Origin of the sequence: Silanimonas sp., assembly GCF_044377035.1 — a bacterium.
Taxonomy (GTDB): Bacteria; Pseudomonadota; Gammaproteobacteria; order Xanthomonadales; family Xanthomonadaceae; genus Silanimonas.
Map to the genome: position 1 here is coordinate 56,504 of NZ_JBILJW010000009.1, position 55,663 is coordinate 112,166.

Consider the following 55,663-nt stretch of genomic DNA (forward strand, 5'->3'; position numbering starts at 1 on the left):
TCAGCGGCCATGTCACCTACACCGGCCGCTTCGGCGACGACGTGGTGGACCGCGATGCCCTCAGCCTCGGCGTGACGATGAGCTTCTGATCGAAGGCACCGGCGCAAACCGGTTGAACGAAGGCCGCCTCCGGGCGGCCTTCGTCATTCTGGCATCCTGCCCCCATGCCCGACCCTGACTTCGCGGCGCTGGTGCAGCGCCAGCTCGACGCCTACAACACCCGCGACGCGGCGGCATTCGCCGCCTGCTTCAGCGCCGACGTGCGCTGCCAGCGCCATCCGGACGAAGCGCCGTTCCTGCAGGGCCGCGAGGCGCTGCGGACCTTCTACGCGCGCGAGCGCTTCGTCCATGCGGGCCTGCACGCCCGGCTGCTGCACCGGATCGACCTGGGCCGACGCGTCCTCGACCACGAACACGTCGTCGGCCTGCCGGGCGGCGAGCGCGAAGTCGTCGCGGTCTACGAGCAGGGAGCGGACGGCCTGATCGGCCGGGTGTGGTTCATCGCGCCGGCCTGAGCCCACCTCGCGGCGGGCGGCTCAGTCGCGCTCGAACTTCGCTTCGAGCTCGATGCGCTGCTCGATGCCGGTTTCAACCTGCGCGGCCAACCAGCGCCGCAGCGCGTAGGTGACAGTGACCACCTGTCCGGTGCCCGAGAGCGCCATGCCGTAACTGACGTAGAGCTTCGGCGTGATGCGCTTGCCGACGGTGAGCGCGGTGCCGCCCAGCGCGCGCGACTCGCCGACGCTGGCGGTGTCCAGCCCGACCTTCCCGGCCACCGCCTGGGCCACGGCACTGCCCCCGAGCGAGGTGGCGGCCTGCTCCAGCTGGGCCGCGTCGTTGCCGTCGGCGGACGCCAACGGACGGCCGAACATCAGCCACGACAGCGCCTCGGCCTGCGGCAGCGCGGGGCGCGACCAGACATCAACGATCGGCGAAACGCCGGTGCCGGTGACGGCCACGCCGACTTCCGGTTCGGAATCCGGGCGCACGGCGCGCACGTCGATGGTGGGCTCGTCGATCGCGACATTGCCCCAGCGCAGCGTGCCGCGCTCGAGGTCGAGCTGCTGGCCGTAGGCGCGGACTTCACCGGCCAGCTCAAGCGTGCCGCGGGCGCGGGGCTCGCGGTCGATGCGGTCGCGGAGCTTCAACTCGCCGGACAGGCGGCCATCGAAGCCGAAGCCACGCAGGCGCACGTCGTCGCCGAGCGCGACGGTGAAATCGGCATCCAGTTGCAGGCCCGCCGCGGAGGCCTCGGCGGTCGGATCATCGATGACCACGACATCGGGCGAGGCCGCCGCGCCCTGCTCGAAACGGTCGAGCGCGAGCTCGGCACGCGGAACATCGATGCGGCCGCGCAGCCGGGCCACGCCGTCGGCCACCTCGAGATCGAGCGCCGGGCTGATCCACGCGCGACCATCCGGCGTGTCGAGCACGCGCACGTCGGTGCCGCGGATCGTCACCCGGTTCGGGCGGTCGTCCTCGCTCCACTGGCCGGCAATCTCCAGCGCGCCGTCGCCGGTCGGCAGACGCCCGCGCAGCCGAAGCTGACCGTCTTCGCCGCCTTCGATGCGCAGCTCGCCCTCGTCGATGGCGATGCCGAGCGCCGGCAGTTCGACGGCAAAGGGCGCCGCGGCCAGCGCACCTTGCCAGCGCGGCGCCTCGACGGTGCCAGAGAGGACGAGGCGCCCGTCGATGGTGCCGCGCGGCGCGACGAGATCGGCGCTGACGACTTCGAGCAGGCTCAGGTCCGTGGCGCGCAGGGCGATCTGGCCGTCCAGCACCCCCGCGGCATCGGCCGAGGCGCGCGCTTCGAGCCGGCCATCCGGCAGCAGGTCGGCGCGCAGGTCGACGCGCCAGCCGTCCGACTGCGTGGCCTCGAGCACGAGGCCGTTCCACCCGAACACCGTCTCCGGCGCGACGCCACCCACGCGCAGGCGGCCCTGCGGCGCATCGACGCGGGCGGTGGTGACAACACTGCCGTCGACCCAACGCCGCGCGGCCTGCAGCGCCACGAGGCCACTGGGCGCCAGCGGGGTGTCGAGATCGTCGGGAAGGAAGGGCGCGAGCCACGCGAGGTCGAGTGCCTCCCCGGCAAGGCGCGCGTCGTCGGCATCGCCTTCCGCGCAGAGACGACCGCTCTTGGCGAGCCGCAGGCAGACCGGCGATGGCAGGGACCAGTCGGCACCGCGCCAGGCCATGGTGGCGGGAGCGTCGAGCGCGAGGAGCGGCAACGCGGGCAACTCGCCGTCGAGCGTGTCGAGCGTGAGTTCGCCGCGTTCGAAGCCATCGCTGCTGCGCCACGCGCCGCGCGCCTCAAGGCGACCGCGCGCGCCGGCCGTCGGTGCCGGCAGGTTGGGCGCGTCGATGCCCCGGGCGGCGAGGGTGAAGCGCCCGCTGTCGACGCGTCCCTCCAGCGCGAGCTCGATCGACGCGATGCGGGACTTGCCCTGCGCCAGCGCGTCGGCGCGCACCGCGATGCGGCCATCGCCGCGCGCCGGCAGGGAACCACGGGCGGTGAGGCGCTGCAGGGTGACGTCCTGCCAGCCGCCGTCGAGCAAGGCGAGATCCACCTCGATCGCGGGCCGCTCGGCAGTGCCCGACACCTGCAGGCGACCATCGAGCACGCCGCGGGCGCCATCGAGCCAGGGCGCCACCTCCAGCGTGCGGAGCGCGACTTCCAGATCCAGCGCGGGAGCCAAGGCGCCGTCGACGGCGACGCGGCCTTCGCCCAGCGCGAGCTCGGCCTGGACCTGCAGCGCGTTGCCGCGGGCCTCCACCTGCGCTTCGCCGTCGATGCGCTGGCCGCGCAGAGTACCGGTGAGCGACGCGAGCTCCGCGACGTAGCGCAGCGGCCCGTCGGCCGGCGCGGCACCGTCGACGCGCAACGTCCCCTCGATCCGGCCCGGCCACTCCGGCGCCAGCCACGCCGGGTCCAGTTCGCGCATCGTGGCGTCGAGCGCGAATGCCGCCGTGGCATCGCGCGCATAGCGTGCTTCGCCCTCGAGGGAACCGCCGGGCGTCGCCAGCGTGAACGGCGCGAGCACGATGGCCTCGGCGTCGCCGCGAGCCAATCCGGTGAGCGTGGCCCGCTGTCCGCCGCGCGCGAGGTCGAGATCGAGCTCGGCCGACCAATCATCGACGTGGCCCGCGAACGTGGCCGTGCCATCCGCCTGCACCCGCGCCTCGCCCTCGCCCCACGACACGGCATCGACGCGCGCGACGAGGTCGGCGGCGCCGTCATCGAGTCCATAGGTGCCCGTCAGGTCGACGCGGCCGTCGAGCAGGGACAGGGCCAGGGGTTCGGCATGCAGCACGCCGTCGTGCAGCCGCAGGCGCGAATCACGCAGCGCCACGTCCACACCGTCCTGCGCGACGCGCCCGGTCAGGCCGACGCGGAGACCGGGCGTCGCCACCAGCTCGTCACCGGGGGCGGCGGCGACGCTGTGAGCCCGGAGCGTGGCGTCGATGGGGGCCTGAACGGGCAGGCCGAGCGAGGCGATTTCGAGCTGCGTCGCATCGAGCGCGAAGCTCCAGCCCAGCGTGTCGAGCCGCGCGGCGTCCTGCCAGTCGAAGGCCATCCGCAGGGGGCCGCCGGTGCGGCCTTCGAGCGTGGCTCGGCCCGTCGCGAGCGTGCCGTCGAGCCGCAGCGCCATGCGCGCGCCTGCCGCGAGTTCGCCATCGAGCGCGAGTCGCGTGGCGAAGTCCTCCGAAGGGAGGTACTGCAGTGCGCCACGCACGCGGCCCTGCGGTGCTTCGAGTTCGAGTGAGTCCAGCGCAAGACGGCCGGGCTGCAGCGCGAGCGCGCCCGCCACGCGGTCGATCACGATCGGCGGCGACGCCTCGCCGGCCGGCTGCACGACGATGTCGCGGACCTCGACGGTGTCGACGCGCACCGAGATCGGCAGGTCGAGCCGGGGCAGCATCCCCGGCCACGACGGCGTCGGCTCGTCGGGCACGTCCTTGGGCCACACGCGCACTCCGCGCAGCCGCAGCGACGCGAGATTCACCGTCGGCTCGCCAAGCCCGGGAGGGCGGGGCGTGGCGTCCAGCACGCCGATCTCGACGCGCACGGTCGCGTCCTCGTACACCACGTCGCGCAGGCGCAGACCGCCGGCGAGACTGCCCTCTCGGCCGCCGATGCGCAGGGTGCCCTCGGGCAGCGCGGCGATCACGCGATCCAGCGCGGCATCGCGCCCACCCCCGCTACCCAGCAGCCACCACCCGCCAAGAGCGGCGGCCGCGATCAGCGCGACACCGCCCAGCCAGGCCCAGCGCCACAGTCGCGCGGCGTGCACTCGCAGCGACGCCATCAGAAGCCCACCCCGAAGCTGAGATGCAGGCGCGTGCCACCGCCCGCCGCTTCGTCGAGGCCCTGCGCGACATCGACGCCGACGAGGCCGACCGGCGAACGCCAGCGCGCGCCCACGCCGACGCCGATCTTCGGATCGAACGCACGCCGCGTGTTGAAGACATCGCCGGCATCGACGAAGACCGCCGCGCCCCACTCGTCGGTGAAGAAGTACTGGTACTCGGCGCTGGCCACGACCCGATGCAGGCCGCCCAGCACCTCGCCCTCGAAGCGCGGCCCGATCTCGCGATAGCCGTAGCCGCGGATGCTGCGATCGCCGCCGGCGAAGTAGCGCAGCGAGGTCGGGAACGACAGCGATTCCAGCAAGCCTGCATAGGCCGTCGTGGCCGCGTCGGCGCGCAGGATCACCGCCTGCGAGTCACCGATGCTGTGCAGCCACTGCGCACCGATCTCGAGCTGGGCGAAACGCTGGCGCTCCGATGCGGCTTCGATCACGCCCGCCCGCAGCGCCACCGTGAGCTGCAGCGAATCATCCGGGTTCAGCGGATCCTCGACGCGGCGGTACGTGGCGCTGAGTTCGGGATAGAGCATCGTCTGCCGTGCATCCGGGAAGCGGTCGCGACGCAGCAGCTTGGTGCGCTCTTCGGCGAACACCACACGGCCCGAAAGGGTGAAGGGATCACGGCGTCCCTGCCAACCCGCGCCAACGCCGAGGCGTTCGTAGCCGAGCGCCGACTCCGGGTCCTCGGTGAGGTACTCGATGCGCGTGCCCCACCAACCGGGCAAGCGCCGCAGCGACGGAATACGGTATTGCGTCGAGAAACCGCTGCGCCGTTGCGACCATTCGAAATCGGACAGCCATTTGTGCCCGCGATCGTTGACCCACCGGCGGTTCACCGAACCGCGCACGCCCACGCCCGTGTCGCTGCCGAAGCGCAGCGCCGCCGTGTAGGCCGTGCGCTTCGCCGGCGTGGTGGTGATGTCGATCGGCACGCGCAAGCTGTCGCCTTTCCCGTCTTCGGCGGGCACCACCTCCACCAGCGCGAAGTAGTCGAGCTGCGACAAGCGAGCGCGCAGGCGGTCGAGCTTGTTGCGGTGGTAGGGCTCGCCCTCGGTCCAGTCGACCAGCGGCGGCAACAAGCCGGGGCGGAACTGGTTCGCGCCGAAGCGGGCCTCGCCCATCGCGTGGCGCGGGCCGGACTCCCAGCGAAGCAGGACGTCCGCGGTCTTGCCCGCGCGACTCACCGCCACCCGGCCCGTGGTGCGCTTGGCGTCGAAGTAGCCGCGGTCGGCCAGCTTGCGCTCGACGCGGAACTTCGAGGCTTCGTAATCGAGGTGGACGAAACGCTCGCCGACGTCCGGCTCCAGTTTCGGCAGCTCGCGCATCACGAAGCGATCATCCCGCGCTTCGCCAGTGATGTCGGCATCAAGCGTCTTCACCCGCACCGGCTCGCCGGGGTCGACGACCACCCGGATGCGGACCCCGTCGCGCGCGGGCTCGCGGCGCACGTCGACCACGGGCGAATACCAGCCGAAGGGTTCGAGCGCTTTCGTGACTTCGCCCGGGATGCGCCGCAGCAGGAACTGCAGCCGCGCTTCGCTGAGATCGCTGCGCTGCTTCACCGACAAGCGCGCCAGGGTCATGCCAAGGCGGGCGTTGGCCGCCTCCTCATCAGGCAGGCCGGCCAAAGTGACGTCGACGACGCGGATGCGCGGCGGTTCCGGTTCGGCGGCCAGCGGCGAGGCGGCGTCCTCGGCGCGGACGGGCGACGCCCCGAAGGCCATCGCCATGCCGACGGCGAGCAGCCAGCCTAGGCGCGCGAAGGGATGCCTCCGGCAGCGTGGGGCTGGCGGCATCGGGCTCAGGTGGCGAGCTGCTCGATCGCGGCCACTGCGGCGAAGCGGTCGGCCAGCGCCTTCAGCAGGGCGAGGCGGTTGTCGCGCACCGCGGCGTCCACGGCCATCACCATCACGCCGTCGAAGAACGCATCCACCGGCGCGCGGAGCGCCGCGAGCCGGCTCAGCACGGCCACGTAGTCGCGCGCGGCGAGTGACGCGTCGGTGTCGGCCAGCGCGGCGACGAGCGCCGCATGCAGCTCGCGCTCGGCGGGTTCGACGAGCTTCGACGCATCGATGGTTTCGGGCAGCCCGCCCTCCACCTTCTTCAGGATGTTGCGCGCACGCTTGTTGGCCGCCGCCAGCGCGGCGGCTTCCGGCAGCTCGGCGAAGCGCTGCAGGGCCGAAAGCCGCTCGGCGAAATCGGCCAGCGAGACCGGCTTCGTCGCCGCGACGGCGTCGAACAGCGCCGCACCCACGCCGCGGTCGGCGAAGTAGCTGCGCAGGCGGTCGAGAATGAAGTCGTAGAGCTCGCCGGCATCGACATCGAGCCCGGCCGGCAGCGCGGCCTTGGCGGCTTCGAGCATGCCGACGAGATTGAGATCGAGCCCGCCCTCGATCAGCGTGCGGGCAAGGCCGAGCGCGTTGCGGCGGAGGGCGAAGGGGTCCTTGTTGCCCGAGGGCTTCAAGCCCGCGGCAAAGCCGCCGGCCAGCGTGTCGAGGCGCTCGGCGAGAGCCAGCACCTGGCCCAAGCGCGATGCCGCGATCGCATCGCCGGCGAAGCGCGGCGCGTAGACCTCATCCAGCGCCACGGCCACGGCATTGCGCGCCTCGGTCGGCAGCTCGGCGAGGCCGGCGTCGTGCGCGGCGTAGTAGCGGCCCGCGATGCCCTGCAGCTCGGGGAACTCGTTGACCATCCGGCTCTGCAAATCGGCCTTGCACAGCAGGGCCGCGATCTGTGCCAAGTCGGCGTCGTCGTCGAGCGCCGTGGCGATCGCACGCGCCAGCTGCGCGATGCGGGCCACCTTATCGGCGTAGCTGCCGAGCTTCTGCTGGTAGGTGACGGTGGAGAGGCCGGCGTTCATCGCCGACAGGCCCTGCTTCAAGTCCTCGTCGAAGAAGAAGGCGGCGTCGGCGAAGCGCGGGCGGATCACGCGCTCGTAGCCCTTGCGCACTTCCGACTCATTCGTCGAAACGATGTTGGCGATGCCGATGAAGGCCTCGGTGATCCGACCCTGCGCGTCGAGCACCGGGAAGAACTTCTGGTTCGCCTCCATCGTCGAGATCAGCGCTTCCTGCGGCACGCGCAGGAAGGCCTTCTCGAAGCCGCAGAGCACGGCCTTCGGCCACTCGACGAGGCCGTTGACCTGCTCGAGGTTGTCCTCGGTGACGCGCGCCGTGCCGCCGGCCTGCGCCGCAGCCGCTTCAACTTCGCGAACAATGGCAGCACGACGCTCGTCGGCATCGACCAGCACCTTCGCGCCGCGCATCGCTTCGACGTAGGCGTCGGCATCGCTGACCCACACCGCCTTGTCGTGCATGAAGCGATGGCCGCGGCTCATGCGGTCGGCGGTCTTGCCGAACGCAGCCAAGGGCACGACGTCCGCGCCGTACAGCGCCACCAGCCACAGCGCCGGCCGCGCGAAGGCGTGCTCGTGCGCGCCCCAGCGCATCGGCTTCGGGATCGGCATGGCCTTCAGCGCGTCATCCAGCACGGCCTGCAGCAGGTCGACGGTGCGCGCGCCCGGCTTCACCGAGCGGGCCACGAAGCGCTCGCCCTTGGCATCGGTGGTGCGCTCGAGGTCCGTCCACGCCACGCCGGCCTTGGCCGCGAAGCCTTCCAGCGCCTTGGTCGGCGCGCCATTCGCATCGAGACCGATGTTGAGGTACGGACCCAGCACTTCCGAGCGCTGCTCGGGCTGCTCAGCCGCAACGCCCTCGATGTGCACGGCGAGACGGCGCGGCGAATACAGCGTGCGCGCGGTACCGATGGACACCCCACGCTTCGACAAGCCATCGGTGATGCCATTCGCAAACGCGGCGGCCAGTTCCGGCAGCGCCTTGACCGGCAGTTCCTCGACGCCGAGTTCGATCAGCAGGGACGCGCTCATGCCGCGGCCTCCTGCGTGTCGAGGCCGAGTCGGGCGCGTTCCCCCGCGTCCTTTACGCCGGGGAAGCCGAGCTTCTGGCGCTGCGCGAAATAGGCCTCGGCCACGGAACGGGCCAACGTGCGCACGCGCAGGATGTAGCGCTGGCGTTCGGTGACGGAGATCGCGCGGCGCGCGTCGAGCAGGTTGAACGAATGCGAGGCCTTGCAGACCTGGTCGTAGGCCGGCAGCGGAAGGCCCAGCTCGACCAGCTTCAGCGCCTCCTTCTCGCAGGCGTCGAAGCGATGGAACAGCTCGGCCACGTCGGCGTGTTCGAAGTTGTAGGCGCTCTGCTCGCGCTCGTTCTGCAGGAAGACATCGCCGTAAGTCACGTCGCCGTGCGGGCCGCGCGTCCAGATGAGGTCGTAGACGTTGTCGCAGCTCTGCAGGTACATGCACAGGCGTTCGAGGCCGTAGGTGATCTCGCCGGTCACCGGCTTGCACTCGAGGCCACCGGCCTGCTGGAAGTAGGTGAACTGCGTCACTTCCATGCCGTTCAACCACACCTCCCAGCCGAGGCCCCAGGCGCCGAGCGTCGGCGATTCCCAGTTGTCCTCGACGAGGCGCAGGTCGTGCACCTGCGGGTCGATGCCCAGCGCCTTCAGCGAACCGAAGTAGAGCTCGACGATGTTGTCGGGGTTCGGCTTCATCACCACCTGGTACTGGTAGTAGTGCTGCAGGCGGTTCGGGTTCTCGCCGTAGCGGCCGTCACCGGGGCGGCGCGAGGGCTGCACGTAGGCCGCGTTCCAGGCCTCGGGGCCGAGCGCGCGAAGGAAAGTGGCGGGGTGGAAGGTGCCGGCGCCGACTTCGAGATCGAGCGGCTGGATCAGCACGCAGCCCTGCTCGGCCCAGTAGGCGTTCAGGCGCGTGATGAGTTCCTGGAAGGTGGGAGCGGACATCGTTCTCGGATGCGGGAAATCAGGCCGCGCAGTATAGCGGCCACCCCCCTTGCCGCCCCGATCCGGACGGCCTCAGGGCATCCGGCGGAGCACATCGGCCACGGCAGGCACCCGAGCCTCCAGTGCCGGCGAGCCACTGGTCGCGAGCGTGCCGTGCAGCACGAACAGGAACACACGCAGGTTGTGGCGACGGGCCAACATCGTTGCCTCGGTCGGGGCGTCGGCGGGCGGCGCGGCCGCCACCACGGTCGCGAGCCAGGCCAACCACGCGGCCTCGTCGTGCTGCCCGCGCTGGAGGGCGAACAGCACGGGTCGCACGAGGCGTTCGGCCTCGCCATGGGTGTACGGTGGCGCGCCCTGCGGGGCGACCTGCGCCGCCACCGCCTCCAGCAGACGGTCGAGCTGGGCGCGATCAAGGGCCGGGTTCAGGGCCAGCTGCATCGCGAAGTCGGCACCGTGCGCCACGCCGTGCCGCCAGCCGATGCCCGGTTCGAAGCCCCGCCAATCGCGCACGCCGGCGAGGTAACCCGCTGCCGCATCGACGAGACGCTGGCGCTGGGCCGCATCGAGCCACGGGGCGATGCGATCAGTGCGGGCGATTTCCGCCAGCACCAGCGCTTCGAACGGCGCGCGCACGCCGTCGGGGTCGGGCGCGGGCGTTCGCAGGGACTCGATGAGGCGCTCCATCAGTGCTTGCCGCGCTTCGGGCCGCAGCGCGTCGCCACGGAGCCACGCACTGAGGGCCTCGTACGCGCCGCCGTCGCGCCAGGCCGGATCGGGTGAAGCGAGGCAATCGAGCCATTGCACCGCCATGGCCTCGCGCCGGTCGGCGTCTTCGATCACGAAGTCCCGGGCACGCAGGGCCGCCAGTCCCTCGGCGTCGAGACCGAGGGGCGGGCAAGCCGCAGACAGCGCGGGGGCGGACAGGCTGGCGAGGGCGACCAGGGCCAGAGAGCGGCGGCGCATGGCGGTATTCCGTGGACGAGGATCGTCGCCCGATCGTGAGCGCGGCCGAGCCAACCCACCCGTGCCGGAAGCCCCGATCGGACTCGACGCGATGCCTTCGGGCTTCCACACTAGGGGCGTGTCCCGTCCATCCCGCTTCCTCATCCTCGAAACCGGTCGGCCGGTGCCCAGCATGCGGCGCCACGGCGGATTCCCTCATGTGATCCGTACCGCGGCCGGCCTCCCGCGCCACGCGGCGCAGGTCGTGCCGGTGCTCGACGGCCACGCGCCGCCAGACCCGAGCGGCTTCGCGGGCGTCATCGTCACCGGCTCCGGGGCGATGGTCACCGACCGCGAACCCTGGTCGGAGACCACGGCCGAATGGCTGCGACGCGCGGCCCACCACGGCCTGCCGATGCTCGGCATCTGCTACGGCCACCAGCTCATCGCCCAGGCCTTCGGCGGCGAAGTGGCCTGGAACCCGCAGGGCCGCGAGATGGGCACGGTGCCCGTGCGCCTACACGCCGAGGCCGCGCACGATCCTTTGTTCAGGCACCTGCCCAGCGAGTTTCCGGCCCAGACCACGCATCTCCAGACCGTCCTCGCGCCGCCGCCGGGCGCGGTGGTGCTGGCACGCTCGGCGCTCGACGGCTGCCAAGCCTTCCGCCTCGGTGAACGGGTCTGGGGCCTGCAATTCCATCCCGAGTTCGGCGTCGTGCACATGCGCGGCTACATCGATGCGCGACGCGAGGCGCTGAAGCGCGAAGGGCAGTGCCATGTGCGGATGCTAGAGTCCGTGCGCCCCGCCCCGGCCGCGCGCAACGTGCTGCGTCGCTTCGTCCGCCACGCCCTCGCGCAGCGCCACGGCTGAACGCCCCATCCCTTCTCTCCTCCCCGGAACCCCTCGCATGACGCCCCGCTGGGCCGGCTTGACCGCCCCCTTCCGCTGGCTGATCGACGCCGTCGACGTCGGCCGCCACCAGCCCGCCGTGATCATCTCGGCGATCCTCTTCACGGTGGCGGTCGGCTTCCTGCCGTCGCTGCCGATCCAGCTGATGACGCTGGCCGGCTCGCCGCCGGGCATGGCTGTGCAGCTGCTGTTCCAGGCGATCGGCCTGATCGTGTCGCTGGCGATCTCGCCGGTGCTGGTCGCCGGCATCTACCGCCTGCTGGACGGCGCCGAGCAGGGCCGCCCCGTGGCTGTCGCGCAGATCGGCGACGGCTTCCGCGATGGCAGCTGGGGCGCGATCGTGCTCGTCACCGTGCTCGGTTACGTGCTGATGTTCGGCCTGCTGCTCGCGATGATGATGGTCGTGGCCGCGGTCACCGGCGTCGAGGCGTTGCAGGCCCTGCAGCAATGGCTCGAGCAGTTCATGGCGCTTCAGGCCAAGGCGCAGGAGAGCGGCGTGCCGCTCCAGCCCAAGGACGTGGCCGCGCCACCCGAGGGGCTGGGTGCCGCCGTGCTCGTGGTGCTGGCCTTCCTGCCGCTGTGGTTGGTGGTGGCGCTGGGGCTCGGCTGGTCGCTGGTGTCGGTGACGCTGCGCGGCACCTCGCCGGTGGCGGCGGTGATCGGCGGATTGCGCGCCGCCGCCCTCAACGCCATGCCGCTGGTCGTGTTCTTCCTGGCCCTGCTGCTGCCCGGCCTGCTGGCAGCCGGGCTCTTCGGGCTGGTGATGGCGGCGGTCGTCGCCCTCGCCTCGCTGTTGGGGCCGATGGTCGGCGGCGTGATCGCGGTGGCGATGACGATGGTGATCGCCGTGGTCTTCGCGGCGATCAGCTACGGGTTCACGCTCAACGGCTGGCGCGCGGCCTGCGACGATGGTGGAGGCGATCGCGCCGCGAACGACCGCCCCGAGATCGCCGGCTTCGAGGCCTGATCCACGGCCTCGGCGCTGCGCCGGGGCTCAGAGGCCGAGCACCATCACGGCCTGCATCGCCGTCCACGCCACCCAGCCCAGCAGCAGCGCCACGGCGGCGGCCTGCAGGCCCAACCACGCCGTTGCCCAGGCCGGAAGCGCCGCATCGCCGTCGACGCGCGTGCCTGCGGCCAGATCGTGGCCGGCACGGCCGTCGTCGCGGAACATCACCAGCGCGTGGCCGAGGTGCAGCAACAGCCAGCTCGGCCCGGCCGCCACGAAGCGCAGCAGCGCGCGCGGCAGCCCCACTGTCGTGCCGTCGTTGGCCAGCACGCGAAGGCCGAGCGCGCGCTTGCCCGGCGTCGCGCTCCACGGCGAGGCCTCGAAGCCAATGAAGTACGCGGCCACCACGAGCCAGGCCCACAGGCCCGCGCTGAGCAGCGACGCGAACAGCGCCTCCATGCCCTGCGTCATCGAGGCCATGAAGGCGGCATCGGCCTGCAAGGCACCGGCGAGGTCGAGCAGGGCGATGTGCCCGGCCGCGAACGCGCGATCCAGCGCGAGCTGGATGGCGCCTTCCATGCCCCGCCACGCGGCCTGAACGACCTGCAGCGGGCGCCATGCGGCGCCGACGACGAAGGGCGACAGCAGCGCGAGATCCAGGGTGTAGGCGGCGTAGCGCGCCTTGAAGGCGGCGGCGCTCATGCCGCTTCGGCGGGCTTCGCGCGCAGCAGCAGCCGGCCCACCAGCAGTCCGGCTTCATACAGCAGCCACATCGGGATCATCAGCAGCACCATCGACAGGCCGTCCGGCGGCGTCAGCAGGGCGGCGAGGATGGCGATGACGACGATGACGTAGCCGCGCCACTCTGAGAGCTGCGCCGGCGTGACCCAACCAAGCATCAGCGCGACCAGCACGGCGATCGGCATCTCGAAGGCGAGGCCGGCGGCGAGGCCCATCACCAGCACGAAGCTGAGGTAGGCGTTGATGTCCGGCATCATCGTCACGCCCTCCGGCACCGTCGCGGTGAGGAAGGCGAACATCGCCGGCAGCAGCACGAAGTAGGCGAAGGCGATGCCGACGTAGAACAGCAGCACCGCGGCGACGAGCAGCGGCAGCGCGAGGCGCTTCTCGCTGCGATAGAGGCCGGGCGCGACGAAGGCCCAGGCCTGGTAGAGCATGAAGGGCACGGCGACCAGCAGCGCGACGAACAGCGTCAGCTTCATCGGCGCGAAGAACGGCGAAGCGACATCCACCGCGATCAGCTGGCCGCTGTCGGGCAGGTGCGCGAGCAGCGGCGCCGCGAGGCGCGCGTAGAGGTCGTTGGCGAAGGGCAGCAGGCCGAGGAAGGCGACGCCCAGCGCCAGCAGCGCGCGCATGGTGCGCAGGCGCAGCTCAAGCAGGTGGCCCATCAGGCCCAGCCCGGTGTCGGCGTCGTCGCTCATGGCGCGGGCGGCTTGGGATCGGCGGCGGCGCCCGCCGCCTCGTCGGTCGCGGGCGGGGCGTCGTTGCGCTCGATATCGCGAACGCCCGACTGCAGCTCGCGCGCCTCGTCGTCGAGCTGCTTCACCGCGTCGCGGATCGCTTCGCGCTCGGCTTGCAGGGAGGCCTTCATCTCTTCGGCCGCGAGCTCACGCTCCATCTCGGACTTCACCGCGAACCACTGCGCGCGCGCCTTGCGCACCCAGAGGCCGGCGAAACGCGCCGCCTTCGGCAGGCGTTCGGGGCCGAGCACCACCAGGGCGATCACCCCGATGATGCCGATCTCAAACCAGCCGAGCTCGAACATGGCGGTGCGTCAGCCGGGCCGCGGCTCAGGCGCCGGGGCGGTCGTTTTCCTTCCGCTCGCTGCTGGCGTCGACGCCCGGCTGCGGTGCCGGCGGATCCAGCTTGGCGGGCTCGTCCTGCGCATCGCGCACGCCCTTCTTGAAGCTCTGGATGGCCTTGCCGAGGTCGCCGCCGGCGCTGATCAGCCGCTTCGTGCCGAAAACCACCAGCACGATCAGGAGGATGATGACGAGTTCGCGGAATCCCAGCATGGACGTGCTCCGAAGTCAGGGGCCAAGGATAGCCCGTCCGGCCGGCGGCCCGAAGGCCGCCCGCGGTTTCAGCGCGCGGCCTGCGCGCTGGCTTCCTCGAGCTTGTCGCGGAAGCCGACGACGGCATTCACCTGCGGGCGGACGCGGTTCTCGAGGATCATGCGCGCGGTGACGTCGCGGCCGTACACGCGGCGGTTGGCGCGGTTGTCGATGGCGATGACGGCGCCATCGAGCGCGATGCCGGCGAACAGGCCGCGGGCGCGGGAGTAGCTGTAGATCTCGGCCTTGAGCTGGCCGTCGGTGCTGGCCTGCGCGCTGCGGCCCACCGGGCCAGCGGCCACCGAGGCGTCGGCGCCGAGGGTGAACTTGCCGTTGACGATGTTGTCGACGCCGCGGCGGTTGCGGAACACCAGCACCACGTCAGCCGACTGCACGCCGGCCTGGAAGCCGAAGCTGCCGCCGCCGAGGGTGATGAAGGTCGGGTTCGACCAGGTGCCGTCGCTGCCACGCACGGCCATCAGGCCCTTGCCGCCGCGGCCGCCGAAGATCAGGCCGGCCTTGACCACGTCCGGCATCACCGCGATGGCCTCGGCTTCGCGCAGCAGGCGCTCGGGGATGGATTCCTCGGGGATGGCGAGGATCTCGGAGAGCACGCGCACGGCGTTGTCGGCGCGTTGGATCTCCTTCTCCTGCGCGCTCGCGGCGAAGGGCAGCATCAGGGCCAGCAGGGCGGTCAGCACCAGGCGCATGGGGCGCTCCTTGGGGATTGGGGACGATCGAGTGTGGAAAACCGCGCTTGAGCGGGGCATGAACCCGGCCGTGACGCGCGGCCCGATCATAATGGCCCCCCGCCTCCGACGCCGAACCCGCATGCACACGGCTTTCCGCCCCGCGCCGCCCGCCACGCCGAACGAGGAGGCCGGGCGCATCGGCGTCCTGCTGGTCAACCTCGGCACGCCCGATGCGCCGACGCCGGCCGCCGTCCGGCGCTACCTGGCGGAATTCCTCCACGACCACCGGGTGGTCGACCTCACCCGCTGGCTGTGGTGCCCGGTGCTCCACTTCATCATCCTGCCGCTGCGCTCGCCGAAGGTGGCGAAGAACTACGCCAGCATCTGGACGCCGGAAGGCTCGCCGCTGCTGGCCCTGTCGAAACGCCTCGCCAACGGCGTGGCGCGCGCGCTGCCCGGCGTCGATGTGCGCCTGGCCATGCGCTACGGCAACCCGTCCGTTCCGGACGTGATGCGCGCGATGGAGGCCGACGGCTGCCGCCGCTTCGTCGTGCTGCCGCTGTACCCACAGTACGCCGCCAGCACCTCGGCGAGCTCGCACGATGCGGTGATGCGCGAAGTGCTGCGTTGGCGCCGCCAGCCCGAACTGCGCCTGATCCAGGACTACCACCGCGATGCGGGCTGGGTGGCCGCAGTCGCCGACAGCATCCGCGCGCACTGGGCCGCAAAGGGCCGCGGCGACCGCTTGCTGATGAGCTTCCACGGCATCCCGCAGCGCTTCGTCGCCGGCGGCGACCCCTACGCCGCGCAGTGCCGGGCCAGCGCCGAAGCCATCGCCGCCGCGCTCGGCCTCGGCGAGAGCGAATGGGCGCTCACTTTCCAGTCGCGCTTCGGTCGCGAGCCTTGGCTGCAGCCCTACACCGACAAGACGCTGGAGCAGTGGGGCCGCGAGAAGGCCGGCACGGTCGACGTGGTCTGCCCGGGCTTCGCGGTGGACTGCCTCGAGACGCTGGAAGAAATCGCGGTCGAGAACGCCCACGCTTACGTCGAGGCGGGCGGCACGGCGCTGCGCTACGTGCCGGCCTTGAACGACGATGCCGCGCACGTCGACGCACTGGCAGAGCTGCTGCGCCGTCATCTGGCAGGTTGGACCGATGCGTGAGATCCGCCTGCCGGGCGGTCGCGGCGAGCTCGCCGCCCTGCGCTTCGGCGATCCCGACGGCCCCAAGCTGCTGGCCCTGCACGGCTGGCTCGATAACGCCGCGAGCTTCGTGCCGCTGGCTGCCTCGCTGGAAGGCTTCGATGTCGTCGCGCTCGACCTGCCGGGGCATGGTGCTTCCGCGCATCGCGCCGACGGCTACGACTACGTCTACGTGGACTGGCTGCACGACGTGCTCGACGCGCTCGACGCGCTCGGCTGGGAACGCGCGCACCTGCTCGGGCACTCGATGGGCGCCACGCTCGCCAGCACGCTGGCCGCCGCGGCGCCGGAGCGCGTGGCGAAGCTGGCACTGGTCGAAGGCCTCGGGCCGCTGGGTGGCCCGGCAGAGAGTGCCGGCACGCGCCTGCGCGAGGCGGTGGCGGCGCGACGCGCGCTGGACGCGCGTCGCGATGAGGCGCCGCGCGTCATCAAGGACATCGACACCGCCTTGGCCGCACGGCTGCAGGCCACGCCGATGCGCGAGGCAGATGCGCGCCTGATCGTCGAACGCAACCTGCAGGCGGTGGCGGGTGGCTGGTCGTGGCGCTCCGACCCGCGCCTGCGCCTGCCCTCGTCGACGCGCCTTCCGGAAGCGGCGATCCGCGCGATCCTGCAGGCCATCGACGCGCCGACCCTGCTGGTGGCGGCGGAGCCTTCACCGCCCTACTTCCCGCCGGCCCTCCGCGCCGAGCGCATCGCCTGCCTGCGCGACGCGAGCCTGCACGTGCTCGAAGGCGGGCACCACGTGCATATGGAGCGCGCGCCGGAGATCGGCGCGCTGCTGCGGGACTTCCTGCGCGATTAGGGCGCGGTCTCGGCCTCGGGGGCCTTTTCCTCGACGGCGTGGCTGATCGTCACGCCGAGCTGGCCATCCGGCTTGGTTTCGATCATGTAGTTGACGCCGCGATCGTCGCGCTGCCAAAGCAGGGTGCTCGAACCGGGTTCGCTCATCGCCATCAGCGAGGTCCAGCCCGCGGCCTTCATGTGCGTATCGATGCGGGTGGTCAGCTCGGCCAGATCGCCGGGCATCGTTCCGCCGACGAAGCTGCTGGCGCCGACCACCATCGAGGTTTCGAGCACCAGGCCTTCGGGCACCAACACGTCGGACGGGAAGTCCGCCGGGATCGTCGCGGCGTCGCCCTGCGAGGCGGAGAAGGCGCGCCCCTGCTCGTCCACGCCGGACACGGTCTGGCCACCGTCCTCGATGTCGATTTCGGCATCGGTCATCGATTCGATGGCCGCTTCCGCCACCGCCTCGGTGGCGGTCTCCTCGGCGGCTTCCTGGGCCTTGCCGCAAGCGGCGAGCAGCGAGAAGGAAATGGCGGTGACGGCGAGGACGCGAAGCGCGGTGAGCGAGAGCAGCGGGGCGCGGGACATGGAAACCTTCGGGGGTTGGAGGGGGCGGAAACAGAGTGAGGCGTGGCGACGCCTCGTGTCAGCCCCATCCATGGGGACGGTTCAGCCGGCGCTCAAGCCTTGGTCAAGGCACGAAGTTGCGCCTTCAGTCCCAGGCCGCCATCACTGCGAAGGAAAGTGCGCTCTTCGCGCCAACCCGGGCTGCGCGCCTCCACTTCGCGCCAGAACGCCGCGGAGTGGTTGGCATGGATCAGGTGGCAGAGCTCGTGCACGAGCACGTACTCGAAGGCCGCGGGCGGCCCGAGCACGAGCGAAAGATCGAGCGAGACGGTGCCGTCCGGCGCGAGGCTGCCCCACAGCGACGACAGCGCGCGCACGCGGAACTCCCGCGGCGGGCGCGGCAGTCCCGGGAGGTAAGCCGGCAGCCAGCGGTGGATCGCCGCACGCGCCTCCGCGCCGTAGAACTCGAGCAAGGCCCGACGCAGCACCGCAGCCGAGGCCGCGTGGGGCGCGTGGAATCGGAGTCGCGCGCCATCCACCGGCAACGTCGTGCCGCCGACATCGACGGGCTCGATCCGCGCGCTGCGCGCTGCGACCCATTCGACCGGCAGCGATTCGCCATGCAGCGGCAGCGCTTCGACGGCGCCGAATTGCCAAGCCACGGCCACGCGCGTGTCGCGGAAGCGCTGCCACTGCGCGGTGATCCAACCGGCATGGTCGTGCACGAAGGCATGGGCCACGCGCTCGGAGACGCGCCAGGGCACCGACAGGCGCACGCCGCGCTCGCTGACCGTCAAGCGCAGTCGGCGCGCGCGACGATCGCGCACACGATGCAGGGGCACCGACGATCCGTCGGGAAGCAGGAAATCGACGCGAAGGCTTTCGCGCGAGGCCTCCGGCGCGGGAGCGAGGCCGAAGAGCGAACGCAGGGCGGCCGTCATCGTGGACGGGGCCGCCACGCGGCCAAGCGCGCGCCCGCCTGTTCGCGGATCTTGCGGCGCAGGACGCCACTCCAACCCAACAGCAGCCCCGGTGTGCCCAGCGCCTGCCGGCTCCAGCGCCACACATCGAACTGGTCGATATGGCGCACCACGAGCCCGTCGCGGAAAACGAACGTGGCGTCGATGCGGTTGTGCACGAGGCGGCCGGTCGCGCTGAAGCGGTAGTGCGCCTCCCAGTGCGCGCTGCCTTCGTGGGCGTCGGCGCGAATGGCGCTGGCCTCGAGCGACCAGACGTCGCGGCCCTTCGCCTCCACCGCCTCGCAGAGCATCGACCACATCGCCATCACCGCATCACGGCCGGCGAGGCCGAAGACCGGATCTTCGAAGCGCACGTCGGGGGCGTAGAGCGCGGCCATGCCCTCGGTGTCGAGTGCCGCGAAGGCCGCGTAGAAGGCCTCGATGCGGCGGGCGTTCTCGTGCATCACGTCGAGGGAAGTCATGGTGCGCGTCCGCCGGAAGGCTGGCGCCAGTCTACTCCGCGCGGCTGAGCTTCAGCGCCTTCTCGAGCACACCGAACAGCGTGTGCAGTTCCGCACTGAACAGCGCGTAGCGCGCGTCGAGCTCGGCGGCGAGCGAGTCGCGTTCGGTGTTCTCGAGCTGGTCGACGGCGCCGTCGAGGAACTTCAGCTTGCGGACGATGAGGTCCTCGCCGAGCACGAAGCTGACGTGGTCGTCGAGCACGAGGGCGAGCTTGGTGACCTGCTTGCCGGTCTCGAGGTGCTTGGTGATCTCGTCGGCGGTGAGCTCCTGGCGCTGCGCCTTCACCACCGCGCCGCCATCGACGGGGTCCTTCAGCTCGCACTCGTCGCCGAGCGTGAGCCCTTCGGGCAGCGGCTCGCCGGTGAGCCAGCCGGTCATCACCGCGCGCACCGACACCTCCGCGTTCACCGGCACCGCCGGGAAGCTGCCCATCGCGTGGCGCAGCTCGGAAACGACGTTCTCGGCCGACTTCTTGGAGGACGCGTCGACGGCGACGATGCCGTGCTTCAGGTCGATCGAGGCCGACGTGCGCGAGCCCTTGATGAAGGCCTTGGGCAGCATCTCGTGGATCAAGTCGTCCTTGAGCTGCTTGCGCGCCTTGCCACCGAGCTTGCGGCCTTCCTTCGCTTCGATCTCGGCGAGCTTCTTCGCCAGCGCGTCGTTCACCACCGCGCCGGGCAGCAGGCGGTCTTCGCGGCCGAGGCTCACCCAGGTGAAGTCACCGAGGCGGTGCGTCATCGCCGTGCCCTCGCCGCCCATCGGCGGCACGAAGCCGCGGCTGCCGAGCTCGAGCGGGCCGACCGGCTTCAGCGGGTGCTCGACGAGGCGGTCTTCGAGGGTTTCCAGTGCGGCGTTGAGCGAGGACGGGAAGCGGAAGAACGTGAGGTTGCGGAAGAACATGCGGATCCTGGAAAGGGAGATTCAGCGGGGAAGCGCGGCGAGTTGGCGGTCGTGCCAGCGGCCGAGCGTCGCGAGCGCGAGGATGGCGCCGAAGCCGGCCCATGCCATGTCGCTTTGTGTGTCCCAGGCGTAACCCTGGGTGCCGAGGAAGGCCTCGGCGGCCTGACCGGAGAGCTCGGCCACCCACCACTCGATGAGTTCGTAGAAGGCCGAGAAACCAAGGCAGAACGAAACGATGAGGAACCCCCGCCAGCCGGCGCCGTTCACCACGCCGAGGCGCAAGAACAGCTCGCGGGCGATCATCGCCGGCACGAAGCCCTGCGCCAGATGGCCGAGCTTGTCGTAGTTGTTGCGCTCACCGCCCATCCAGTCGCGCACCCAGTCACCGAGCGGCACTTCGGCGTAGGTGTAGTGGCCGCCGACGATGAGGATGATCGAATGCAGCAGCACGAGGACGTACAGCAGCGGCGTCAACGGGAAGCGCGCACGCGTGGCGGCCAGCACGGCGAAGAAGCCCAGCGCCGGCGCCACTTCCAGCCACCACGTGAGGCGGTCCTTCGGCCCGATCGCCGACCACGCGAAGACCGCGAGGAAGACGGCGGCCCACGCGAGGGCGCCTGGCGAGCGCAGCGAGGCGGTGCTCACGGGTTCCAGATCGGGTCGAAGGTCTTGGCGCGCAGCGCGGCCAGGGCATCGGGCTTCGGCGCCGCGGGCATGGCTTCGTCGTCGTCCGTCGCCGCGACCGTCGCCTCGGCCATCCAGGCGCGGCCGTCGGGTAGCGGCATATCGCCGCGGCGGCCCAGCGCCATGAAGTCGAACAGCGCGCGGTCGGAGAGCTGCGAAGGGCGCACGTCGGCGAGCGCACGGCTGATCGTCTCGAGGCGGCCGGGCGAGTCCTTCTCCCACTGCTCGAGCATGCGCTTCACGACCTTGCGCTGCAGATTCTCCTGCGAGCCGCACAGCGTGCACGGGATGATCGGGAAGGCCTTCGCTTCCGCATACGCCGCGATGTCGGCTTCCTTCACGTAGGCCAGCGGGCGGATCACCGTGTGCTTACCGTCATCGCTTTGCAGCTTGGGCGGCATGCCGCTCAGCTTCGCGTGGAAGAACAGGTTGAGGAAGAAGGTGGCCAGCAGGTCGTCGCGGTGGTGGCCCAGCGCGATCTTGGTGAAGCCGTTCTGCTCGGCGTAGGTGTAGAGCGCGCCGCGACGCAGGCGCGAACACAGCGAGCACATCGTCTTGCCCTCGGGCACGACGCGCTTCACCACCGAGTACGTGTCCTGCTCGAGGATGTGGAAGGGCTGGCCGATGCCTTCGAGGTAAGCCGGCAGCACGTGCTCGGGAAAGCCCGGCTGCTTCTGGTCGAGATTCACCGCCACCAGCTCGAAGCGCACCGGCGCCTTGGCCTGCAGCTGGCGCAGGATGTCGAGCATCGTGTAGCTGTCCTTGCCGCCGGACAGGCAGACCATGATGCGGTCGCCCTCCTCGATCATCCCGAAGTCGGCGACGGCCTGGCCGACCTGGTGGCGCAGGCGCTTCTGCAGCCTGGTCAGGTCGTGCGGTTGGGACGGGTGCGCATCGCCCGCGGCAGGGGCGGGGCGCGTCTCGGCGAGGGCCATGGGGCAGCGGGTGTCGCGACGTGGGGCGCCATTCTACCGCCCCCGGGGGCTGCCCCCCCCTGCCCGGCGCCCAAGGGCCGGGTGTAGGCTCGGGGGCGGCATGCACCCCTACGACCCCGGCCAACTCGCACACCGCCTCGTGGAGCTCAAGAGCGAGCACCGCGACCTCGATGCCGCCATCGCGGCGCTGGCAGCGAGCGTGGAGGTGGACGAACTGCGCCTCAAGCGCATGAAGAAGCGGAAGCTGGCCGTGAAGGACCAGATCGCCTGGATCGAGAACCAGCTGATCCCGGATCTGGACGCCTGAGTCTTCAGCGCTTCGAACCCCGCATCGTCATGCCGACGAGCACCGTCGGCGTCATGCCATCCATGGTCGACGCGAGAATCCGCGGCTCATGGCTGGTCCTCAGCCTCCACCCTGGAGTGACGACCGTTATCGACGCTCCATAGTCCAGCGCACCCGGAATCGCTTCGCCATTGGCTTCAGCCTCCAGAGCGCGCGTCACAAGAGCCTCGTTCGCCAGCGGAAAAGAGGCGCCTGAACGCCAAGTCTTCGCCAGCGCACAGACCTCCGCGAGCACGTCATCGAGGTGGCGACTTCCATCCCGGAGCCAGTGGTCGATCATGAGATCCGGTGCTTGCTCTGGGTGCCAAACCCGGTACTGCGCATTGCGCACCGCGCGGGAAGACTCCTCGCCGCGCTCACGAAGCCTGGCGAGCATCCAAGCGGTATCCGAAGGCTGCTTGTCGCGCAAGCGAACCGCAGCGGACTCGTACCCCAAGTACGCCGTTTCAGGCTTTGCCTGCCCAAGACCTCCCAGCAGACTCAGCTCAATGCCGACGATCCAACGGCCAAGGTCCTCGCTCAGCCCCCAGCGAACTTTCGCGACCACCGACCCGCCATGCACGCCGTCGGGTGGTGCGAGGCACGTAGAGACCTGTTCAGCCAGCAGGGCGGGATAGCGCCTCACGGAATCATTGCGCTCGAGCCTGGCGATTGCCGATTGCTCTGCGCGATAGTTGGGCCTCCACGAAGCAGCGTTCATTGCATCGACGATCGCGAAGCCGATTGCACCGCCAACGACGCCCGATGCCGAAGCGCCACCGGACAGTCGCCCGAGCAGTCCGGATCGTTCCGCATCAAATCCGTCCTGGCGCCGGTCGCCACGCCCCGGCTGCGCCGGGATCAGCATCTTCAGGGTGGAAGGCTGGACGTCGACGTCCACGCCAGTGCCCGAAGGGTTGACGGGGAGCGAGACATCGCTGCCGGCCACATTGCACCAGGCCGGCCTTGGGGCAGTCGCACCCAAGGCGAACGCGCACAGCAGGACGACGGTGAGCCGCACCACGCTCAGCCCTTGAACGCCGGCCGCTCGCCGGTCGTGCGCCCGCCGCCACCGCCGGTGTCGCCGGTGATGTGGGTGATGGTCTGCCGCAGTTCGCGGCCCAGCACGATCTTGGCGTCCTTGTCCCAGGCCATCAGCGCTTCGTCGAAGTCGAGCTTGCCGTTCGGGCACAGCCAGACCAGGTTGAGTTCGCGCAGTTTGGCGATGAAGCCGCGGAACAGCGTCTTGTCGAAGAACTCCGGCGCGGCCGGCGCGTACAGCAGCGACAGCCGCTGCGCCGCCAGCTGGCAGAAGCTCTCGAGCTCGCTGGCGCTGATGCTGCGCGGGCCGCGGCGAACGAGGGTGGCGATGGCGATGAAGTAACGCTCGAAGGCCTGTTGCAGCGAGTGCGCGATGGCACGCAGGCGGAAGACCTCGTCGGTCTGGCCGGGGCCGCGGGTCAGGAAGCCGCCATCGTCCTCGCTGGCCACCGAGAGCAGGCCTTCCGCCACGAAGAGGTTGATCGTGGCGTCGAGGCGCTCGGCGAACTCGGCGTCGTCCCAAGGCAGGAACAGCTCGGCCTTGATGAACGGGTAGATCGTCTTGCCGAGGCGCAGCACGCCGGCGCGGCTGATGCGCCGGTTGTTCTGGAAGCACAGCGCGATCCACGCCGGTGCGGCGAACAGGTGCAGCACGTTGTTGCGGAAGTAGCTCTGCAGGACGGCGGTGTCGCCTTCCATCGAGAACACGTCGCCGAGCGGGTGCTTGACGCGACGGATCACGCCCATCGCCTCGCCGTAGGCCACGATCTGCTCGGGCGACATCGGCGTGACGGTGACACGGTCGCTGTAGGGCAGCGCGGCGAGCAGCTTCTTCGACAGCGCGAGCTGGGCCAGCAGGTCGGCCTCGTCCATCGCGTGCTTCGGCGTGGCCAGCAGGGCCACGGCGAGCAGGTTGATGGGGTTCACGTCGGCGGCGCGGTTGATGTTGACGTGGATGCGTTGCGCGATGTCGTCGACAACGTCGCCGAACCAATCGGGCTTGGCATCGGGGCCCAGCGCCTCGCCGGACCAGCCTTCGGCACGCTCGGCGAGGACCTCGCTGAGATGGATGGGCTCGCCGAAGCTCACCGCCACCTGGCCGTATCGGCGTCGCAGGGTGCCCATCGCCGCCACGACCAGCGCGCCGATGCTTTCCTTCTGTTTCGGCCGGCCGGTGAGCTCGTCGAGGTAGCTGTCGCCCTCGATCAGCTTCTCGTAGCCGATGTAGATCGGCTGGAAGACCACCGGCTTGCGCGGCGCGCGCAGGAAGGCGCGCAGGGTCATCGCGATCATGCCGCCCTTGGGCTGCAGCAAACGCCCGGTGCGGGAGCGGCCGCCCTCGATGAAGTACTCGATGGAGAAGCCTTCGCCCACGAGCTGCGCCACGTATTCACCAAGCACAGCGGCGTAGAGCGCATTGCCCTTGATGCTGCGGCGGATGAAGAACGCGCCGCCGCGCCGGAGGATCGGACCGATCACCGGCATGTTGAGGTTGATGCCGGCCACGATGTGCGGCGGGACGATGCCGTTCTTGTAGAGCAGGTAGCTCAGCAAGAGGTAGTCCATGTGGCTGCGGTGGCTCGGCACGTAGATCACCTCGCGCCCGGGCGCTACGGCCTTCAGGCTGTCGAGGTGGTGCATCTGCACGCCGTCGTAGATGCGGTTCCAGAACGCCGTGAGGCCGAAGCTCAGCGAGCGCACCACCGGGTGCGAGTAGTCGGCCGCGATCTCCCACGCGTACTTGTAGGCCTTCTTCCAGGCCTCGGCCGGCGTGGTGTTCTCGCGGCGCGCGGTGTCGGCGATCGCCTTGCGCACCGGCTCGGCGTCGACCACGCGGTCGACCAGCAATCGGCGCGTCGACAAGTCGGGGCCGATGATGGCTTCGCGGACGCGGCGGAAGTGGCCGCGCAGCACGCGCGCGGTCTTGCGCACGGCGCGCTCGTGCGGGAGGTCCTCGGTGAGGATCTCGCGCACCGGGAAACCGGGGGAGAATCGCACCACGGTGCCGCGGCCATTGAGCAGGATCGCCAACAGCCTCCGGAAGCGGCCCACCAGCGCCCAGTTCTCCGAGAACAGCACCGAGAACCACCCGCTCTGCCGGTCCGGCGCGCGGCCGACCAGGATCGATACCGGCACCAGCTGCACGTCCTGCTTCGGGTTCAACCGATGCGCCATCAGCAGGCGCGCGAGGGCATCGGAGTGCGTCTTGTTGGCCGGGCGGCCGATGCTGCCGTTGCGGCGGCGCGACAGCGCCACGTAGGCCCGGCCGCGGCCCAGGGGGTCGCCCGGCAGCGGGGCCAAGGGCGACGGCAGGCCGGCCTCGCGACAGGCGCGGTCGAGGATCAGCATATTGCTGATGCCGTAATGCTCGAGCACGTAGCAGACCGGGCGGTCGAGCGTGATCGGCGGCACGTCGGGATCGCGGGTGATCTCGATCCACGGGTTCAGCAGCCACTCGAGCAGGCGGGCCCACCAGGGCGGACGCACGTAACCGGTCACGGGCGAATCGGAAGCCATGCGGGTCGCTCGCGCGTCAGTTCGCCGGCGCGGCGGCAGGGGCGACGGCGGGCGCCTCGGCAGACGCGGCGGCCAGTTCGGCCACCGACTGCTCCAGCGCTTCGATGGCATCCTCGCGGTACCAGCCGCCGTCGATCTGCCGCATCGGCTGCTCGAAGCTGACTTCCTTGCCGAGCAGCGGGTAGCGCACGCGCACCACGGCGCTCGGGCCGTCGATGGCGATCACTTCGGCCTGCACCTGCGACAACGCCGCATCGGCATCGATGCCGTAGGCCGACATCACTTCCTTGAACGCACGGAAGGCGACGCCGGCCTTCTCGAGCATCGGGTCGTACTCCAGCGCCTCGATGGCCGCGACGTCCGGCAGCTCGAGCTCTCGGGCGGTGCGCACGGCGACGCCCAAGGCCTGCTTCGCGCGCTCGCGGTCGGTGAACTGGGCCTGGTCGCCGGCCCATTCGGCCAGCGCCGTGACGACGCCGGTGGCGTGGCCCTTCTCGGCCTCGCTCATCGTCTCGCTGGCGCTGATGGCGGTGGTGGCGAAGCCCGACAGCATGGTGACGCCGAGCGTCCACTTCGGGCCGAGCTCCTGTTCGAGCGCGACGAGCTTCGGCTCGGCCTTGGCCCAGAGCGCGGTCTCGGCATCGGGCGCGGTGAGTTGCGCCATCAGCTCGGCATAGCGCTGCGCCTGCTCGGCGTCGACCGGATTCTTCGCCGCCACCTGCTGGCGCCACAGCGCCTTCTGCTGCGCGTGCATCGCCGGCGGCAGGCTGAGTTCGGCGTAGCGCTTCAGGTCGCCCTCGCGCAGGGCCTCGGCGAGCGCCTCCACGGCGGCCACGGGCTCGTCGGGCGCGCCCGGCACGGGCTCGGCCTCACGCTGGCAGGCGGCCAGCGCCAGCAGGGCCAGCAGCAGGCCGAGGCGGCCGATGCGGGTCGACAACGGGCGGGTCCAAGGCGTCAGCAAGGGAAGAATCCAGCGCAGCTCGAAGGACGGCGGAGGGTAGCAGATCGCCCCTTAAGCCTTGGTTCGACGCCCGGGCCGGCGCCTCAGTCCCGCAGCGCCGCGCGCTTCGCGGAGCGCTGGGCGTCGCGCGACAGGCTGCGGTCGTTGCCGTACAGGGCCGACTCCCAGCTGCCGTAGCTCGGGTTGGCCAGCATGAACCAGCGCTGCCCCACCCAGGCGTCGAAGCCCTGCAGCTGCGTGGCGCGGGCCTCGAGGCCGTTGTCGGAGACCGAGACAAAATCACCGAGCTGGTCGCCGAACTGCATCAGCACGCGGTAGCGCTGCGCCACGAACTGGCGGCGGCAGCCCTTGTCGCTGCCCTTGGGCACGCAGCCCGGCGTGTCGAAGCCGAGACCGAGGAACTGCGACTCTGCCGGCGGCGGGAAGCCCACGGCTTCGAGGTTCCGGCGCGTGACGGCCGACTTCGCGTGCTCGCGGTTGGTCAGGTAGATCATCGTGACGCCACGCTTCGCCGCCGCCTGCGCGAATTCCGGCGCGCCGGCGACCGCGGTGGCGCGGGCCTCATCGACCCAGGCGTTCCAGGTGGCGTCGTCGAAGCTGCCGTCCTCGCGGATCAGGCGCACCTGGTAGGGGCTGTTGTCGAGGACGGTCTCGTCGACGTCGACGATGATCGCGGGCGGCAGGCCGGCGACCGGCGCGACGCGGTCGTTGGCCGCCAGGGCATCCCACGAGGCATCGGCGAGGGCGGCGTCGAGCAGGCGCTCAGCGCTGCGCCAAGCCTGCCGGTGCGCCATCCGCGCCTCGACCGACGACTGCACCCAGGCCGTGGCATTCAGGTTGTCGTGCGCGGGCACCGCCGGCTCGGACGCCGCCGGCTTGGGCATCGGCGTGGCCGCGGGGGCCTCGGCGACGGTCTGGCACCCGGCGAGGGCCGCGGACAGGGCGAGGACGAGGGCGGCGGAGCGAAGACGGGTCATGGCAGGGCGCTTGCGGGGTCGGACCAAAGGGAGGGCTGGAGTCTAGCGGCGGTGTCGTGGCGACTTCGTGGCGGGCGTGGCCGGCGGTTCAGCCGAGCGGCAAGGACGCCTGCATCGGGTCGATGTGCCCTTCGCCGGCCATGATCTTCTTGAACTCGCCGCGCGACACCGAGACGTAGCGGTCGTTGCCGCCGATCTCCACCTGCGGGCCGTCGGTCACGGCATGGCCGTGCTCGTCGACGCGCACCACCATCGTCGCCTTGCGGCCCGTATGGCAGATGGTCTTGATCTCGACGAGGTTGTCGGCCCAGGCCAGCAGGTACTGGCTGCCTTCGAACAGCTCGCCGCGGAAGTCGGTGCGCAGGCCGTACGCCAGTACCGGCACGTTCAATGCATCGACGATCTCGGTGAGTTGCCACACCTGCGCCTTGGACAGGAACTGCGCCTCGTCGACCAGCACGCAGCCCAGCGGCCCGCGCGCGGCGACGTCCTCGCGGGCGATGCGCTCGAGGTCGTCGTCGCGGGTGAACACCGTGCCCTTCGCCTGCAGGCCGATGCGCGACGCGACGACCCCTTCGCCAGCACGGGTGTCGAGGCGCGGCGTGAGGATGAGCGTGCGCATCCCGCGCTCGTGGTAGTTGTGCGCGCTTTGCAGCAGCGTCGTGGTCTTCCCGGCGTTCATCGCCGAGTAGTAGAAGTAGAGCTTGGCCATGCCGCCATTCTAGCGGGCCGTGGCGGGGCCGGCCCCCGGCTGCGACAATGCGGGCCGTCGTTCCGCCGCAAGATCCCCATGTCCCTCAATGCCCCGCAGCGCGAAGCCGTGCTGTACACGCAGGGCCCGCTGCTCGTACTCGCCGGCGCCGGCTCCGGCAAGACCCGCGTGATCACCGAAAAGATCGCCCACCTCATCGCGACCGGCCAGCGCGAGGCGCGGCACATCGCGGCCATCACCTTCACCAACAAGTCGGCGAAGGAGATGAAGGAGCGCGTGGCGAAGCGGGTGCGCGGAGACGCGGCGGAAGGCCTGACGATCAGCACCTTCCATGCCTTGGGGCTGCGCTTCCTGCAGCAGGAAGCCGGCCGCGCCGGGCTGAAGCGCGGCTTCTCGGTGTTCGATTCGGACGACCAGATGGGCATCGTCAAGGACCTGATGCCGCCGGGCACCAAGAACGACGTGCTCGAACGCCTGCGCGGCCTCGTCTCGCGCGCCAAGAACGAAGCGCTGAGCCCCGAGCAGGCGATGGAACTCGCCAAATCCGCCGTCGAGCGCGAGGCGGCGAACCTCTACGCGAAGTACCAGCAGCGCCTCGCCGCCTTCAACGCGGTGGATTTCGACGACCTGATCCGCCTGCCCGTGACGATGCTGGAGGCCGACCCCGACTTCGCCGCCGGATGGCGCGAGCGCCTGCGCTACCTGCTGGTCGACGAGTGCCAGGACACCAACGGCGCGCAGTACCGACTGCTGAAGCAACTCGCCGGCCCGAAGGGCAGCTTCACCTGCGTGGGCGACGACGACCAGAGCATCTACGCCTGGCGCGGCGCGCAGCCGGAGAACCTGAACCTGCTCGGCAGCGATTACCCCGCGCTGAAGATCATCAAGCTCGAGCAGAACTACCGCTGCGGTGCGCGCATCCTGCGGCTGGCGAACACGCTGATCGCGAACAACCCGCACGAGCACCTGAAGACGCTCTGGAGCGACCAGCGCGAAGGCGACAAGATCAAGGTCTGGCGCTGCGAGAACAACGAGCACGAAGCCGACCGCGTCGCCGCCGAGATCGACTACCTGAGCAAGGCCAAGGAAATCCCGTTCGGCGAGTTCGCCGTGCTGTTCCGCGGCAACCACCAGAGCCGCGCGCTGGAGAAATCGCTGCAACTGCTGCGTATTCCCTACCACCTCACGGGCGGCACGGCGTTCCTCGAACGTGCCGAGGTGAAGGACGCGCTGGCCTGGCTGCGCCTCGTGGCCAATGCCGACGACGACGCGGCATTCCTGCGTTCCGTCTCGTCACCCGCGCGCGGCATCGGCGGCACCTCGCTGGCCAAGCTCGCGGAGCTGGCTCAAGCGCATCACCTGTCGCTGGACGGCGCGGCGCGGCAGATGTCGATCCTGAAGCAGCTGCAGCCGCGCATCGCGGCCGCGCTCGGCGAATTCACCGGGATCGTCGATCGCCTTCGCGATGATTCGGAGCGCATGCCGGCCAAGGACCTCGTGCTTGCCCTGGCGGAGCGCAGCGGCATGCTCGAGGCCTTCCGCGCGATGAGCAAGGACAAGGCCGGCTTCGAGCGGCGCAAAGCGAACCTCGACGAGTTGGCCGACTGGTTCGACGGCCCGAAGAGCAGCGTCGGCGACCTCGCGGCGCAGATGATGCTGCTCAGCCACGCCGACCGCGGCGAGCCCGGAAACGCGGTGCGGCTGATGAGCCTACACGGCAGCAAGGGCCTCGAGTTCCGCGCCGTGTTCCTCGTCGGCCTCGAGGACGGCACCCTGCCGCACGAGGCCAGCATGGAAGAGGGCCGCATCGACGAGGAGCGCCGCCTGCTCTACGTCGGCATCACCCGCGCCAAGGAGCACCTCGTGCTCTCACACTCGCTGGAGACGAAGCGCTGGGGCGACACGATCAAGCTGCAGCCCAGCCGTTTCCTCGACGAGCTGCCGCCATCGGACCTCCAGCGCGACGGTGCCGATCCGGAAGCCGAGGCTGAATCGAAGAAGCAGCGCGGCCGCGCCCACTTGGCAGCGATGGCGGCCTTGTTCGACGCGCCGAAGTAGCTGAAGGCACCGTCAGCCCGTCAACGCTGGCAGCGCGGGCACCACACGGTGGCGCGCTGCCCGAGTCGCATCGCCTTGAGCGCCGTGCCGCAGACCTTGCAGGCCTCGCCCTCGCGGCCGTAGACGAACAGCTCCTGCTCGAAATAGCCCGGCAGTCCGTCGGGGTTGAGGAAGTCGCGCAGGGTCGTGCCGCCGCGCTCGATGGCGTAGCCGAGGATGCGCTTCACGGCGGCGGCGAGGCGCTCGTAGCGCTCACGCGTGACGCGGCCGGCCGGCGTCGTGGGCCGGATGCCGGCCTCGAACAGGGCTTCCGCGGCGTAGATGTTGCCGACACCGACCACGACGGCCTGGTCCATCACGAAGGTCTTCACCGACGCCTTCTTGCCACGTGAAGCCGTGAACAGCGTCTCCCCGGTGAAGGCGTCGGACAGCGGTTCCGGCCCGAGGCCAGCGAGCAGCTCGTGCACTTCGCCGGGCGGTTGCCAGAGCAGGCAGCCGAAGCGGCGCGGGTCGGTGAAGCGGAGCACGCGACCATCGTCGAGGCCGACATCGACATGGTCGTGCGGCCCGAGCGGCGCCGACGCCGGCAGGACCCGCATCACCCCGCTCATGCCGAGATGCCACAGCGCGCTGCCGGCCGCGGTATGCGTCAGGAGGTACTTCGCCCGGCGTTCGACGGCTTCGATGCGCTGGCAGGGAAGGCGCTCGCACACCGCGGCGGGGATCGGCCAGCGCAGGTCGGGCCGGCGCAAGGTGACGCCGGTGACGCGACGACCTTCCAGATGGGGCGCAAGGCCGCGCCGCGTGGTCTCGACTTCGGGCAGTTCAGGCATCGGCGGCGGACGTGTGAAAGAGGGTCGCAGTGTAGGCCCGGTGGCCCGCCTCGCATTGCGGTACCTCCGGTGCGGCCTTACGCTCCGCCCTCACCCCGGGAAGCCCGATGGACACCAGCCCCGACGACGCCCAGCGACGGATCGTCCAGAACGCGGCGCACATGCGCCTGCTCGGGCTTTGGCTGGTCCTCCTTCCGGTCGCGGTGGTCCTGTACGAGCTGCAGGCGCCGGCGATCATGTGGGCCCTCGCCGCCGCGAACGTGCTCGTGTGGCCCTGGGTGGCGCGCCGGATGGCGCTCACGCACGAGCAACCGCTGGCCGTCGAACGCCGGAACCTGCACATCGACTCGCTGATGGCCGGCCTGTGGGTCGCGCTGATGCAGTTCAACGCCGTGCCGTCGCTGATGCTCGCCTCCATCATCCTGATGGACAAATTCGCCTTCGGCGGCCCGCGGCTCGCCCTGCGCTGCGGCCTCGTCTTCCTCGCTTCCGCCGCCACCGTGGCGGCACTGGGCGAGTTCGCCTTCGCGCCGCAGAGCTCCTGGGCGGCCATCGCCGCATCGGCGCCGGCCTTGATGGTCTACCCCTCCGCCATCGCGTTCTCGGCATGGCGCCTCTCGCAGCAGCTCGGCGGGCATCGCCGGGCGCTGGCCTCGCTGGTGCGCACCGATCCACTCACCGGCGCGGCCAACCCGCGAGCGCTGCAGGAAGCGACCGAGCACGAGTTCCGCCGCTTCCGCCGCAGCGGCCACCGCGCCAGCTTCATGGTGGTGGACGTCGACCGTTTCCGCCTTCTCAACGATGTGCACGGTCGCGCCGCCGGCGACGCCGCGCTGCAGGCCATTGCCGCGGTGCTCCGCAAGACCCTCCGCGACACCGACACCTGCGGCCGCCTCGGCGGCGATCGCTTCGGCGTCGTGCTGACGGATGCCAGCGGCAGCGGCGTGGGCGAGCTGGCCGAACGCCTGCGCCATGCGCTGGCCGAGCGCCTGCTCCATGACGCCAGCGGTGCCCACCCGACGGTGAGCATCGGCTACGCGCAGATCGACGCCGGGATGCTCACCAGCACGCAGTGGATCGCCGCCGCCGAGTCGGCGCTGCGCGCCGCGAAGTCGGCGGGGCGCAACCGCAGCATGTCGGCGCCGGCCTTCGGCAGCCTCGGCCCATGACCACGAGGGGCCGTCGCGCGGCGGCGCTGCTGTTCGCCGCACTCGGCATCGGTGCGGCGCTGGCGGCGGCCCCGACCCCGGCGCAGCTGGACGCCCTGCAGGCACTGCGCCTGAGCAACCCGGGCGCCTTCCTCGCGCAGTTGCGGGAGGCCGAGGCCGGGCCACCGCCGACCGACCCGTTGCTCCGCGACCAGCTGGGTCTGTTGAGCGCCCAGGCGATGGCGCTCGAATCCCGCTTCCCCGAGGCGCTGCAGCGCGCCGACCGACTGGCCCGCGAAGCCGCCGACGAGGAAACGCGCCTGCGCGCCGCGGCCCTCGCGGTCAACGTGCAGGCCGCCAGCCGCGATTTCCTCGACGGGCAGAAGCGGCTCGAAGCCCTGCTGGCCACCGTCGAGCCCCTGCCCGACAGTGCCGTGCGCCGGCACATCGACCTCATCGCCGCGGTGTTCTACAACCAGTTGTCGCGGTCCGAGATCGCCCTGCGGCACGCGGAACGGGTGCTCGCCGGCGACACCGCTCCCGTGGAGCGGTGCACCGCCACCGTGCAGGCGCTGGTGGCCCGGCTGTCGCGCGCCGCTCACCAGCTCGACGACGCGGAGTTCGACGCAGCGTCGGCGCTTTGCGTCGGTTCGAACACCGTGCTTCCGGCGCGCTACGTGGACGTCCTCCGGGCCCGCTGGTGGACCGCGCGGGGCGAGGCGGGGCGCGCCGTGGCCCATCTGCAGGCGCAGATGCCGGCCCTGCAGGCCATCGGCTACGTCCCCTTGATCGCCGAAGCCCACGCGGAGTTCGCGGAGGCGCTGCAGGCCGTGGGGCGGCTCGACGAGGCACAGGCGCAGACCGACGCGGTGCTGGCCCTCAGCGCCGGCCTGCCCAGTGGCCTGCCCCTGCTCTCGGCACGACGCACCCGCTATCAGGTCGCACTGGCCCGGGGCGATGACCGGGTGGCCCTGGGCGAACTGCAGGCGGTACTCACGGCGGAGCGCGCCTACGAGGACGAGGTGCGGCACCTGCTCGTCGCCTACGAGGCCGGGCGCCAGGAGTCACTCGCTCGCCAGCAGGCCCTGGCGCTGGTCGAGCAACGCAACACGCAGCTGGTATTGGATGCGAAGCACAGCGAACGCACGGCCACGCTCTTCAGCCTGCTGGCGGTGCCACTGGGCCTCGCCTTCGTCGCCCTGCTGGGCTGGACCTGGCATTCGCGTCGACTGCGGCACCGACATCGCGAGCGCCTGCAGGTCGACCCGCTGACCACGCTGTGGACGCGGCAGTACTTCTCCCAGCAGGCGGCCGCGGCCTTGGCTGCCGCCGAACGGCGGGCCCAGCCGATGGCGCTGGTGCTCTTCGACCTTGACCACTTCTCGCAGGTGAACTCGCAGCACGGGCACCTGTCCGGCGACGCCCTGTTGGCCGCGGTGGGAGCGGCACTCGCCCGCCTGCAGGAGCCGGGCCGCCAGTTCGGCCGCCTCGGTGGCGAGGAGTTCGCCGTGCTGCTGCCAGGTGCGGGCCTCGATGAGGGCCTGGCGTTCGCCGAACGCTGCCGCAGCGCCATCGCTGCCGTCCGCGCCACCGCTTACGACGGCCGTGCCGCGCTGGCCATCACGGCGAGCTTCGGCGTGGTCTCGACCACCGCCGCCGGCTACCGCCTGCGCGACCTGTTGGCGAATGCCGATCACGCGCTTTACCGCGCCAAGGGCGCGGGGCGGAACCGCGTGGCGGCCGCCGTGGTGGTGCCGGTGGATGGCACCGAGGCCCCGGCGTGAACCGTTCCCTCCCTCTGGCCGTCGCCTTGGTGGCTACGTCGGGGCTGGCGTCGGCCACACCGACCACCTACGCCGCGGGCCCGCGCGAACTGATGCAGCGCTTCGATGGCGACGGCAGCGGTGGCGTCGACGAGGCGGAGTATGTCGCGTACCTGTCGGTTGGCTTCCACGCCCGCGACGCCGACGGCAATGGCGTGCTCGAGAGCGACGAGCTGCCGCCGGGCGCGAAGCCCATCGCGCGCGCCGAGAACGAGGCGCGGCTGCGCCGTCAGTTCGCCCGGCAGGACGTGGACCGCGACGGCGCGCTCGATGCGCGCGAGCTGCTCGCCCCGCCGCGCGGCTGAGCCGATCCGACACGTCCGTGTGAGCGGCGCGCGATTGTCGCGCCGGCATGACGATCCGTTGCGGTGCGGGGGCTGCGCTCGAGTGCGCGCGGACGGAGGATGCCCGCCATCGCCGGCCCGACCGGCTTCCGCATCGAGGAGAACCCCATGATCACCACCCGCCCCGGCCACGAGCGCGGCCGCGCCTCGCACGGCTGGCTGCACAGCTTCCACAGCTTCTCGTTCGCCGATTACCTCGATCCGAAGCACATGCAGTTCGGGCCGCTGCGCGTCATCAACGAAGACCGTATCGCCGCGGGTACCGGATTCGGCAAGCACGGGCATCGCGACATGGAGATCGTCAGCTACGTGCTCGACGGTGCACTGGCGCACGAGGATTCGATGGGCAACCGCGCCAGCATCGTGCCGGGCGAAGTGCAGCGCATGAGCGCCGGCACCGGCGTGCTGCACTCGGAGTTCAACCACAACCCGAGCGGGGAGACGCACTTCCTGCAGATCTGGATCCTTCCGGACCAGGGCGGCATCGCCCCGGGCTACGAGCAGAAGATGTTCACCGCCGAGGAAAAGCGCGGCCGCCTTCGCCTCGTGCTCAGCCCCGACGGCGTGGAGGGCTCGGTGCGCATCCAGCAGCAGGCGCGGATGTATGCCGGGCTGTTCGACGGCGACGAGAGCGCCACGCTGCCGCTGGCTGCAGACCGTCTCGGCTACGTGCACCTCGCGCGCGGAGCGGCCAAGGTCAACGGCCACGTGCTGCGCGCCGGCGATGCGCTGAAGTTCGAGGGCGAACCCAACGTCGACATCGAAGCCGGCGACGGCGCCGAGGTGCTGGTGTTCGACCTGCCGCGGGGCTGAGGGCGCGGCTTCCAGCGCCCTACCTTGCCCCGCCAGGCGGCGGGCACACTGGCCGCATGCCGACGCCCGCGCCGCCCGCCTCGACCCTTGCCGCGCCGCCCGCCTCGACCCTTGCCGCGCCGCCCTTCCGCCTCCGCCCGTTCGCCGAGGGCGACCTCGCGCTGTACGCCGCGTTGTTCACCGACGTCGAGGTGATGCGGGCGGTGGGTGAGCCGTTTGCGCCGGACCGCGCCGCGCGCGCAGCCGCGGCCTCCCTGCGCCACCAGGGCGATGCCGGGGGGCGGTTCCGGCATTGGATCATCGAACATCCCCAGGGTTCGGCCGGGCTGCTGGGCCTCGCGCTTCGGGGCGAGGCCTGGCGCGGTGGCGAGGCCGAGTTGGGCGTGCTGCTGTGGCCGGCGTGGCAGGCGCGCGGGGCGGCCACGGCCGCGATCACGGCCGTCCGGCCTTGGGCGTTCGATATCGCGGGCCTGGCGGTCCTCACCTGCCACCACGCCGAAGCGCATGCCGGCGCCGCGGCCCTGATGCGCCGGGTCGGCTTCACCCCTTGCCTCCCTCGCGCGGACGCCCCGCTCCCGGTGGGATGGGAGAGCCGACCCCGCGCGACGGCTCCCGCGCTGGGCTAGGCTCATGGATTCGAAGACCGCACCGGCCCCATGTCCTCCGACTTCCCGTCCGCTGCGCCCCGAGGCCACCTCGCCTGTGTCGGCCTCGGCATGATGCTCGGCGCCCACCTCACCCCGCGCTCGCGAGGTTGGCTGGAAGCCGCGGAGGTCGTTTTCGTGGCCGCCAGCGACGCGCTGGTCGAGCAGTGGGTGGCAACGATCAACCCACGGATGGTCAGCCTGCAGGGCTTCTACGCCGAAGGGAAACCGCGCCAGCAGACCTATCGCGACATGGCCGAGGCCATGCTCGCCGAAGTGCGCGCCGGCAAGCGCGTCGTGGGCGCGTTCTACGGGCATCCCGGCGTGTTCGCACAGGTGCCGCACGCGGCGATCGCACAGGCCCGCGCGGAAGGCTTCGAGGCCGTGATGGACCCCGGCATCTCGGCCGAGGACTGCCTCTACGCCGATCTCGGGTTCGACCCCGGCAAGGTCGGCTGCGCGCACTTCGAAGCCAGCCAGCTGCTGTTCTACCGACGCATCATCGACACCAGCGCTTGGCTGGTGCTGTGGCAGATCGGGCTCGCGGGCGACCGCACCTACGCGGTGCGCGCGAGCACGGTCGAGCAGCGCCAGCGACTGGTGGACCGGCTGCTGCGGGATTACCCCGCCGACCACCCGGTGACGATCTACGAGGCGGCGACCCTGCCCATCGGCCGGCCGCGCATCGACACCCTGCCGCTCGCGCAACTCGCCCACGCCGCGCTGCACATGCACAGCACGCTCGTGCTGCCGCCGGCCCGGTCCCTGGAGCCCGAGCCCGCGCACCTCGGGGTGACCTGAGCCATGAGTCGCTGGGCGTTGGTCCTGCTGGGCGTGGCCCTCGCCATCGAGGGCCCGGTGGCCGTGGCCGCCGAACGCGCTGCGGATACCCTCGACAACGCACTCCAGGCGGAGATGGCGCGGCTCTACGCGCTGAGGACCGTCGACCCACTGGCGTTCGTCGCGCGCACCCGCGAACTTGAAGCGGGGCCGCCGCCGCCGCGCTTGGCGCAGCGCCAGTTCCTGCAATTCCTTGCCGCCAATCGCGAGGGCTTGGAAGGCCGATTCGTCGAGGCCATGGCTCGTGTCGAGCCTTTGGCGGCCACGGCCGAAGACCCAGCGCTGCGCCTGATGGCCGGGACCTACGTCATCAATATGCGTGCCGGCACCCGCGAGTTCGAAGCGGGACTGCGTGACCTGGACCGCTTGCTGAAGGCGCACCCCAAGGCCGAAGGCCCGCTTCGCGAGGCGGTTCACACACTTTGGGCGACGGCATCGATCTTCTACGCCGAGCTGGGAAAGCCGGAGTTGTCGGCGTGGCATGCCCAGCGCCTCGCCGACGCCGTGCCATCGCCCCGCAACGCGTGCACCGCGCAACACTTCATCATCCGGGCGCGCCAGGCCACGGCCGACCGCACGCTGTCCGGGAGTGATTTCGAGCGGGCGGATCAAGCCTGCCGCGCGGCCAACGAGAACGGCGTTTTCCTGGGGTTTTCGGCCCTCTCCCACGCCCGCTTCCTGCGCGACACGGAAGGCAACGACGCGGCGCTGGCACTGGTGATGGCCCAACGTGACGGGATCGAATCCACTCGCTATCCACGCCTCGTGGCCGAGGCCCACGCGCTGGCCGCGGAGCTGCTCCTCGCCGCCGGCCGCATGACGCAGGCCGAGAGCGAGGCACAGCGCGCCATCGAGACGTCGAAAGACACACCCACCAGCCTGCCGGTCGCCATGGCCGAGAAGGTGCTGTTCGACATCCATCGCCAGCGCGGCGATGCCAGCGGTGCGCTGCGGCATCTCCAGCGCCACATCGCCGCCAATCGCGCCTTGGCCGAGGAGGGCCTCACCAAGGAACGCGCCTTCCGAACCGTGCAGCACGAGAGCCTCCAGCGCGAACAGCAGCTCGCCCTCGCCACGGAACGGAACCAAATGCTCGACCTCGAGGCCCGGCTCGCCAAGGCCGAGTCGCGCAACGCCGCGGCCCTGTCGGCTTTGCTGCTGCTCACTGTCGCCGGCCTCGTGCTTTGGGGATGGCGCCTGTGGGCCGACGCCCAGCGGTTCCGCGCACTCGCGCAGACCGATCCGCTGACCGGCCTCGCCACCCGGCAGCACTTCGCCGAGCTCGCCGCCGCGGCGCTGGAGCGCGGACGCGCGGACGGACGGCCGCTGGCGCTGGTGGCTTTCGACCTCGATCAGTTCAAGGGCGTCAACGACCGCCACGGCCATCGGGCCGGCGATGCCGTCCTGCGCACCATCAGCGAGGCGGTGCGCGCCGTGCCGGCACCATTGCCGTGCATCTTCGGCCGCATCGGCGGCGAGGAGTTCGCCGTGCTGCTCGATGGCGCGACCGAAGCGCAGGCCGCCACCTACGCCGAAGCCTTGCGCCGCGCCATCGCCTCTGCCGAAGCGGTCGTTGAAGGAGGACGGGCCGTCACGGTCACCGCCAGTTTCGGCCTGAGTGGCACGCATGACGCGAGCCACGACCTGCAGGCGCTGCTCGACCTCAGCGACCGCGCGCTCTATCGCGCCAAGAACGGGGGCCGCGACCGCGTCATGGCCTCCGACGCCGCCTGAGCCAGCCTACGTCGACCTCCGGGCCCGGGCACGATCGGCCGAAGAGCGCTAGCATCGGGTCCTCGACCCCGAAACCGGACGCCAGCGCCTGCCATGACCACGCCGTTGATCGCTTTCCTCGACACGCTGGGCCGCCTGCCGCCGATGGCCGATTTCGAGGCCAATGTCGCTGCGCTCGACGTGGATGCACCCACGCGTGAAGCCCTGATCGCTCGCGATAGCGAGGCACTGGCGCGCGCCTTCGGAACGGCGCCCGCGATGTGGTGCGCCGTGCATGCGCCTGAGGACGAGCCCAAGCCCATCGACGACGTCCCCGGCGACGAGCCGGCGCGCGAGCCCGACCAGCGTCCGGGCCCCGACCCGTCCCACTGAGCCATGCGTGCGGCCTCGGCCCTGCTGCTGACCCTGGCGCTCGCCATCGGCGCAGGAGGGCTGCGGGCCGGCGAAGCGAGCCGCGACGGCACCGATACGGCGCTCCAGCAGGAAATGGAGCGCCTGTACGCGCTGCGAACCGTCGACGCGCCCGCGTTCGTGGCCCAGACCCGCGCCCTCGAGGCCCGGCCGAAGCCCTCGAACCTCGGGCAGCGCCAGTTCCTTGAGTTCCTCGCGGCCAACCGGGCGACCTTCGAGGGCCGCATTCCGGACGCCATCGCGCTGGCCCAGCCACTGGCTGAGTCGGCCGAGGATCCGAAATTGAGGCTTTCGGCTGGCATCTTCGTCATCAACATGCGGGCTGGAACCCGCGAGTTCGAAGCCGGGCTGCGCGATCTGGACCGCCTGTTGAAAGCGAACCCGAAGGCGGAGGGGGCGCTTCGTGATGAGATCATCGGTATCTGGAATGTGGCGGCGATCTTCTATGCCGAACTCGAGCAGCCCGCGCTGTCGGCCTGGTATGCGCAGCGCCTGCTCGAAAGCCGTCATTCGCCCCGGATGGACTGCTTCGGGCAACACTTCGCGATTCGCGCCCGCCAAGCCGTGGCCGATCCGACGCTGTCGTCGATCGATTTCGACCGGAATTACCAGCGCTGCCGCGACGCCGGGGAAGTGGGCGTCCTGCCCGGCCTGGTCGGGCTTTCTCACGCCCGCTTCCTGCGCGACGCCAACCGCTCCGACGAGGCCCTTGGACTGCTTGAGGATCGCGTCGGGCACATCGAATCCACCCGCTACCCTCGCCTCGTGGCCGAAGCCTATGCACTGGATGCAGAGCTGCTGTTCGCCGCCGGCCGCGTGACGCAGGCCGAACGCCAGGCGCAACGGGCCATCGAGACGTCGAAGGACACCCCCACCAGCCTGCCGGTCGCGATGGCCGAGAGGGTGCTGTTCGAGATCCATCGCCAAAGCGGCGACAGCAGTGCCGCGCTGCGACACCTGCAGCGCCACATCGGCGCCAATCGCGCCCTCGCCGAGGACAGCCTCGCCAAGGAGCGCGCCTTCCGCACCGTCCAGCACGAGAGCCTGCAGCGCGAGCAGCAGCTCGCCCTCGCCACCGAACGGAATCGCGTGCTCGACCTCGAAGCCCGGCTTGCCAAGGCCGAGTCGCGCAACGCGATCGTCCTCGCCGGCGTACTGCTCCTCACCGTCGGCGGCCTCATCGCCTGGGGCCGACGCCTGTGGACCGACGCGAAGCGCTTCCGCGAACTCGCGCAGACCGATCCGCTCACCGGCTTCGCTTCGCGCCAGCACTTCACCGAGCTCGCCGCCAAGGCAGTGGCCCGCGCACGCACCGAAGCCCGGCCGCTGATGCTGGTCGCCTTCGACCTCGACCACTTCAAGCGCATCAACGACCGCCACGGCCACTTGGCCGGCGATGCCGTCCTTCGTGCCGTGAGCGAGGCGGCACGCGCCGTGCCCGCCCCGGTGCCGCGCACGATCGGCCGCATCGGCGGCGAAGAGTTCGCCATCCTGCTCGATGGCGCGACCGAGACGCAGGCCGCCACCTACGCCGAGGCCTTGCGCCGCGCCATCGCGTCTGCCGAAGCGGTCGCGGACGGGGGTGCGCTCCTGACGGTCACCGCCAGTTTCGGCCTCACCGGCACGCATGAAGCGGGCCACGACCTGCAGGCGCTCCTCGATCGCAGCGACCGCGCGCTCTACCGCGCCAAGAACGAGGGCCGCGACCGCATCATCGCCACCGACCGCGCCCACGCCCTCGAAGCGGCCTGACCGGTTGCTTCCGCCTCCGCAGCGCCGGTGCCTCCATGCACCCACATCGATCCACTAAGGAACGTTCCATGCCCAAGCCGTCGCTGCGCCCGATCGCCCTCGCCCTCGTGCTCGCCCTGCCGCTCGGGGCCAGCGCCGATGCGCAGGCTGCCAGCACCGTCGTCAGCGCCGATCGCCTGTTCGACGCCCGCAGCGGCCGCATCCAGGCGGATGCGGAATTGCTCGTGGTTGACGGCCGCATCGCCGCCATCGCCACCGGCGGCAAAGCGGTGGCGGCACCGGCCGACGCGACGCGGGTCGACCTCGGCGACATGACCGTGCTGCCCGGACTGATCGACATGCATGTGCACATCGACAGTGACCCGACGTACAGCGGCTACACCGGCCTGCAGTTCAACGACCGCTACTGGTCGGTGGTCGCGGTGCCGCACGCGCAGCGCACGCTGGAGGCCGGCTTCACCACCATCCGCACCCTGGGCGCCGACGCCTGGAATGACGTCGGTCTGCGGCAGGCGATCGACGAAGGCAAGGTGCACGGGCCGCGCATCATGACGGCCGCGTACGCCTTCGGCGCCACCGGCGGCCACTGCGACAGCACCTACTTCCCGCCCTCGATGGCGCAGCGCAGCCGCTACAACGCGGACAGCCCGGACGAAGGCCGCCAGCGCGTGCGCGAGTTGCGCAAGTACGGCGCGCAAGTGATCAAGATCTGCGCCACCGGCGGCGTGTTCTCGCGGAACACCGAACCCGGGCAGCAGCAGATGCGCTTCGAGGAGATGAAGGCCGTCGTCGACGAGGCGCACCAGTGGGGCCTCACCGTCGCGGCACACGCGCACGGCGCTTCGGGCATCCGCGAGGCGATCCGCGCCGGCGTCGACACCATCGAACACGCCAGCCTGATCGACGACGAGGGCATCCGCCTCGCCAAGGCGAATGGCGCGTGGCTGTCGATGGACATCTACAACACCGAGTACACGCAGTCCGAAGGCGCGAAGAACGGCGTTCTTCCGGACAACCTGCGCAAAGACCGCGAGATCGCCGAGGCGCAGCGGCAGAACTTCAAACGCGCCCACGAAGCGGGCGTGCGCATGGTCTATGGCACCGACGCCGGCATCTTCCCGCACGGCGAGAACGGCAAGCAGTTCGCGGTGATGGTGCGCTATGGCATGACACCCGCCGAGGCCATCCAGGCCGCGACGATCAACGCCGCCACCGCGATGAAGCGCGAGGACGTGGGCGCGCTGGAGACCGGCCGCTTCGCCGACCTGATCGCCGTGCCCGGCGACCCGACGCAGGACGTGACCCTGCTCGAGCGCGTGCCTTTCGTGATGAAGGGCGGCGCCGTGGTCAAGGACGCGCGTTGAGTTCGCGCGCCTCGACCCAGGCGATCAACTTGTCTTCCGGCATGGGCTGCGCGATCCCGTAGCCCTGCAGGGCATCGCAGCCGAGGTTTCGGAGGTACTCCCGCTGCTCGTCGGTTTCGACGAACTCGGCCGTGGCATGGAGCCCGAACGCCTTCGCAAGGCCGAGGATGGAGCGGATGATGCGATCGCCATCGCCCCGGTGGTCGCGCACGAACTGTCCGTCGATCTTGAGCGCCGAAGGCTTCAGCTCGGCCAAGCGGGCCATCGACGAGTAGCCGGTGCCGAAGTCATCGAGCGCGATGCGCAGGCCGAGGGAACGGAGCCGCTCGATGACCCCGGTGATGGCATCGGCGTCGGCGGCGAGCGCGCTTTCGGTGACTTCCAGCAGCATCGCTTCGGGAGGGACGCCCGCGGCACGCACGAGGCCGTCGATGCGTTCGACGATGCCGGGGCTCAGCAGGGACGGCGGCGCGAGGTTGACCTGGAGCACCAGGGCGGGAATCGAGCGCCGAAGGGCCACGAGGGCCGGCAGCGCTTTGGCCAGCACCTGCAAATCGAGTTCGGCGCTGAAGCCAGCCTCCTCGGCCACTGGGACGAAGCGCGCCGGCGGCACGCGTCCGCGCTCGGCATCGTTCCAGCGCGCCAAGGCTTCGACGGCGGTCAGGCGGCCGTCGATCGCGGAAACAATCGGCTGGAAAGCAACATCGATGCGGCCTTCGTCGAGTGCGCGACGGAGGCGACGTTCGATCGATTCGCGCTCGACGAGGGCCTCGCGCATCGAGGGCACGTAATCGACGAGCCGGCTCCCCCCGGCCCGCTTTGCCTCGTACATGGCGATGTCGGCCCGACGCAGCCAGTCACCTGGCGAATCCAGGTCCGTCGACAGCGACGCCCGCCCGAGGCTGGCGCGGAGGCGGAGCGCGTGCCCGGCGGCGTCCAGGACGCGAACGTGCGCCACCGCGTCGAGCACCTCGCGGCCGATGTCGTCGCCATGGTTGGCGAGGATCGCGTATTCGTCGCCGCCGAGGCGGAACACTTCCGCCCGCTCTCCGAGCTTGGCGGCGAGGCTGCGCGACAGCGCCACCAGCATCGCGTCGCCCGTGGCGTGGCCGTGCACGTCGTTGATCGCCTTGAATCCATCGAGGTCAAGCAAGTGCAGCGAGGCCGGCCAGCTGCGGCCTGCCGTCATCAACACCTCCAGCCGGGCCTGCAGGGCCGCTCGATTGCCGAGGCCGGTGAGCGGGTCGCGCAGGGCGGCCTTCCGCCATTCGGTCCGCGCGCCGTCGAGGGTGCGGTAGATCGTGCCGAACTCCTCGCCCAGCAAGGTGAGCTCGTCGCGCGGCCCGGGGAGGTCCATGCGCCGGATGGTGCCGACCCGTAGCGCTTCGACCTCCCGTCGGAGGGCCTGGATGCGGACGAGCACCTGCCGCCTCAGCAGTTCGATCAGGAAATAGATCAGGACGCCCAACAGCAACGTCTGCTGGACAACGGTGACCACCTGCACCTGCCCCAGCAGCCCGGAGAGCTCGTAGGGATGGCGCGCGACCGCCATGACCTCCGTTCCGAGGATCGGGTCGTCGATCGGCACGGCGAGCAGGGCGGCATCCTCGCCAGCCTCGATGGGCGGCCGGCCCGGATCGAAGGCGACGATGCGGTAGTCGACCTGCGATTCGACGGCGCGTGCGGCGAGTCGCTCGCGGTCGACGGCCCGGAGGATCATCACCAGGCCGCCGTTCGGCGGCTGCCCCTGGTAGCCCACCGCGCCGATCGCGACCTGGATCCATTGGCCGCCGTGCTCGATCCAGGTGATCCCCGCGTCGCCGCCGTCGCGCACGGCCGCGGCCCTCGGCAACTGGCGAAGGCGCTCGACCAGCGCGGGGGCCAGCCCAACCAGGCCCATGGCACCCTCGAACGCCGGTTCGGCCAGGGCGGCGTCGCCGAAGCCCTTGGCGGCGCGCTCCGCGACACCGGCGACGAGCACCTGCCCCTGCGGCGACAGGACGAGCACGCCGTCGGTGTCGGCGTTGTCGAGGAACCACACGTCGAAGGTGTCCCGACGGAAATCCGGGTCGCCGCTCTCCACGAACGCCGCCATCGCGTTCCAATAGGCGTAGTCATCGACGACCGTGCGCAGCAGGTCGGCCTTGGCGCGCTCGATGCTCGCCACGCGATCCCAGGCGCGCTTCGCCTCCTTCGCTTCGACGGCTTCGACCATGCGACCGATCAGGCCGAAGGTGATCGCCGCCATGACCACGACAAGTGCTGCCCCGATCGCGAGGAAGGCACGGACGAGCCGCGACTGCAGGCTGACGACCGGCGACAGCGGGGCGTTGGTTCGTGGCGCGCTCGTCATGCGGCGCGATCCTCGGGATGGAGTACAGGCAAGCAGTTGACCGACGCAGTACTGCAGTCCTCTGACAAGGCGGCAACGGCGCGTGAATCGCTCGCAAAGCGCGCTACGACGCACGCAAGCCACGTGATCGCGGTCACACGCGATGACGCATGCGGCGATAGCTAGCGCCTATCGAAATGAGTCAAACAATCCATTTCCCCATTGTCATGGGAGGGGCGTAGGTTGCTGGGCACGCGGCATCCCGTCGCGCCAGCGCCGCACCCCCGCCGCGCGGATCCTCACAGGAGCCTCCCATGTCCACTGAACCGAAGTGCCCGTTCTCCTCCGGCAGCCGAACGACCTCGCAGACCGGCCAAGGCGGCAACGCCGCGTGGTGGCCCGAGCAGCTGAATCTGTCGATCCTCCACCAGCACTCGACGAAGTCGAACCCGCTCGGCGGCGACTTCGACTACCGCAAGGCCTTCGCGGCGCTCGATATCGACGCCGTCGTCGCCGACCTCAAGGCGCTGATGACCGACTCGCAGGACTGGTGGCCGGCCGACTATGGCCATTACGGCCCGTTCTTCGTCCGCATGACCTGGCACGCCGCCGGCACCTACCGCATCCATGACGGCCGCGGCGGCGGCGGCCATGGCGGCCAGCGCTTCGCGCCCGAAAACAGCTGGCCGGACAACGGCAACCTCGACAAGGCGCGCCGCCTGCTGTGGCCGGTCAAGCAGAAGTACGGCCAGGCCCTGAGCTGGGCCGACCTCTTCATCCTCGCCGGCAACGTCGCGATGGAGACGATGGGCTTCAAGACCTTCGGCTTCGCCGGTGGCCGCCCGGACATCTGGGAAGCGCAGGACGACATCGACTGGGGCCCGGAGACCACGTGGCTCGGCGACATGCGCTACAGCGGCGACCGCGAGCTCGCGAATCCGCTTGGCGCGGTGCAGATGGGCCTGATCTATGTGAATCCGGAAGGCCCGAACGGCAACCCGGATCCGGTCGCCTCGGCCCGCGACATCCGCGAGACCTTCGCCCGAATGGCGATGAACGACGAAGAGACCGTCGCGCTCGTTGCCGGCGGCCACACCTTCGGAAAGGCGCACGGCGCCGGCCCGGCGGACCACGTCGGCCGCGAGCCAGAAGGCGCGCCGATCGAGGCGCAGGGCTTCGGCTGGGCCAACAGCTTCGGCAGCGGCAAGGGCGGCGACACCATCACCTCGGGCATCGAAGGCGCGTGGAAGCCGAACCCGACCACGTGGGACAACGGCTACTTCGACACGCTGTTCGGCTACGAGTGGGAACTGACCAAGAGCCCGGCCGGCGCGCACCAGTGGAAGCCCAAGGGGGACGCCGGTGCCGGCACCGTCGTCGACGCGCACGATCCGAACAAGCGCCACCAGCCGATGATGACCACGGCCGACCTCGCGCTGCGCTTCGACCCCGCCTATGAGGCGATCTCGCGCCGCTTCCACCAGAACCCGGCCGAGTTCGCCGATGCGTTCGCCCGCGCTTGGTTCAAGCTCACGCACCGCGACATGGGCCCGCGCGCCCGCTATCTCGGCAAGTTGGTGCCGAAGGAAACCCTGATCTGGCAGGACCCGGTGCCGGCCATCGACCACGCGCTCGTGGACGCCGGCGACATCGCCGCGCTGAAGGCGCAGGTGCTGGCCTCCGGCGTGGGCATCCCCGCCCTCGTCTTCGCGGCCTGGGCCTCGGCCTCGACCTTCCGCGGCAGCGACAAGCGCGGCGGCGCCAACGGCGCCCGCATCCGCCTCGCCCCGCAGAAGGACTGGGCGGCCAACCATCCGGCTGAACTGGCGAAGACGCTGGCCGCGCTCGAAGTCGTCCAGAAGGACTTCAACACCAAGGCCCCGGGCGGCAAGAAGATCTCGCTGGCGGACCTGATCGTGCTGGCCGGTGGCGCCGCCATCGAAGCCGCGGCCAAGGCCGCGGGCCAGTCGGTGACCGTGTCCTTCCACCCCGGCCGCACCGATGCCGGCCCGGAGCACACCGATGCCGCTTCGTTCGCGGTGCTCGAGCCGCAGGCTGACGGCTTCCGCAACTTCGCCAAGCCGGGCCGCGAGGCCAAGGCCGCGGAGCTGCTGGTCGACAAGGCCCAGTTGCTGACCCTGACGGCGCCCGAGATGACGGCGCTGGTCGGTGGCCTGCGCGTGCTCGGCGCCAACACCGGCGGCAGCGCGCACGGCGTGTTCACCCACCGTGCCGGCGTGCTGAGCAACGACTTCTTCGTGAACCTGCTCGACATGGGGACGGCGTGGTCGCGCTCGGCCTCGAACCCGAACGTGCTGGAAGGCCGCGACCGCAAGAGCGGCGCCGTGCGCTGGACGGCCACGGTGGTCGACCTGGTGTTCGGCTCGAACTCGCAGCTGCGTTCGCTGGCCGAGGTCTACGCGCAGAGCGATTCGGCGGCGAAGTTCACCGCCGACTTCGTGGCAGCGTGGACGAAGGTGATGGAGCTGGACCGCTTCGACCTGCGCTGATCGGACGCGTCACGGCTGAAAGCGCACGGGGTGGGCTGGCGAAAGCTGGCTCACCCCGTTTCGTTTGCAGCGCATTTCGCCGAGTGCTGGCTGCGCCACAGCGCGCCGTCGCCAACCCACTCGCGGGGATGCCACAAGCTCGCCGCGAGCGCATGGATGGATGTGGCGAGAGTGCAGCGGAGTGCGCGCGTGTCGTTTCGGACTCGCGGAGTTCCGCGAGCGGCGGCGCAGGGCCGGCCGCCAAGGCGAATAAGGAGCCCCGGCACGCTGTTGAGGCGCAAGGTCCGAAGGACCGGCTCAGGGATGAGCCATCCGATCGAGGGGCAGGACGCCCCCTTCGATCGGACCGCCGGAAATCTCGCCTTGAAGGCGACGGGGCGGGCCAGCCTTGGCAGACGGCCCTGCGCTGGCGCCATGGAGATCCCCGCGATCCACCACCGCAACCGCGCGACGCGCGCCGCTACACTCCGTCGCATCCTTTCGACCACGAGCCACCGCCATGCCCATCCGCCCCTTCCGCGACAAGACGCCCGTGCTCGGCGAACGCTGCTACGTCGACGAGGGAGCGCACGTGATCGGCGACGTGGTGCTGGGCGACGACGCCTCGCTGTGGCCGGGCGTGGTGGTGCGCGGCGACGTCAACCACATCCGCATTGGCGCGCGAACCAACGTGCAGGACGGCACCATCATCCACGTGACGCACGAGGGCCCGTACACGCGGCCCGACGGTTTCCCGACAATCATCGGCGCCGACGTCACCATCGGCCACGCGGCCTGCATCCACGCCTGCACCATCGAAGACGCCTGCCTCATCGGCATGAAGGCTCTGGTGCTCGACGGCGCGGTGGTGCGCAAGCACGGCTTCGTCGGCGCGGGTGCGGTGGTGCCGCCGGGCAAGGTCGTTGAGAGCGGCGAGCTGTGGTTGGGCAATCCGGCCAAGCCGGGGCGCCGTCTGAGTGACCGCGAGATCGAACAGCTCTACTACTCGGCCAAGCACTACGTGCGACTGAAAGACCAGTACCTCGGCCTGCCGCCGCAGTAAGCCGCCAACGCAAAGCAACCGAGGGCGATCACTCCGCCGTGTGCAGGGCCACCGCGCCGGCGCGAAGTTCGCTGTAGATCGGGTCGGTGTCGGGCGTCTGCCCGTGCCAGAGCCGGAAGGCTTCGGCGGCCTGCTCGACCAGCATGCCGAGCCCGTCGAGCGCGGTCTCGCAATCCTGCGAACGCGCCCACGACAGGAAGGCGATGGCGGCTTCGCCGTAGCTCAGGTCGACCGCGAGGGTGCGTTCCGTGGCCAGCGACGACGGCAGCGCCATCGCGCTGGCGCTGCGCCCCGCCGACGTGGCGTTGACGATCATGTCGAACACGCCGAGGTTGGGCAGGTCGTCCCAGTAGCGCGTGTGCACGCGACCGGGTTCGCCGAGGCGGTCGCTCAGGGCGTCGGCGCGGTCCGGGCTGCGATTGACGATCCACAGCGATTCGATGCCGGCATCGAGCAGGGCGGGAGCCACGCCGTGCGCGGCCCCGCCGGCACCGAGCAGCAGCACCTTGCGCGCGCGCAGATCGAGCCGATGGCGCTCGGTGAGGTCGTGCACCAGGCCGGCGCCGTCGGTGTTGTCTCCGTGCCAGCCATTGCTGCCGCGGATCAGGGTGTTCACCGCACCGCAGCGGCGCGCTCGCTCGGAGAGCGTCGCGCACAAGGCCCGCGCGGCTTCCTTGTGCGGCAGCGTCACGTTGAGGCCCGCGCCCCCGGCTTTCGCGAACGCGGCGACCGCCGCGTCGAAACCGTGCGGCGCGACATCGATCAGGCCGTACTCGACGGCGATGCTGCACTGCGCGCCGAAGGCGGCATGGATGCGCGGCGACAGCGAATGTGCAACAGGCTGGCCAACCAGGGCATAGCGTCCGCTCATGGCGTTCTCTCCTTGACGAAGCGGTGGGAGCACCCGTTCAGCCTGCGCGCAACCAGCGCGCGGCGTCCAGCGCGAAGTAGGTCAGGATGGCGTCGGCACCGGCGCGCTTGATCGACAGCAGGGCCTCGAGGGCGCAGGCGCGCTCGTCGAGCCAGCCGTTCTGAGCGGCGGCTTTCAACATCGCGTACTCGCCGCTCACCTGATAGACGAAGGTGGGCGCTCCATAGGCGTCCTTCACCCGGCGCACGATGTCGAGGTAGGGCAGGCCCGGCTTCACCATGACCATGTCGGCGCCCTCGTCGAGGTCGAGGCCGACCTCGCGGATGGCCTCGTCGCTGTTCGCCGGGTCCATCTGGTAGGTGTATTTGTTGCCCTTGCCGAGGTTGCCAGCGCTGCCCACCGCATCGCGGAACGGCCCGTAGAAGCTGCTGGCGTACTTCGCCGAGTAGGCGAGGATGCGTGTGTGCACGTGGCCGGCGGCTTCAAGCGCATCGCGGATGGCGCCGATGCGGCCGTCCATCATGTCGCTGGGCGCGACCACGTCGGCACCGGCCTCGGCGTGGCTGAGCGCCTGCTTCACCAGTGCATCGACCGTGGCGTCGTTGACCACGTAGCCGCTGTCGTCGATCAGGCCATCCTGGCCGTGCGTGGTGAACGGATCGAGCGCGACGTCGGTGATGACGCCGAGCTGCGGGTAGGCGGCCTTCAGCGCACGCACCGCGCGCTGGGCGAGGCCCTGCGGGTTCCAAGCCTCGGCGGCGTCGAGGCTCTTGGCCTGGGGCGGGGTCACCGGGAACAGCGCCAGCGCCGGGATGCCGAGCGCCACGGCCTCCCCGGCGACCTTCAGCAGTTCATCGATCGAGACCCGCTCGACGCCGGGCATCGAGCCGATGGCCTCGCGGCCCGGAAGCTCGTGGACGAAAACGGGCAGGATCAGGTCGTCGGGCGTGAGGCGGTTCTCGCGCACCAGGCGGCGTGAAAAGTCGTCACGACGAAGGCGACGCGGGCGTTGGCGGAGGGCACTCATTCGGGAAAACGTCGGCAGGCAGGGGATGGGTGCCGATGGTACGCCGGCGGGGGCGGGCGGCAGGGCAAGACGGCCATCCCATTTCGACCGGGCAACCGGGCTTACACTCGGCCGGATGACGACGCCACCCTCCCCTCGCAGGACCGCGCCGGGACCCGCACCGCCGGAGCGGATGCAGCCGCCCGGGCAGGCGTTGGCGGACGCGGAGCGGGAGATCGATCGCCTGCGCATGGAACTGGACCGTCGCGCCCACGCGATGCGTTTCCAGGAGGCCCTGTTCGCGATCTCCGAGGTGGCCAGTTCGTCGAAGCCGACGGCCGAGGTCATGGCGGCGATGCACCGCATCGTCGGCACGCTGATGTACGCGGAGAACTTCTTCATCGCGCTGCGCGATCCGGAACGTCGCACCCTGCGCTTCGTCTATTTCGCCGACAGCGAGGACGCCGACGGCCTCGACCCGGACCTGGAGATCCCCGAATCCGAGCTCCTCGGCAGCCTCACGGTGCAGGTGATCCAGCGCCAGCAGGCGCTGCGCGGGCCGTCCGAGCAGCTGGCCGCCAGCCTCGGCATGCAGGACGAGGCGCAAGGCCCGGAGAGCAACGACTGGCTCGGCGTGCCGATGACCAGCGACGGCATCACCCAGGGCGCGGTGGTGGTGCAGAGCTACCGCCCCGAGCACACCTACAGCGCCGAAGACGAACAGCTGCTGTCCTACGTGGCCGAGCACATCGCCACCGCCCTGGCCCGCCGCCAGTCGACGATCGAACTCGAGCGCCGCGTGCAGCAGCGCACCGAGGCACTCCAGGCCGAGGTCGTCGAGCGCGAGCGCGCGGAGCGGCTGCAGACCGCGCTGTATCGCATCACCGCGCTGGCCAGCCGCCACGAGTCGGACGACGACGCGCGCTTCTACGCCGATGTGCACAGCATCGTCGGCGAGCTCATCGACGCGCGGAACTTCTACATCGCGCTGTGGGACGAGACGACGGACGAGACCTCCTTCCCGTACTCCGTCGACGAGCGGACGCCGACGCGCCCGTCCCGGAAAGCCGGCCAGGGGCTGACGGAGTACGTCCTGCACAGCGGCGAACCGCTGCTCGCCAGCGAGTCGGTGATGCGCGAACTGAACGCACTGGGCGCGACCGTGGCCGGCCAGCAGTCCGCGAGCTGCTGGTTGGGCGTACCGATGATGGTGGACGACGCGCCGGTGGGCGTGATCGCCGTGCAGAGCTACCGCGCGGACGTGCGGTTCACCCACCGCGACCTCGAACTGCTGAGCTTCGTCGGCACGCACATCGCCGCGGCGATCGGTCGCCGACGCGCCGGTGTCGCGCTGCGCCAGGCCTACCTCGACCTTGAACACCGCGTGTCGGAACGGACACGCGAACTGGGGCTCGCCAACGAGACGCTACGCCAGCAGATCAGCGCGCGCGAGGGCGTGGAGCGCCAGCTCAAGCACCAGGCCCTGCATGACAGCCTCACCGGCCTGCCGAACCGACAGTACCTGCTCGACCGCCTCGTGGCCTCGATGGCCCAGCACGTGGCGCAGCCGGAGCGGCTGTTCGCCGTGCTGTTCCTCGATCTCGACCGCTTCAAGGTCATCAACGACTCGGAAGGCCACCTCGTCGGCGACGCGCTGCTGCGCGAGGCGGCGAAGCGGATCGGCGAGTGCGTACGCAACCCGGACGTGCTCGCCCGGCTCGGCGGCGACGAGTTCGCCGTGCTGCTGGAGCGCATCCGCAGCGTCGAGGACGCCATCAACGTCGCCGAGCGCATCATGCAGGTGCTCGACCAACCCTTCTTCATCGAAGGGCGCGAGCTGCACAGCTCGGCCAGCGTGGGCGTTGCCGTCGCCCAGCCGCACTACGCGTCGGCCGAGGAGATCCTGCGCGACGCCGACGCCGCCATGTATCGCGCCAAAGCCGACGGCCGGAAGCGCTACGCGCTGTTCGACGAGGACCTCCGCCATCTCGCGCAGCAGCGGCTCGAGCTGGAGCGCGAAATGCGCCGGGCGATGGTCCACCACGAGTTCGAGCCCTACTACCAGCCGATCGTCAGCATCGCCAACGGCGCCGTGCTGGGCTACGAGGCGCTGCTGCGCTGGAACCGCCCGGACGGCACGGTCCGGGCGCCCGGCGCCTTCCTCGGCCTCGCCGAGGAGACCGGCATGATCGAGGAGATCGACTGGCGCATGTACGCGAGCGCGATCGGCGATCTCGTCCGCCTGACGCCGAGCCATGCCTACGTCTCGGTGAACCTGTCGCCGCGCCACCTGCTCGCCCCGGATTTCGCGACGCGCTTCCTTACCTTGGTTCGCGACCAGCGCGCGCATCCGTCGCGTGTCTGCGTGGAGGTGACCGAAGGCGCACTGATCGACCGCAAGGACCTGGCCCGCGCAGCCCTCGAAACCCTGCACCGCGCCGGCGTGCGCATCATGCTCGACGATTTCGGCACCGGTTACTCGGCGCTCTCCTACCTGCAGCACTTCCCGCTGCACGGGCTGAAGATCGACCGCAGTTTCGCCACGTCGCTGGAAAGCGGCGCGGAAACGCGCGGCGGTTCGCGGCCGATCATCCGCGCGATCGTCGCCATGGCCGCGTCGCTCGAGCTCGAGGTCGTCAGCGAGGGCATCGAGACCGAAGAGCAGCGCAAGGCGCTGTGGACGCTCGGTATCCGCCAAGGCCAGGGCTACCACTTCGGCCGCCCCGCGCCACTGCAGCACTGGATCGACCTCGGGGCGCAGCCGGCGGCGGTCTAGCGCCGTCTCAGCCCCGCCGCACCTCGACCAGGTGCCGCTCGCCCTCCAGGCCCGGCACCGACAGCCGGTGGACGGCGCCGCCGACCCAACCGGACGGCAGCTCGGCGATCTCCTCGGCGGGGTGCACGCCCTTCATCGCCAGCAGGCGCCCGCCCGGAGCGACGAGGTGGCCACCGACCTCGAGGATGCCCACGAGACGGTCGAGCGCTCGGGCGGTGATCGCCTCGAACGCGCCGGGCTCGGCCACCGCCTCGGCGCGCGACTCGAGCACGCGCACGCGCGGGGCGAGGCCGAGCTGGCGCACGCACTCGCGGAGGAAGCGCGCCTTCTTGCCATTGCTCTCCACCAGCGCGACGGCGAGGCCCGGCGTGGCGAGCGCCAGCGGGATGCCGGGAAGGCCGGGGCCGGTGCCGAGGTCCGCGAGCGTGGCGAGGCCGCGCACGTGCGGCGCCATCGCCAGTGAATCGAACAGGTGCTTCACCAGCATCTCGGCCGGATCGCGGATGGCGGTGAGGTTGTACGTGCCGTTCCAGCGCACCAGCAGGGCGAGGTAGGCCAGCAGGGCGCCGGCCAGCGTGCCGTCGTCGCCGGCCGCCGGCGCGCTGCGTTCCACCGGCGCGCCCGGATCGAGGCCGAGAGCGGCGAGGCCTCGCTCGAGGTCGGGGCGCAGGAATCCAAGGTCGGTCGGAGCATTCATGCCCACGATTGTCGCGCCTCCGGCCGTTCGCGCCTACCGCCCATCCGGCGCGCGCGCCTCGACCAGGCGCTGAAGCAGGGCGATCTGCTCCTGCTGCGTGGCGATGAGCGTCGCCATCTGCTCCACCCGCAACGCGTCGAGCTTCTCGTGCAGCGCGATGATCCCGAGCTCGGCGCGCAGGTTCACCTCGTAGTCGTGCGCGGCCGCGATGCGGTCGCGTTCGGCCTGGCGGTTCTGGCTCATCAGGATCACCGGCGCCTGCACGGCCGCCAGCATCGAGAGCATCAGGTTCAGGAAAATGTAGGGGTAGGGATCGAAGGCCGCCGTGCCCAGCAGCTCCGTGTTGACGAGCGACCACAGGACGATGACGAGGGCGAAAAGCCCGATGAAGGTCCAGGACCCGCCGAAGGCCGCCACCCCATCCGCCATCCGCTCGCCGAAGCTCCGCTGGGCGTCGGCCTGCAGCGCGGCGTCCTTGGCGACGGTCTTCTGGCGCAGGGCGACGTCGAGAACGCGCCGCTCGACCGCGCTCGCCTCCGCGAGGGCTTTGCCGAACCACTTCTCCGCGGCACGGGTGGGGGTGCTGGTCGGTGTGCCGTTCATCGGGTCCATGGGGAGAGGTCTCGCTACCGGGTGGTAGCGGGATTCTCCTCCGCCCGCCGGCCCGAAGCGTCAACCCACGTCATCCTCGGCCACGGCGCGACCTTGCTCACGTTCCGCAGGCCCCGGATGGGCCACCTTCGGCCTCCCCCCTGCTGCGAGCCTCCCCATGGCGGAAGTCCTGCTCACCGGAGCCACCGGCTTCGTCGGCCAACACCTGCTGCGCGAACTCGTCGCGGCCGGCCACACCGTTCGCGGCGTCTCGCGTTCGGAGTCGGGCGATGCCGCCATCCGCGCCTTGGGCGGCGAGCCCGTCCGCGCCACGCTGGGCGAGGAGCGGCCCGCTGAATGGGCCCTCCTGCAGGCAGCGGTCGAAGGCTGCGAAGCGATCTTCCACACCGCGGCGGACACCACCCAGTGGCGGCCGCACAACCCGATCCAGACGCGCACCAACGTGCGCGGGGCCGAACTGTTGCTGCGCGCGGCGGAAGCCGCCGGCATCCGGCGCTTCCTCCACACCAGCTCGGTCTCGGCGTACTCGCACCTCGTCCACGGCGTGCTGCGCGAGGACGTGCCGCAGCGCGGCGGCGAGAGCTGGGTGAACTACGAGCGCACCAAGTTCCTGGCCGAGCAGGCCGTGCGCGGTTCACGCGTGCCGTGGGTGGTCTTCCAGCCCTCCCACATCCTCGGCCCCGGCGACACCCGCAACTGGGCGCGACTGATCCTGCTGGTCGACCAGGGCAAGCTGCCCGGCGCCCCACCCGGCTCCGGCGCCTTCGCGGATGTGCGCGAGATCGCCCGGGCCCAGGTGCGTGCTTTCGAGGACGGCATCGAGGGCGAGACCTTCCTGCTCGGCGGCGCACACGCGAGCTTCGTCGACCTGATCGGCATGATCGGCGAGCGCCTTGGCCGCAAGGCGCCCACTCGCGCCACGCCGGCCTGGGTGCTGAAGTCGGTGGCCTGGGCCAGCGACACCCTCTCTCGGGTCACCGGCAAGATGCCGGACATCACCCCGGAGGCCGCAGTGTTCCCCTGCCACGACCTGCAGGTCGACTCGTCGAAGGCCATGGCCCGGCTGGGCTACCGCGAGACCCCGCTGCCCGAGCTGCTGGACGCCACCATCGCCAGCCTGCGCGAGGCCGGCCTGCTCCGCGGCAGGGCCTGACGCCGGCCCTGATCCGGCGGCCAGCCTCACCCGAGCCGGGGCTCCGGGGCGCTGTGGCATCATCCACGGCCTTGCCGGCCCCTCGGGCCGGCTGCACGGAACCCGCGTCCCGCATGGCCCGCATCCTCGCAATCGCCAACCAGAAAGGCGGCGTCGGCAAGACGACGACGGCCGTCAACCTGGCCGCCGCCCTCGCCACCACCCCGCGCCGCGTGCTGCTGGTCGACCTCGACCCGCAGGGCAACGCCACCATGGCCTCGGGCGTCGACAAGCGCGAGCTCGAGGCCTCGATGTGCGAAGTGCTGTTCGAAGAGGCAACCGCGGACGCCGCGATCGTCAAGACGCAGGAAGGCTACGACCTGCTGCCCACGAATATCGACCTGACGGCGGCCGAGATCCGCCTGATGGACGAGTCGCAGCGCGAGCAGCGGCTGAAGAACGCACTCGACACGGTGCGCGACCGCTACGACTACATCCTGATCGACTGCCCGCCCTCGCTCTCGCTGCTGACGCTCAACGCACTGGCCGCCGCCGACGGCGTGATCGTGCCGATGCAGTGCGAGTACTTCGCGTTGGAAGGGCTGTCGGCGCTGGTCAACACCATCAATGCGCTGAAGCAGAAGCTCAACCCGGCGCTCGAGATCAGCGGCATCGTCCGCACCATGTACGACGTGCGCAACAACCTCGCCAGCGCCGTGTCGAACGAGCTCACCGAGCACTTCGGCGACAAGGTCTTCCGCTCGATCGTGCCGCGCAACGTGCGCCTCGCCGAAGCGCCGTCGCATGGCCGCAGCATCATCGGGTATGACCGTTCCTCACGGGGCGGCATCGCCTACCTCGGGCTGGCGGGCGAGATCGTCCGCGGCGAGAAGAAGCTGGCCAAGGAGGCCGCGCGATGAGCACGAAAGCACGCGGCCTCGGTCGCGGCCTCGATGCCCTGCTGGGCACTGGCAACAAGGGCGCGAAGGCCGACGAGCCGGCGCCGGGCGATGTCCTGAAGACGCTGCCGATCGGCCAGATGCAGGCCGGCAAGTACCAGCCGCGCCAG

The 55,663-nt window shown here is 70.7% G+C and carries 51 protein-coding genes (2 of these 51 cut by a window edge); 24 read left to right on the forward strand and 27 right to left on the reverse strand.

Annotated elements, in window-relative coordinates:
* Together ACIQ6S_RS06730 and ACIQ6S_RS06735 are read left to right on the forward strand one after the other, a co-directional pair.
* Positions 1-89, forward strand: partial view of an autotransporter domain-containing protein gene (locus ACIQ6S_RS06730; RefSeq protein WP_397573370.1) — the final stretch only. 1,774 nt of this gene lie to the left of the window's left edge; the window shows 89 of its 1,863 coding nt (coding positions 1,775-1,863); its start codon lies off the left edge, out of view; its stop codon occupies positions 87-89.
* A 75-nt stretch (positions 90-164) separates the two neighbouring features.
* Positions 165-515: a nuclear transport factor 2 family protein gene (locus ACIQ6S_RS06735; protein ID WP_397607685.1), complete on the forward strand. Its 351-nt coding sequence runs from the start codon at positions 165-167 to the stop codon at positions 513-515.
* A 21-nt stretch (positions 516-536) separates the two neighbouring features.
* Here ACIQ6S_RS06735 and ACIQ6S_RS06740 read toward each other — a convergent pair whose 3' ends face one another.
* The 5 genes from ACIQ6S_RS06740 to ACIQ6S_RS06760 all read right to left on the reverse strand — a co-directional run bounded on the left by ACIQ6S_RS06740 (position 537) and on the right by ACIQ6S_RS06760 (position 10,157).
* The gene (locus tag ACIQ6S_RS06740) at positions 537-4,310 is read right to left on the reverse strand and encodes a translocation/assembly module TamB domain-containing protein (RefSeq protein WP_397607686.1); all 3,774 of its coding nucleotides are present in this window, start codon (positions 4,308-4,310) and stop codon (positions 537-539) included.
* Positions 4,310-6,166, reverse strand: a complete 1,857-nt coding sequence (locus tag ACIQ6S_RS06745; protein ID WP_397607687.1) for an autotransporter assembly complex family protein — start codon at positions 6,164-6,166, stop codon at positions 4,310-4,312. Before ACIQ6S_RS06745 ends, ACIQ6S_RS06740 begins: the two co-directional genes overlap by 1 nt.
* Before the next feature lie 5 nt (positions 6,167-6,171).
* Entirely contained in the window at positions 6,172-8,256 is a 2,085-nt protein-coding gene (gene glyS / locus ACIQ6S_RS06750; protein WP_397607688.1) for a glycine--tRNA ligase subunit beta, read from the reverse strand.
* Complete coding sequence (glyQ, locus tag ACIQ6S_RS06755; protein WP_297865296.1) at positions 8,253-9,191, reverse strand: glycine--tRNA ligase subunit alpha; 939 nt, start codon at positions 9,189-9,191, stop codon at positions 8,253-8,255. Before glyQ ends, glyS begins: the two co-directional genes overlap by 4 nt.
* Before the next feature lie 72 nt (positions 9,192-9,263).
* Positions 9,264-10,157 carry a DUF2785 domain-containing protein gene (locus ACIQ6S_RS06760; RefSeq protein ID WP_397607689.1) on the reverse strand — a complete coding sequence of 298 codons (894 nt, stop codon included), beginning with the start codon at positions 10,155-10,157 and terminating at the stop codon, positions 9,264-9,266.
* Between the two features lie 91 nt (positions 10,158-10,248).
* Here ACIQ6S_RS06760 and ACIQ6S_RS06765 point away from each other — a divergent pair, with 91 nt between their 5' ends.
* The gene (locus ACIQ6S_RS06765) at positions 10,249-11,007 is read left to right on the forward strand and encodes a glutamine amidotransferase (RefSeq protein ID WP_397607747.1); all 759 of its coding nucleotides are present in this window, start codon (positions 10,249-10,251) and stop codon (positions 11,005-11,007) included.
* A 37-nt stretch (positions 11,008-11,044) separates the two neighbouring features.
* The gene (locus ACIQ6S_RS06770; RefSeq protein ID WP_397607690.1) at positions 11,045-12,013 is read left to right on the forward strand and encodes a hypothetical protein; all 969 of its coding nucleotides are present in this window, start codon (positions 11,045-11,047) and stop codon (positions 12,011-12,013) included.
* Positions 12,014-12,040: 27 nt separating this feature from the next.
* Here ACIQ6S_RS06770 and ACIQ6S_RS06775 read toward each other — a convergent pair whose 3' ends face one another.
* From ACIQ6S_RS06775 to ACIQ6S_RS06795, 5 genes are all read right to left on the reverse strand, one after another.
* Positions 12,041-12,697, reverse strand: coding sequence for an RDD family protein (locus ACIQ6S_RS06775; protein WP_397607691.1), 657 nt, complete (start codon positions 12,695-12,697; stop codon positions 12,041-12,043).
* Entirely contained in the window at positions 12,694-13,437 is a 744-nt protein-coding gene (tatC, locus tag ACIQ6S_RS06780) for a twin-arginine translocase subunit TatC (RefSeq protein WP_397607692.1), read from the reverse strand. Before tatC ends, ACIQ6S_RS06775 begins: the two co-directional genes overlap by 4 nt.
* Positions 13,434-13,781 (reverse strand): Sec-independent protein translocase protein TatB, encoded by a 348-nt coding sequence (gene tatB, locus ACIQ6S_RS06785; RefSeq protein WP_397607693.1) that lies wholly within the window; start codon positions 13,779-13,781, stop codon positions 13,434-13,436. The genes tatC and tatB overlap by 4 nt, the downstream gene beginning before the upstream one ends.
* 25 nt (positions 13,782-13,806) lie before the next feature.
* Positions 13,807-14,031: a twin-arginine translocase TatA/TatE family subunit gene (gene tatA, locus ACIQ6S_RS06790; RefSeq protein WP_397607694.1), complete on the reverse strand. Its 225-nt coding sequence runs from the start codon at positions 14,029-14,031 to the stop codon at positions 13,807-13,809.
* A gap of 68 nt (positions 14,032-14,099) precedes the next feature.
* Positions 14,100-14,780 carry a lipid-binding SYLF domain-containing protein gene (locus ACIQ6S_RS06795; protein ID WP_397607695.1) on the reverse strand — a complete coding sequence of 227 codons (681 nt, stop codon included), beginning with the start codon at positions 14,778-14,780 and terminating at the stop codon, positions 14,100-14,102.
* 121 nt (positions 14,781-14,901) lie between these two features.
* Here ACIQ6S_RS06795 and hemH point away from each other — a divergent pair, with 121 nt between their 5' ends.
* Together hemH and ACIQ6S_RS06805 are read left to right on the forward strand one after the other, a co-directional pair.
* Positions 14,902-15,924, forward strand: a complete 1,023-nt coding sequence (hemH, locus tag ACIQ6S_RS06800; protein WP_397607696.1) for a ferrochelatase — start codon at positions 14,902-14,904, stop codon at positions 15,922-15,924.
* Positions 15,917-16,768 carry an alpha/beta fold hydrolase gene (locus ACIQ6S_RS06805; protein WP_397607697.1) on the forward strand — a complete coding sequence of 284 codons (852 nt, stop codon included), beginning with the start codon at positions 15,917-15,919 and terminating at the stop codon, positions 16,766-16,768. Before hemH ends, ACIQ6S_RS06805 begins: the two co-directional genes overlap by 8 nt.
* On the opposite strand, the gene ACIQ6S_RS06810 is transcribed toward ACIQ6S_RS06805, so the two are convergent.
* The 6 genes from ACIQ6S_RS06810 to ttcA all read right to left on the reverse strand — a co-directional run bounded on the left by ACIQ6S_RS06810 (position 16,765) and on the right by ttcA (position 21,319).
* Positions 16,765-17,340, reverse strand: coding sequence for a hypothetical protein (locus ACIQ6S_RS06810; RefSeq protein WP_397572990.1), 576 nt, complete (start codon positions 17,338-17,340; stop codon positions 16,765-16,767). The two genes, ACIQ6S_RS06805 and ACIQ6S_RS06810, sit on opposite strands and share 4 nt — an antisense overlap.
* A gap of 92 nt (positions 17,341-17,432) precedes the next feature.
* On the reverse strand, positions 17,433-18,260 hold the full coding sequence (locus ACIQ6S_RS06815; RefSeq protein ID WP_397607698.1) for a M48 family metallopeptidase: 828 nt from the start codon (positions 18,258-18,260) through the stop codon (positions 17,433-17,435).
* A complete protein-coding gene (locus ACIQ6S_RS06820) occupies positions 18,257-18,760 on the reverse strand; it encodes a nuclear transport factor 2 family protein (RefSeq protein WP_397607699.1) in 504 nt (167 codons plus the stop codon). Before ACIQ6S_RS06820 ends, ACIQ6S_RS06815 begins: the two co-directional genes overlap by 4 nt.
* Before the next feature lie 31 nt (positions 18,761-18,791).
* Positions 18,792-19,700, reverse strand: coding sequence for a recombination-associated protein RdgC (locus ACIQ6S_RS06825; RefSeq protein ID WP_397572993.1), 909 nt, complete (start codon positions 19,698-19,700; stop codon positions 18,792-18,794).
* 21 nt (positions 19,701-19,721) lie between these two features.
* A complete protein-coding gene (locus ACIQ6S_RS06830; RefSeq protein WP_397607700.1) occupies positions 19,722-20,345 on the reverse strand; it encodes a DUF2238 domain-containing protein in 624 nt (207 codons plus the stop codon).
* A complete protein-coding gene (ttcA, locus tag ACIQ6S_RS06835; RefSeq protein WP_397607701.1) occupies positions 20,342-21,319 on the reverse strand; it encodes a tRNA 2-thiocytidine(32) synthetase TtcA in 978 nt (325 codons plus the stop codon). The genes ACIQ6S_RS06830 and ttcA overlap by 4 nt, the downstream gene beginning before the upstream one ends.
* Positions 21,320-21,419: 100 nt before the next feature.
* On the opposite strand from ttcA, the gene ACIQ6S_RS06840 reads away from it, so the two are divergent.
* Positions 21,420-21,626 (forward strand): YdcH family protein, encoded by a 207-nt coding sequence (locus tag ACIQ6S_RS06840; RefSeq protein ID WP_397607702.1) that lies wholly within the window; start codon positions 21,420-21,422, stop codon positions 21,624-21,626.
* A 4-nt stretch (positions 21,627-21,630) separates the two neighbouring features.
* Here the strand turns inward: ACIQ6S_RS06840 and ACIQ6S_RS06845 are convergent, their stop codons facing one another.
* The 5 genes from ACIQ6S_RS06845 to ACIQ6S_RS06865 form a co-directional block, all read right to left on the reverse strand.
* A complete protein-coding gene (locus tag ACIQ6S_RS06845) occupies positions 21,631-22,668 on the reverse strand; it encodes a hypothetical protein (protein WP_397607703.1) in 1,038 nt (345 codons plus the stop codon).
* A gap of 2 nt (positions 22,669-22,670) precedes the next feature.
* Positions 22,671-25,313, reverse strand: a complete 2,643-nt coding sequence (gene plsB, locus ACIQ6S_RS06850) for a glycerol-3-phosphate 1-O-acyltransferase PlsB (protein ID WP_397607704.1) — start codon at positions 25,311-25,313, stop codon at positions 22,671-22,673.
* Entirely contained in the window at positions 25,219-26,163 is a 945-nt protein-coding gene (locus ACIQ6S_RS06855) for a hypothetical protein (RefSeq protein ID WP_397607705.1), read from the reverse strand. Before ACIQ6S_RS06855 ends, plsB begins: the two co-directional genes overlap by 95 nt.
* A gap of 83 nt (positions 26,164-26,246) precedes the next feature.
* Entirely contained in the window at positions 26,247-27,140 is an 894-nt protein-coding gene (locus ACIQ6S_RS06860) for a 5'-nucleotidase, lipoprotein e(P4) family (RefSeq protein WP_397607706.1), read from the reverse strand.
* A gap of 88 nt (positions 27,141-27,228) precedes the next feature.
* Positions 27,229-27,852 carry a thymidine kinase gene (locus ACIQ6S_RS06865; RefSeq protein ID WP_397573000.1) on the reverse strand — a complete coding sequence of 208 codons (624 nt, stop codon included), beginning with the start codon at positions 27,850-27,852 and terminating at the stop codon, positions 27,229-27,231.
* A gap of 78 nt (positions 27,853-27,930) precedes the next feature.
* Between ACIQ6S_RS06865 and ACIQ6S_RS06870 the strand changes: the two genes are divergently transcribed.
* Entirely contained in the window at positions 27,931-29,910 is a 1,980-nt protein-coding gene (locus ACIQ6S_RS06870) for a UvrD-helicase domain-containing protein (protein WP_397607707.1), read from the forward strand.
* 20 nt (positions 29,911-29,930) lie between these two features.
* Here the strand turns inward: ACIQ6S_RS06870 and mutM are convergent, their stop codons facing one another.
* The gene (gene mutM, locus ACIQ6S_RS06875) at positions 29,931-30,743 is read right to left on the reverse strand and encodes a bifunctional DNA-formamidopyrimidine glycosylase/DNA-(apurinic or apyrimidinic site) lyase (protein WP_397607708.1); all 813 of its coding nucleotides are present in this window, start codon (positions 30,741-30,743) and stop codon (positions 29,931-29,933) included.
* Positions 30,744-30,850: 107 nt separating this feature from the next.
* Between mutM and ACIQ6S_RS06880 the strand changes: the two genes are divergently transcribed.
* The 10 genes from ACIQ6S_RS06880 to ACIQ6S_RS06925 all read left to right on the forward strand — a co-directional run bounded on the left by ACIQ6S_RS06880 (position 30,851) and on the right by ACIQ6S_RS06925 (position 41,616).
* Positions 30,851-31,912, forward strand: a complete 1,062-nt coding sequence (locus ACIQ6S_RS06880) for a diguanylate cyclase (protein ID WP_397607709.1) — start codon at positions 30,851-30,853, stop codon at positions 31,910-31,912.
* Entirely contained in the window at positions 31,909-33,675 is a 1,767-nt protein-coding gene (locus ACIQ6S_RS06885; protein WP_397607710.1) for a diguanylate cyclase domain-containing protein, read from the forward strand. The genes ACIQ6S_RS06880 and ACIQ6S_RS06885 overlap by 4 nt, the downstream gene beginning before the upstream one ends.
* Positions 33,672-34,019 carry a hypothetical protein gene (locus ACIQ6S_RS06890; RefSeq protein ID WP_397607711.1) on the forward strand — a complete coding sequence of 116 codons (348 nt, stop codon included), beginning with the start codon at positions 33,672-33,674 and terminating at the stop codon, positions 34,017-34,019. Before ACIQ6S_RS06885 ends, ACIQ6S_RS06890 begins: the two co-directional genes overlap by 4 nt.
* Positions 34,020-34,166: 147 nt before the next feature.
* Positions 34,167-34,871, forward strand: coding sequence for a pirin family protein (locus ACIQ6S_RS06895; protein WP_397607748.1), 705 nt, complete (start codon positions 34,167-34,169; stop codon positions 34,869-34,871).
* A 56-nt stretch (positions 34,872-34,927) separates the two neighbouring features.
* Positions 34,928-35,497 carry a GNAT family N-acetyltransferase gene (locus ACIQ6S_RS06900; protein ID WP_397607712.1) on the forward strand — a complete coding sequence of 190 codons (570 nt, stop codon included), beginning with the start codon at positions 34,928-34,930 and terminating at the stop codon, positions 35,495-35,497.
* Positions 35,498-35,527: 30 nt separating this feature from the next.
* Positions 35,528-36,316, forward strand: coding sequence for an SAM-dependent methyltransferase (locus ACIQ6S_RS06905; protein WP_397607713.1), 789 nt, complete (start codon positions 35,528-35,530; stop codon positions 36,314-36,316).
* Positions 36,317-36,319: 3 nt separating this feature from the next.
* Positions 36,320-38,089 (forward strand): diguanylate cyclase, encoded by a 1,770-nt coding sequence (locus ACIQ6S_RS06910; protein WP_397607714.1) that lies wholly within the window; start codon positions 36,320-36,322, stop codon positions 38,087-38,089.
* 93 nt (positions 38,090-38,182) lie between these two features.
* Entirely contained in the window at positions 38,183-38,461 is a 279-nt protein-coding gene (locus tag ACIQ6S_RS06915) for a hypothetical protein (RefSeq protein WP_297865268.1), read from the forward strand.
* A gap of 3 nt (positions 38,462-38,464) precedes the next feature.
* Positions 38,465-40,252 (forward strand): diguanylate cyclase, encoded by a 1,788-nt coding sequence (locus ACIQ6S_RS06920; protein ID WP_397607715.1) that lies wholly within the window; start codon positions 38,465-38,467, stop codon positions 40,250-40,252.
* Positions 40,253-40,320: 68 nt separating this feature from the next.
* Positions 40,321-41,616, forward strand: a complete 1,296-nt coding sequence (locus ACIQ6S_RS06925) for an amidohydrolase family protein (protein ID WP_397607716.1) — start codon at positions 40,321-40,323, stop codon at positions 41,614-41,616.
* Here the strand turns inward: ACIQ6S_RS06925 and ACIQ6S_RS06930 are convergent.
* Positions 41,600-43,969, reverse strand: a complete 2,370-nt coding sequence (locus tag ACIQ6S_RS06930; protein WP_397607717.1) for a putative bifunctional diguanylate cyclase/phosphodiesterase — start codon at positions 43,967-43,969, stop codon at positions 41,600-41,602. The genes ACIQ6S_RS06925 and ACIQ6S_RS06930 overlap by 17 nt on opposite strands.
* A 293-nt stretch (positions 43,970-44,262) precedes the next feature.
* On the opposite strand from ACIQ6S_RS06930, the gene katG reads away from it, so the two are divergent.
* Together katG and ACIQ6S_RS06940 are read left to right on the forward strand one after the other, a co-directional pair.
* Positions 44,263-46,458 (forward strand): catalase/peroxidase HPI, encoded by a 2,196-nt coding sequence (katG, locus tag ACIQ6S_RS06935; protein WP_397607718.1) that lies wholly within the window; start codon positions 44,263-44,265, stop codon positions 46,456-46,458.
* A gap of 499 nt (positions 46,459-46,957) precedes the next feature.
* Positions 46,958-47,500: a gamma carbonic anhydrase family protein gene (locus tag ACIQ6S_RS06940; RefSeq protein WP_397607719.1), complete on the forward strand. Its 543-nt coding sequence runs from the start codon at positions 46,958-46,960 to the stop codon at positions 47,498-47,500.
* 28 nt (positions 47,501-47,528) lie between these two features.
* On the opposite strand, the gene aroE is transcribed toward ACIQ6S_RS06940, so the two are convergent.
* Both aroE and hemB read right to left on the reverse strand, forming a co-directional pair.
* Positions 47,529-48,371 (reverse strand): shikimate dehydrogenase, encoded by an 843-nt coding sequence (gene aroE / locus ACIQ6S_RS06945; protein WP_397607720.1) that lies wholly within the window; start codon positions 48,369-48,371, stop codon positions 47,529-47,531.
* A gap of 37 nt (positions 48,372-48,408) precedes the next feature.
* On the reverse strand, positions 48,409-49,398 hold the full coding sequence (hemB, locus tag ACIQ6S_RS06950) for a porphobilinogen synthase (RefSeq protein WP_397607721.1): 990 nt from the start codon (positions 49,396-49,398) through the stop codon (positions 48,409-48,411).
* A gap of 172 nt (positions 49,399-49,570) precedes the next feature.
* On the opposite strand from hemB, the gene ACIQ6S_RS06955 reads away from it, so the two are divergent.
* Entirely contained in the window at positions 49,571-52,153 is a 2,583-nt protein-coding gene (locus ACIQ6S_RS06955; RefSeq protein WP_397607722.1) for an EAL domain-containing protein, read from the forward strand.
* A gap of 7 nt (positions 52,154-52,160) precedes the next feature.
* Here the strand turns inward: ACIQ6S_RS06955 and rsmG are convergent, their stop codons facing one another.
* Positions 52,161-52,850: a 16S rRNA (guanine(527)-N(7))-methyltransferase RsmG gene (gene rsmG, locus ACIQ6S_RS06960; RefSeq protein WP_397607723.1), complete on the reverse strand. Its 690-nt coding sequence runs from the start codon at positions 52,848-52,850 to the stop codon at positions 52,161-52,163.
* Between the two features lie 33 nt (positions 52,851-52,883).
* Positions 52,884-53,462: a DUF1003 domain-containing protein gene (locus ACIQ6S_RS06965; protein ID WP_297865258.1), complete on the reverse strand. Its 579-nt coding sequence runs from the start codon at positions 53,460-53,462 to the stop codon at positions 52,884-52,886.
* A 157-nt stretch (positions 53,463-53,619) separates the two neighbouring features.
* Between ACIQ6S_RS06965 and ACIQ6S_RS06970 the strand changes: the two genes are divergently transcribed.
* From ACIQ6S_RS06970 to ACIQ6S_RS06980, 3 genes are all read left to right on the forward strand, one after another.
* Positions 53,620-54,615 carry an NAD-dependent epimerase/dehydratase family protein gene (locus ACIQ6S_RS06970; protein WP_397607724.1) on the forward strand — a complete coding sequence of 332 codons (996 nt, stop codon included), beginning with the start codon at positions 53,620-53,622 and terminating at the stop codon, positions 54,613-54,615.
* A gap of 113 nt (positions 54,616-54,728) precedes the next feature.
* The gene (locus ACIQ6S_RS06975; RefSeq protein WP_298343725.1) at positions 54,729-55,514 is read left to right on the forward strand and encodes a ParA family protein; all 786 of its coding nucleotides are present in this window, start codon (positions 54,729-54,731) and stop codon (positions 55,512-55,514) included.
* Positions 55,511-55,663 carry the 5' portion of a ParB/RepB/Spo0J family partition protein gene (locus tag ACIQ6S_RS06980; RefSeq protein ID WP_397607725.1) on the forward strand. The gene runs 744 nt beyond the window's last position, so 153 of the gene's 897 nt are visible here — the first part of the coding sequence; the start codon lies at positions 55,511-55,513; its stop codon lies off the right edge, out of view. Before ACIQ6S_RS06975 ends, ACIQ6S_RS06980 begins: the two co-directional genes overlap by 4 nt.

Bases quoted from the DNA above. Each gene is read 5' to 3' on its own strand.
- plsB (WP_397607704.1), bottom strand. From the start codon at position 25,313: ATGCCATCGAAGCGCTGGAGCAGTCGGTGGCCGAACTGGCCGCCGCGT.
- ACIQ6S_RS06840 (WP_397607702.1), top strand. From the start codon at position 21,420: ATGCACCCCTACGACCCCGGCCAACTCGCACACCGCCTCGTGGAGCTC.
- aroE (WP_397607720.1), bottom strand. From the start codon at position 48,371: ATGAGCGGACGCTATGCCCTGGTTGGCCAGCCTGTTGCACATTCGCTG.
- mutM (WP_397607708.1), bottom strand. From the start codon at position 30,743: ATGCCTGAACTGCCCGAAGTCGAGACCACGCGGCGCGGCCTTGCGCCC.
- ACIQ6S_RS06810 (WP_397572990.1), bottom strand. From the start codon at position 17,340: ATGTCCCGCGCCCCGCTGCTCTCGCTCACCGCGCTTCGCGTCCTCGCC.
- hemH (WP_397607696.1), top strand. From the start codon at position 14,902: ATGCACACGGCTTTCCGCCCCGCGCCGCCCGCCACGCCGAACGAGGAG.
- glyS (WP_397607688.1), bottom strand. From the start codon at position 8,256: ATGAGCGCGTCCCTGCTGATCGAACTCGGCGTCGAGGAACTGCCGGTC.
- ACIQ6S_RS06870 (WP_397607707.1), top strand. From the start codon at position 27,931: ATGTCCCTCAATGCCCCGCAGCGCGAAGCCGTGCTGTACACGCAGGGC.
- ACIQ6S_RS06880 (WP_397607709.1), top strand. From the start codon at position 30,851: ATGGACACCAGCCCCGACGACGCCCAGCGACGGATCGTCCAGAACGCG.
- ACIQ6S_RS06885 (WP_397607710.1), top strand. From the start codon at position 31,909: ATGACCACGAGGGGCCGTCGCGCGGCGGCGCTGCTGTTCGCCGCACTC.
- tatB (WP_397607693.1), bottom strand. From the start codon at position 13,781: ATGTTCGAGCTCGGCTGGTTTGAGATCGGCATCATCGGGGTGATCGCC.
- ACIQ6S_RS06955 (WP_397607722.1), top strand. From the start codon at position 49,571: ATGCAGCCGCCCGGGCAGGCGTTGGCGGACGCGGAGCGGGAGATCGAT.
- hemB (WP_397607721.1), bottom strand. From the start codon at position 49,398: ATGAGTGCCCTCCGCCAACGCCCGCGTCGCCTTCGTCGTGACGACTTT.
- ACIQ6S_RS06805 (WP_397607697.1), top strand. From the start codon at position 15,917: ATGCGTGAGATCCGCCTGCCGGGCGGTCGCGGCGAGCTCGCCGCCCTG.
- ACIQ6S_RS06940 (WP_397607719.1), top strand. From the start codon at position 46,958: ATGCCCATCCGCCCCTTCCGCGACAAGACGCCCGTGCTCGGCGAACGC.
- ACIQ6S_RS06735 (WP_397607685.1), top strand. From the start codon at position 165: ATGCCCGACCCTGACTTCGCGGCGCTGGTGCAGCGCCAGCTCGACGCC.
- ACIQ6S_RS06760 (WP_397607689.1), bottom strand. From the start codon at position 10,157: ATGCGCCGCCGCTCTCTGGCCCTGGTCGCCCTCGCCAGCCTGTCCGCC.
- ACIQ6S_RS06770 (WP_397607690.1), top strand. From the start codon at position 11,045: ATGACGCCCCGCTGGGCCGGCTTGACCGCCCCCTTCCGCTGGCTGATC.
- ACIQ6S_RS06865 (WP_397573000.1), bottom strand. From the start codon at position 27,852: ATGGCCAAGCTCTACTTCTACTACTCGGCGATGAACGCCGGGAAGACC.
- rsmG (WP_397607723.1), bottom strand. From the start codon at position 52,850: ATGAATGCTCCGACCGACCTTGGATTCCTGCGCCCCGACCTCGAGCGA.
- ACIQ6S_RS06740 (WP_397607686.1), bottom strand. From the start codon at position 4,310: ATGGCGTCGCTGCGAGTGCACGCCGCGCGACTGTGGCGCTGGGCCTGG.
- ACIQ6S_RS06825 (WP_397572993.1), bottom strand. From the start codon at position 19,700: ATGTTCTTCCGCAACCTCACGTTCTTCCGCTTCCCGTCCTCGCTCAAC.
- ACIQ6S_RS06930 (WP_397607717.1), bottom strand. From the start codon at position 43,969: ATGACGAGCGCGCCACGAACCAACGCCCCGCTGTCGCCGGTCGTCAGC.
- ACIQ6S_RS06775 (WP_397607691.1), bottom strand. From the start codon at position 12,697: ATGAGCGCCGCCGCCTTCAAGGCGCGCTACGCCGCCTACACCCTGGAT.
- ACIQ6S_RS06905 (WP_397607713.1), top strand. From the start codon at position 35,528: ATGTCCTCCGACTTCCCGTCCGCTGCGCCCCGAGGCCACCTCGCCTGT.
- ACIQ6S_RS06860 (WP_397607706.1), bottom strand. From the start codon at position 27,140: ATGACCCGTCTTCGCTCCGCCGCCCTCGTCCTCGCCCTGTCCGCGGCC.
- ACIQ6S_RS06900 (WP_397607712.1), top strand. From the start codon at position 34,928: ATGCCGACGCCCGCGCCGCCCGCCTCGACCCTTGCCGCGCCGCCCGCC.
- ACIQ6S_RS06820 (WP_397607699.1), bottom strand. From the start codon at position 18,760: ATGACTTCCCTCGACGTGATGCACGAGAACGCCCGCCGCATCGAGGCC.
- glyQ (WP_297865296.1), bottom strand. From the start codon at position 9,191: ATGTCCGCTCCCACCTTCCAGGAACTCATCACGCGCCTGAACGCCTAC.
- ACIQ6S_RS06915 (WP_297865268.1), top strand. From the start codon at position 38,183: ATGACCACGCCGTTGATCGCTTTCCTCGACACGCTGGGCCGCCTGCCG.
- ACIQ6S_RS06765 (WP_397607747.1), top strand. From the start codon at position 10,249: ATGCCTTCGGGCTTCCACACTAGGGGCGTGTCCCGTCCATCCCGCTTC.
- ACIQ6S_RS06910 (WP_397607714.1), top strand. From the start codon at position 36,320: ATGAGTCGCTGGGCGTTGGTCCTGCTGGGCGTGGCCCTCGCCATCGAG.
- ttcA (WP_397607701.1), bottom strand. From the start codon at position 21,319: ATGGCCCTCGCCGAGACGCGCCCCGCCCCTGCCGCGGGCGATGCGCAC.
- ACIQ6S_RS06920 (WP_397607715.1), top strand. From the start codon at position 38,465: ATGCGTGCGGCCTCGGCCCTGCTGCTGACCCTGGCGCTCGCCATCGGC.
- ACIQ6S_RS06965 (WP_297865258.1), bottom strand. From the start codon at position 53,462: ATGGACCCGATGAACGGCACACCGACCAGCACCCCCACCCGTGCCGCG.
- ACIQ6S_RS06925 (WP_397607716.1), top strand. From the start codon at position 40,321: ATGCCCAAGCCGTCGCTGCGCCCGATCGCCCTCGCCCTCGTGCTCGCC.
- ACIQ6S_RS06815 (WP_397607698.1), bottom strand. From the start codon at position 18,260: ATGACGGCCGCCCTGCGTTCGCTCTTCGGCCTCGCTCCCGCGCCGGAG.
- tatC (WP_397607692.1), bottom strand. From the start codon at position 13,437: ATGAGCGACGACGCCGACACCGGGCTGGGCCTGATGGGCCACCTGCTT.
- ACIQ6S_RS06970 (WP_397607724.1), top strand. From the start codon at position 53,620: ATGGCGGAAGTCCTGCTCACCGGAGCCACCGGCTTCGTCGGCCAACAC.
- ACIQ6S_RS06895 (WP_397607748.1), top strand. From the start codon at position 34,167: ATGATCACCACCCGCCCCGGCCACGAGCGCGGCCGCGCCTCGCACGGC.
- ACIQ6S_RS06795 (WP_397607695.1), bottom strand. From the start codon at position 14,780: ATGCGCCTGGTGCTGACCGCCCTGCTGGCCCTGATGCTGCCCTTCGCC.
- ACIQ6S_RS06745 (WP_397607687.1), bottom strand. From the start codon at position 6,166: ATGCCGCCAGCCCCACGCTGCCGGAGGCATCCCTTCGCGCGCCTAGGC.
- ACIQ6S_RS06975 (WP_298343725.1), top strand. From the start codon at position 54,729: ATGGCCCGCATCCTCGCAATCGCCAACCAGAAAGGCGGCGTCGGCAAG.
- tatA (WP_397607694.1), bottom strand. From the start codon at position 14,031: ATGCTGGGATTCCGCGAACTCGTCATCATCCTCCTGATCGTGCTGGTG.
- katG (WP_397607718.1), top strand. From the start codon at position 44,263: ATGTCCACTGAACCGAAGTGCCCGTTCTCCTCCGGCAGCCGAACGACC.